Origin of the sequence: Rhodococcus sp. IEGM 1372, from assembly GCF_030056835.1 — a bacterium.
Lineage (GTDB): Bacteria > Actinomycetota > Actinomycetes > Mycobacteriales > Mycobacteriaceae > Rhodococcoides.
The window spans coordinates 1-56581 of sequence record NZ_JASHKS010000020.1; the positions used below are offsets into that span (position 1 = coordinate 1).

Here is a 56581-nt window from a genome sequence, read left to right on the forward strand (position 1 = left end):
GCCCGCAACAGTCGGAATCAACAACAACCGACTCCAGACAGCTTGACATTGAGCGGCGGATGGCAAACGCGCGCGCATTTGCGGGAACGGGGGCGACGCGAACCGGGCCGACGCAAACTGCGTGACCCCCGTCACGAACCGTCTGCCCGGTCGGTGAAAAAGAATCCAAGTTTGTTTCGGCGAAAGCGCATGCGCAAGCGCTTGTATGCGTTCTAGGCTCCTGCAATCGAGCGACGCGACCGCGTGGTTAGGGGACAAGGGAGTCCACATGTTCAATCACCGTCGGAAGTCCGCGCTGACGATCGGCACCGCGCTCATGGCCGGTTCGCTCGTGTTCGGTCTGACCGCCTGCAGCAGTTCGGATTCGGACAGCGTCAAGGTGGGGCTCATCACCAAGACGGACTCCAATCCGTACTTCGTGAAGCTGCGCGAGGCAGCGCAGGCGCAGGCGGATTCCAGCGGAGCCGAGCTGGTGGCTCTGGCCGGCGCTTTCGACGGTGACAACGAGGGACAGGTCGCGGCCATCGAGAACCTGGTCGGGCAGGGTGTGAAGGGGATTCTGATCACCCCGAACTCGTCCACCGGAGTCCTGGACGCGATCAAGAAGGCACGTGACGCCGGCGTCGTCGTCATCGCCCTCGACACCGCAACCGACCCCGAGGATGCGGTCGACGCCACGTTCGCCACCGACAACAAGGCCGCAGGCGTCAGCCAGGGCGAATGGGTCAAGGGCACTCTCGGAACCACTGCGCCCCAGGTCATCATGCTCGACGGCACCGCGGGCGGCACGGTCGACACGTTCCGTCACGACGGCTTCCTCGAGGGCATGGGCCTGACCGACAGCTCGCCGGAGATCGTCGGACAGGAGAACACCAACGGCGATCAGACCAAGGCGCAGACCGCCATGGAGAACCTGCTGCAGCGCGCACCGGGCGTCAATGCGCTGTACACGATCAACGAGCCCGCAGCAGCGGGTGCGTACCAGGCGATTCAGTCTGCCGGCCGCGCCGATCAGATCACCATCGGCTCGATCGACGGCAGCTGCACCGGCATCGAGAACGTCAAGGCCGGCATCATCGGCGCGACGGTGTTGCAGTTCCCGGCGAAGATGGCCGAGCAGGGCGTCGACGCTGTGGTGAAGTTCGCCGAGGACGGCACCAAGCCCAGCGGCTTCAACGACACCGGCTCGCAGTTGGTCACCGATCAGCCCGTCGACGGAATCGATTCGCAGGACACCGCGTGGGGCGAAGAGAATTGCTGGGGCTGATCGCGGATTCCCGGACCACCGCTCCCACACGAGGACTGATCCGTGAGTACTGACACCGCCGCCGAGCCCAAGGCTCCGAGCCGGTTCAACGTAGGGACCATCCTGCGTGAACCGCTGCTCGGGCCGATGGCCGCACTCCTCATCGCCGTCATCGTCTTCAGCTCGATCTCGAGCTCGTTTCTCAACCCGCAGAACGTTTCTCTGATCCTGCAGCAGTCGGTGGTCGTCGGCATTCTCGCTGTCGGCCAGACGCGGATCATCCTCACCTCCGGTATCGATCTGTCGATCGGTGCGGTGGCGGTGATGGGCACCATCGTGATGGCGCAGTCGGCAGGCGCGAACGGTCCGGTGGTCGCACTGGGTTCCACGCTTGCCGTCTGCCTGGCGTTCGGTGCGATCAACGGCGGATTGGTGACGATGCTGCGACTGCCACCGTTCATCGTCACGCTCGGCACGTTCACTGCGATTCAGGCAGCCACCAGGTTGCTGGCCGGCTCCGAGACCTACCAGGTGCCGAGCGGACCGCTGACGCTGCTGGGTACCTCGTTCAAGATCGGGAGTTTCTCCACGACGTACGGCGTGGTGGTGATGCTGCTGGTCTACGCCGTGATGTGGTATGCGTTGTCCCAAACATCCTGGGGCAGGCACATTTACGCGGTCGGTGGTAGCCCGCAGGCCTCGGATCGCTCGGGCATCAAGTCCGGTCGCGTGCTGTTCTCGGTGTACATCGTCACGGGAGTCATCGCGGCGATCGCGGCGTGGGCAGCGCTCGGACGGATCCCCAACGCCGACCCGAACGCCTATCAGAACGCCAACCTGGAAACGATCACCGCGGTCGTCATCGGTGGAACCAGCCTGTTCGGTGGCCGCGGCACCGTCATCGGGACTCTCATCGGAACCCTGATCGTCGGTGTGCTGCGCAACGGTCTCACCCAGGCCGGCGTCGACAGCCTGTACCAGAACGTCGCGACCGGCATTCTCGTCATCGTCGCGGTGGCCGTCGATCAATTCGCACGTAGGAGGTCACAGTGAATGCCCCCCTCGCTCTGGAAGCGCGCGGCCTGGTCAAGACCTACGGCAGTGTGACGGCCATCAACGGTGCCGACTTCGAGTTGCGGCCCGGTGAGGTGCTGGCGGTGATCGGCGACAACGGTGCCGGAAAGTCCAGTCTCATCAAGGCTTTGGCGGGCGCTGTCATTCCCGACTCGGGCGAGATTCTGATGAACGGCTCTCCGGTGTCGTTCAAGAACACGCGCGACGCACGAGCAGCGGGCATCGAAACGGTCTATCAGGACCTGGCTGTCATTCCGGCGCTCGACATCGCGTCGAACGTCTATCTGGGACGCGAGATCAAGCGGAAAGGCATCAGCGGAAGTCTGTTTCGTCGCCTCGACATGCCGCGGATGCGCGAGGAATCGTCGAAGCACCTGCAGGACCTGAAGATCGGCATCAAGTCGGTCAATCAGGCGGTCGAGACGCTCTCCGGCGGTCAGCGTCAGGGCGTGGCAGTGGCGCGGGCGGCAGCGTTCGGACGCGGAGTGATCATCATGGACGAGCCGACGGCCGCACTCGGCGTGCGGGAGTCGGGCATGGTGATCGATCTGATTCGCACTATTCGCGACCGAGGCATACCGGTGGTGCTCATCAGCCACGACATGCCGCACGTGTTCGAGGTCGCCGATCGCATTCACATCCACCGCCTCGGCAAGCGTGCAGGCGTCGTGAATCCGAAGAACCGCACCATGTCCGAGGTCGTCGCGCTCATGACCGGCGCGGAGGAGCCGACCGACGATGAACGCGCAGGCCGCTGAATCGACCGGTCCGATCGGTGTTTTCGTCGGGCTGGCGACACTCGACGTCGTTCATCGAGTGTCGGCAGCGCCGGCACCCAACCAGAAGATCACCTCGAGCGCACAGTTCGTCGCGGCGGGAGGACCTGCTGCCAACGCGGCGGTGACCTTCGCCGCGCTGGGCGGGACGGCGGTGCTCGTCACCGCGCTCGGAGACGACCCGGTGGCAGCCCTCATCAAGGCCGACCTGGCGGCATTCGGAGTGCGGGTGATCGACGCCGCCGAGGGCTCCACCAGGGCTGTGCCCGTCTCTGCTGTGACGGTGATCGAATCGACCGGTGATCGGTCGGTCGTCTCGGCCGACGCCGTGAACTCCGACGCCTCGCCGCCGGAGGATCTCGAAGCCGTCGTGGCCGGTGCCGACGTCGTACTCGTCGACGGGCACCACCCCCTGATCGCCTGCGCCGCCGCGGAACATGCGGCGGCGCGGGTTACCACGTTGGTCGTGGACGCCGGTCGCTGGAAACCGGTGATGAGCGAGCTGATTCCGCACGCCACGGACATGGTGTGCTCGGCGGACTTTCGCGCCCCCGGCACCTCGGACACCGCTTCCACCGCCGCGGCGCTCGTCGGATCCGGCGTGCACACCGTCGTCACGACCCACGGCGAAGATCCCGTCGAATGGTGGTCCGAGGGATCGTCGGGATCGGTCGATGTGGAGCCGGTCGCAGTGGTCGATACTCTGGGTGCCGGGGATGCGTTCCACGGAGCGTATGCCTACTACTCCACGCAGCCAGGCTCTCTTTCCGAGCGCATCGACAGGTCGGCTCACGTTGCCGCATTGCGCTGCTCGGTGATCGGCCCCAGAGCGTGGTTACACGAACTCTCCGCCGACACACTTCACTACCCACGGACTCGAAAGCGACAACGGTGAGCACTGACCAGGACGTACAGGAAGCCACCCTCGAACAACTCGTGGAGCTGGCGCGAAAGTCGGCTGTGTCCGGTCAGCGACGCATACTCGGCCTGACCGGTGCGCCGGGTGCCGGAAAGTCCACTGTGGCTCAGCAACTCGTCGATGCGCTCGGGCCGGAACTCGCGGTACTGGTTCCGATGGACGGATTCCACCTCGCCAACGAGGTGTTGATCGAGCTGGGCCGGCTCGATCGCAAGGGTGCCCACGACACGTTCGACGACGGCGGCTATGCGCGGCTGATCGCGGCGATTCACGACCAACAGCCCGGTGACCCCATCGTGTACGCGCCGAGATTTCGGCGCGAGATCGAGGAGTCGATCGGGTCCTCGATTCCGGTCCCGTCGACTGTCCCGCTCGTCGTCACCGAGGGCAACTACCTGCTGATGGAGTCCGACGCGTGGCCTGCGGCGCGTGCGATGATCGACGAAGTCTGGTTTCTGGCCCCGCATACGACGGTTCGGCACCAGCGGCTGGTGGCCAGGCACGAGGCCTACGGAAAGTCGCACGAGGACGCGAAGTTCTGGGCACTGGGCTCGGACGAGCGCAACGCGGAATTGATCGGGTCGACCGCACTCCGCGCCGATCGAATCCTGCGACTGACATGACTGTTCCACCGAGCCACGAGACCCGACAGAGTCAGGCCGACTGACATGCCCACGATGGACGACGTTGCTCGCCTTGCCGGGGTATCGGTATCGACTGTCTCCCATGTGCTCAACGGAACCCGCAACGTCAATCCCGCTACCCGGGAGCGCGTCGACGCAGCGATCGTCGAGATCGGCTATCGGCGCAACGTCGTCGCTCGATCGCTCGCGGCGGGTCGGACGCACACCGTGGGACTGTCCATCGCCGCATTGACCAACCCGTACTTCGGCAGCCTGGTCCATGCCGTCGAGGAGCGGTTGTCCGAGGCCGGTTACGTGTTGATCCTCGGTGACTCGCACGACGAGCCACGCTCCGAGCGCAGGGTGACGGACTCGTTGCTCGACCGTCAGGTCGACGGCATGATTCTCGCGCCCGCAGCCGGCTCGGAGTTCTCCACGATTCCCGAGATCGTCCGTAGCGGAACCCCTCTGGTGTTGATCGACCGGATGCTCGATGTCTCCTGTGACCAGGTGGGCCCGGAGAACGACGCGTCGGCGTACGAGCTCACAACCCACCTCCTCGACGCCGGACATCGACGCATCGCGATCGTCCGCGGCATCGAAGGGATCTCCTCCACGACAGAGCGATTCGACGGCTACTCTCGCGCACTTGCGGATCGAGGAATCGAACTCGATCCTCGACTCGTTCTCGACGGCCGGTCCAGTGTGGAGGTGGCCGAGTCCCGAGTGCGTGAGCTGATGTCGGGTCCGGATCGGCCGACTGCTCTGGTGTCGATGAACAACTCGATGACCATCGGATCGCTGAAAGCGGTTCGCGGCCTGGGCTTGTCGATCCCCGCCGACCTCGCCTTCGTGTGCTACGACGACTTCGAGTGGTCGGATCTGTTCGAGCCCCGGCTCACCGCGGCGGCTCAGGACGTGCAGACGATCGGCCGAACCGCAGCCGACCTGTTGCTGAATCGAATCGAGGGCAGCGAAGAGACACCTCGGTCCATTCGAGTGCCCACCACCTTCACCCATCGCAATTCCTGCGGCTGCACGTAGACCGCAGCCACACCCGAAAGATAGGACCCACCATGCCGATTGCCAGTCCGGAGCAGTATGCCGCCATGCTGGATCGCGCCAAGGAGGGTGGGTTCGCCTACCCGTCGATCAACGTCACCGGTTCGCAGACTCTCAACGCAGCTCTGCAGGGATTTGCCGAAGCCGAGAGTGACGGCATCATTCAGGTATCGGTCGGCACCGCGCTCTATCTGTCCGGCAACGCCGTGCAGAACCGCTTCGCCGGGTCCAAGGCGCTCGCGCAGTACGCCCACGAAGTGGCGCAGCACTATTCGATCTCGGTGGCGCTGCACACCGATCACTGCCCCGCCGAGAATCTGGACGACTGGGTCCGCCCCCTGCTGGCCGACGCGATCGAACGACGCGGCCGCGGACTATCGCCGCTGTACCAATCGCACATGTGGGACGGATCGGCCGTGCCGTTGGACGAGAATTTGCGGATCGCGCGCGAGTTGCTCGACCTGTCGGTGGAGGCCGACACCATTCTGGAGATCGAAGTGGGAGTGATCGGCGGGGAGGAGGACGGGGTGTCACACGAGATCAACGAACAGCTGTATTCGACGGTCGACGATGCGCGCGCCACGATCGCTGCGCTCGGTGCGGGGGAGCGCGGTCGTTATATGACGGCTCTGACCTTCGGCAACGTCCACGGCGTCTACAACCCCGACTCGGTACATCTGCGACCCGAGATCCTCGACGAGATCCAGTCCGTCGTCGGAGCCGAGACGGGCAAGGACAAGCCCTTCGATCTGGTGTTCCACGGCGGATCGGGTTCCAGCGCAGAGGACATCGCCTCCGCCGTCGCCAGCGGGGTGATCAAGATGAACATCGACACCGATACCCAGTACGCGTTCACCAGATCCATCGCCGGTCACATGATGAGCAAGTACGACCAGGTTCTCAAGGTCGACGGCGAGTACGGAAACAAGAAGGCCTACGACCCCCGATCCTGGGGCAAGCCGGCCGAGACGGCGATGGCGGCTCGCGTGGTCGAGGCGACACAGATGCTGGGCTCGGCAGGGCGCACGATGCGCTGAGAGTCTTTTTCGTCGAGTGTGTCGAAATCTGCGGACCGGTTCCGTCCCAGGGTCGAATGCGGCAAGAATGGCCGCATCGAACGTCAGGAGACACCATGGCCAAGTACCTCATGCTCAAGCACTACCGCGGCGCGCCGGAGCCGATCAACAGCGTCCCGATGGACCGGTGGACGCCTGCGGAGGTGCACGCCCACATCCAGTTCATGCAGGATTTCGCCGCCGAACTCGAAGCCACCGGCGAGTTCGTCGACGCCCAGGCCCTGGCTCCCGAGGGGACCTGGGTCAGCTCCGGCGGTGAGGGCAAGCCGCCGGTCACCGACGGTCCGTTCGTCGAGACCAAGGATCTCATCGCAGGCTGGATGATCATCGACGTGGAGAGCTACGAGCGAGCGCTCGAACTCGCCGGGCAGTTGTCGGCCGCGCCGGGAGCAGGCGGCGAACCGATTCACGAATGGCTCGAACTGCGTCCGTTCATGGAGGCTCCCCCCACCATCGCCGACTGACGATCGCCATGGACCCCCAGGTGCTGCGGGCACTGACACCCGCGGTGATCGGTGTCCTCGTCCACCGCGGAGCCGACTTCGCGTCGGCCGAGGACGCCGCGGCGGAGGCGATGCTCGAGGCGACCTCCACGTGTGTCGCCGACGCGCCTGCCGATCCGAAGGGTTGGCTGGTGACCGTCGCGTGGCGCAAGTTTCTCGACGCAGAACGATCCGAGAAGGCGCGACGAGCACGAGAGGATCGAGTCGCGGCACAACCGGATCCTGGCACCGTGAGCGGCGTCGACGACACGCTGCAGTTGTTCTTTCTGTGCGCGCATCCCTCGCTTGGTCCGGCGGCAGCGGTGGCACTGACGCTGCGTGCCGTCGGGGGATTGACGACGCGGCAGATCGCGCAGGCGTACCTGGTGCCGGAGAAGACCATGGCGCAACGCATCAGCCGCGCCAAACGCACGGTGCGCGACGTGCGTTTCGACGCGCCCGGTGATGTGGGGACGGTGCGACGAGTGCTGTACCTCGTCTTCAACGAGGGGTACACCGGGGACGTCGATCTGGCGGCCGAGGCGATTCGGTTGACCCGGCAGTTGGCCGGGTTGTCCGAAGACGAGGAAACGGCCGGGCTGTTGGCGCTGATGCTGTTGCACCACGCCCGGCGTTCGGCCAGAACCGGGCCCGACGGTCACGTCATCGATCTCGCTGAACAGGATCGATCTCGTTGGGACACAACGCTGATCGCGGAGGGAGTGCACATCCTGCAGGCGGCGCTCGCCCGCGATCGGTTGGGTGAGTTCCAGGCGCAGGCGGCCATCGCCGCCCTGCACGCCGACGCCCGGTGTGTGGAGGAGACCGATTGGCCGCAGATCGTCGAGTGGTACGGCGAGTTGCTCGCTCTCACGGACAGTTCCGTCGTACGACTCAATCGAGCGGTTGCGATCGGGGAGGCCGACGGTCCGGCGGCGGGGCTCGAGGCGTTGGGCGAGGTCGATCCGGCCGTTCCGCGGCACACAGCGGCGGCCGCGTACCTGTGCGAGAAGGCCGGTGATCTGTTGCGTGCTGCCGAGTTGTACGTGGAGGCGGCGGAGAAGGCGTCGTCGATTCCCGAGCGGCACCATCTGACTCTGCAGGCCGCGCGGATCAGAGCCGGTTGAGCCCCGCAGGCGGCAAGCGAACGGACCGATCGGTTTCGTAATCCGATCGTTAGCGGTAGAAAGCGGAATCCGTGCGACCCTCGTATGGTGCTGAAGTTGCCAATGGGACAGAAGAGAAGGAAACGAACTCGATCCGCTGCGTTCGTGACGGCCGCGGCTGCAGCGTCGATGCTGATGATCGGAACACCGGCGCAGGCGCTGCCGGGCAACTCCGGATCGGCCGACGCGGCTGCGGGAGCCGTCGGCATCCATCAGGTGTCGGCGACCCGAGCGGTGCTGAACGTCTTCTCCCCGTCCATGAATCGGGTCATTTCCAACGAGGTGTTGCATTCGCCGGAAGGTGGCCCTGCGCCCACTCTCGTGCTGCTCAACGGCGCACTCGGCAACGAGGACGGAGTCGGGTGGCTCAACAACTCGGGCGTCGAGCAGTTCTTTCTCGACAAGAACGTCACGGTCGTCGCACCGATCGGCGGTCGCTTCAGTTTCTACACCGATTGGCAAACAACCGATCCCGTGCTCGGCAGCAACAAATGGCAGACCTACCTGAGCCGCGAATTGCCTGCCGCCGTCGACGCGGCCTACGGCTCGACCGGCAGACGCGGCGTGGCAGGGCTGTCGATGAGTGGTGGTCCCGCACTGGATCTGGCGATCCAGGCCCCGGATGTGTTCGACGCGGCCGCGTCGTTCAGTGGATGCCCGGCACCCTCCAACCCGCTTGCCACTGCCGGTATTTCGGCGATGATCGCCGGCGGACTCAACAACCCCTTCAACATGTGGGGGCTGCCGGGAGGTCAGGGATGGCGCGACCACGACCCGTCACTCAATGTCGAGCGGCTGCGCGGAACCGCGGTCTACGTCAGCTCCTCCCGCGGACTGCCCGGACCGGTGGATCGCATTCCCGAGGGCGCGATCCCGCCGTTCGGCGGAATGGCGGTGGAGGCCATGGTCAACCACTGCACGTCGATCTTCGTCGACGCCCTGCGCCGAGCAGACGTGCCGGCAACGGTGTCCATGCGCGAGGAGGGCGCGCACACCTGGCCGCTGTTCGAGGATCAGCTGCGTGAGGCCTGGTTCACCACGCTGGCACCGGCTCTGGGAACCAGCTGATTGCATCGAGAGTCCGGCGGGTAAGCGTGGTTCACACCGGCGAAAGGACAACGCGAACATGTCGAAGGACGAACTGCACAAGGGCGACAAGGTCGAATGGCAGACCCACGGAAACACGACCGAGGGAACGGTGGTGGAGAAGATCACCTCCGAGACCGAAGCCGCAGGCCGCACCGTGAAGGCATCGAAAGACGAGCCGCAGTACCGGGTCGAGAGCGACAAATCCGGTAAGGACGCGGTGCACAAGCCGGAAGCGCTGGACAAGAAGGACTGACGCCACAAGATCACCTGTGCGCCCCGAGTTGTCGACTCGGGGCGCACAAGTGGATCTCAGGCCTCGGGCACCGATCGTTCTGCGCCCCAACTCCGTTCGATGTAGCCGCGGATGCGCTCGATGTCCTCGGCGGGGATTCTCTCCGGCTCGCCGTGCTCGAGGGGATCGGTGTGGAAGATGTAGAGCCGTGAGGCGAACTGGTCGAACGGCAGCGAACCCTCGCCTGCGCGTTCGCCGTTGCCCGCCGTGCCCACCACGACGCCGTCGCCCCAGTCCTGACCGCTGTCGTTGTTCGGGTTGAAGAAGTACACCCGCATGACGCCGTCGGGATCGGTGTTCACGCGCAGGATCGTGATGGCGTGCCACCCCACATACCTTGCGGCGCTGTCGGTTACGGCCACACCTGCCGGCTGCGGATGGATCAAGGGTTGGTGCCCGTTGTACTCCGGGTGGTACGCGGCGTAGAACTGCCGCAGAAAGGCGTCCAGGCCGACGAGATTGCCGGTCGCAACGTCGACGTCGATGTGGAATTCGCGTGCCGACCACCACCCGTGGAACTCGGGATTGACCCAGCGGTGCGGATCGCCTGGACGATCGGCGCAACGCCGGACCATCTCGGCATAGATGCGATCGAGGTGCGGAACCAGCAACAGCGACGCGGGATCGAGGTCCACCGGATCGGTCGTGGCGACGCCGCTGACACTCTCGGTCGACGAGATCGACTGCCCCTCGAAGTGCATGACGATCTCCTCGTCACGCGCCGCCCACACCACCATCTGCAGCAGGTAGTCGGGATCGTTGTAGGCCCACATCGACAAGGCCCGCGCCGACTGACACGTCGGGTTGTCGCCCTGGCCCACACCGAGGGGCTGCCCGAGCATCGAGAGCAAGCCCCCGAGCAAGCGTGACTCCGGCGCGGGGACCGGCCCGAACGTGGTGATCAGTCGTTCCCGCACTGCGGGAGCAAGTTTCAGCGAGATCTGCCGCCACAGGGACGGCACGATCGGCGGCTGATGCAGAATCCCGCGATCGAGAAGCAGTGCCAATCCGTAGAGGCACTGCGCGGTCTCGGGATACACCGTCTCCTCGATGAGGCGATGCACCAGTTCCGGATACCGCGTCAGGCAGGTCCGGCCGGTATCGGACAGACCGAGGGCCTCGGGCAGCACGTACGAGTAGTGGTCGACGAGATACTGCGTCAGCGTCGCGTGATACGGGGAGACGAGCCCGGTGTCGTGCATGGCTCGCGCGAATCCGCGGGCCTCGAACTGCAACGCCTCGACGTCCATCGCCTCGAGTCGCGACCGGTACACCTCGACGCCCGGATCCTCGCGGCAGGCATCGGTTGTGCCGAACAGTGCCGTGATCAACCGATCCAGGCCTTGACCTGATGTGCCGAGATCGACGGTGGGATCGTCACGATAGATCGCGATGCGGGTGACCATGTCCTTGATGGTGTCCACCTGAATCGGACGCTGCCGCAGAATCCGCCAGATTTCCTCGACCAACTCGTCGAGCACACTGTCGTAGCCGATCTGCCCGGCCACGTACCCGAACAGATCACGGATCAGATGAGCGGTGCGGCCCAGGCGAACTCGCTCCGACTCGGACGGTGGTGTGAACAGGACGTCGAGATTCACCGCGAGAACCTGAGAAAGGAACCGGCGGGCATCCTCGGCGGTCACCGCAGCATGCTCGTACTCTCCCGCAACGATCGCGACCATCCGCAGTTCGCTGGTCGCCTCGAGTACGAAGGTGTCGTCGTTGCCGCTGCGCAAGCTGGGCCCTACGAACCCTGGAACGAGAATGTCCGGCTGTGCCCAATCGGTGCCCGCGAACAGCCCCGCATTCTCGAGCACCTCGGCGCGTTCGCGAATTGCACCGCAACCGCCGGGCTGCAACAGGACTCGATGCACACCATCCAGAACTCGTCGCACCTTGGTGTTCTTGCTGAACTCAGGTGCATCGGCCAAGGCATGCACGGCATGGTCCAGTTGCGCCAACCGTGATGCCAATGCTTTGTCCACGGTGGTGGTCGCGTCCGTCGGTGCCGGCTCGTCCATGGTCTGTGACGATGGGTTGCGGTCGTCTCCGAGTTGCTGCTTCACACGTAGAAGTCCAGTTCTTCCTGATGCTTCAACAAGTCACGCATGACGTAGGTGTCATCACCGAAGAAGTACAGCAGGCCCCAGTGGGTGCCGAATGCCGTTCTCTTGGTGACGGTTTCCTCCACCGGTGCCGACAGATCGTTGGTCTCGTAGTAGTCGTGCCCGGAGGTCTCCTCGGGAATCTGCAGTTGGCTGACGACGCGGCGTCGCGGGTACACCCCGAAACATCCGGCGACACCGGTGGCGTCGACGACCTCCTTCGGGAAGAAGGCGTCGATCTCCTCCTCGGTGGTTTTCGGATCGAACGCCAACGCCAGGCCCTGGTAGGCGTTGAAGCCGTAGGCCCGCTCGAGCAGCTCGAACACCTTGAAACCCGGTGGGCGGTAAGCAACTTCGCCGAAGTACATCTCGCCGTCACTGGTGACGAAGTACTCGGGATGAATGAAGCCGAACTCGATATCGAAGGTCTTGATCAACTTCTCGATCTGCACCGTGATCTGCTCGCGATACTTCTCCAGTTCCGGTGTGGCCGGAACGAACACCGAATAGCCGAGCGTGACGTATTCGGAGATGTTGAGGAACTTGATCTTGCCGTTGTGGATCCATGCTTCGACGGCGAACTCCCAACCGTCGAGATGTGATTCCATCAGTGCCGGAAATTCCTCGTCGGGAATGGAGTCGACCTCGTCGGGGGTGCGAATGACGCGGTGTCCCAGGCAGCCTGCCTTGTCGAATGCTTTGACATGGATGGGATCGTTCGGATCGCCGTCGAGCTTGAGCAAGGTCTGGTTGACGCGCTTGAGGAATCGGATGACGTCCTCGCGGTCGTGGGCCTCTTCGAAGATGCCGACGCGGATTCCACCGAGTTGGGCGCGACGCTTCATCAAGGACTTGTCGCGCAGCAGCATCGCCTGACCGAACAGTCGCGGGTTGCCCAGCAGTACCGAGTTGATGGCACCGGCCCACTCGACCGTCTCCTCGTAGAGCGGGATCGCGACGTCGACGCCCTTGTCCTGCAGGGTCTCGGCGATTTCCAGTGAGCGATCGTTGAGTCGCTCGAAGTTCCACGGGAGGTACGGAATGTCGTGCTCGGTGCAGTACGCCTCGGCCCACTCGGGGGCGACGACGACGTAGCGCCGATCGAACTTGTCCAGTGCTTCCACCGCGGCCAAACTCCACCCCAGCAGGGCCACGAAACCCTTGTTCGGGTCTTTCTCCAGCCTGTCTGGCTGAGCCATGAAGTTCCTTCCCCTAGATGATTCATCGGTCGAGGTCCTTCGCTCCACCGTACAGAGGCAGTATCGGTCACCGGGCACCCCTGTATGCGACTGTGGATCGGAAACGCGCCGGATCCAGGTGTTCGGTAGCGTTCACGATCGACGAGGTGCGGTGCGCGCCTTCCTGGAACGAGGAGTGCGACATGACGGTCGACAAAACGGGTGCGCAGGTCGAAATCACCCAGCAAGCAGATCGTTTCACGGTTTCGGCCGACGGCTCGCAGGTCGGGTTCACCGAGTTCGCCGACGACGAACACGGCAGACGTATCTTCTTCCACACCGAGGTCGACGCAGCGTACGGCGGACGTGGTCTGGCGACGATTCTCGTGCAGCAGGCGCTCGACGCCACGCGCAACGATGCCAAGCGGATCGTGCCGATCTGCGAGTTGGTAGCGGCCTTCGTCGGCAAGCACTCGGAATTCGACGACATCGTGGAGCAGCCGACCGACGAGATCCGGCAATGGCTGGCCGACCGGCAGGCCTGACCGCGGGAATACCGTCGGGCTTCGGCGGGTTGAGGCGATCAGAGTAGTTGCAGAGTCAACTACATTGCCGAAAGGGACGCCATGCCTGCAGTGACGGTCGACAACATCCTCGCGTTGCCCCGCATCCCCATGCCCGACGCCACCGCCGTCCCCCGGCCGGTCCGGTCCGTCACGACGGCACCGACGGGTTACGAGGGCGAGGGCTTTCCGGTCCGTCGCGCATTCGCGGGACTGGACATGGCGTCACTAGACCCGTTCATCCACATGGATCAGATGGGCGAGGTCAACTACGCGCCCGGCGAGCCGAAGGGGACGCCGTGGCATCCGCATCGCGGGTTCGAGACGGTCACCTACATGATCGACGGCATCATGGAGCACAAGGACTCTCACGGCGGCGGCGGAGTCATCGGCGGTGGCGACACGCAATGGATGACGGCGGGCGGGGGCATCCTGCACATCGAGGCTCCGCCGGAGCATCTGGTGCTCTCGGGTGGGCTGTTCCACGGTGTTCAGCTGTGGGTCAATCTGCCGCGCGAGAACAAGATCCCGCACCCGCGCTACCAGGACATCACCGGCAGCAGAGTCGCACTGGCGTCGAGTCCCGACGGTGGTGCGTTGGTCCGAGTGATTGCCGGCGAGATCGCAGGCATGCAGGGCCCGGGGTCGACGTACACTCCGATTGCGCTCTCGCACAGCACCATCGCACCGGGTGCGGCGCTGACGCTGCCGTGGAACAGGGAGTTCAACGCACTGATCTACGTTCTCGCGGGCGAGGGCACCGTGGGCGCGGAGAAGCGTCCGATCAGGATGGGGCAGACGGCGCTGTTCGGCCGCGGCGACACCATCGAGATGTCCGCGTCTACGGCGGGGGAGTCGCTGGAGGTGTTCGTTCTCGGCGGCAAGCCGATCAGGGAACCCGTCGCGATGGCAGGCCCGTTCGTCATGAACACCAAGTCCGAAGTGCTGCAGGCGTTCGAGGACTACCAGGCCGGTCGGCTCGGCGTTCCCGTCGAATGATCGTCTCGGCCGTGCAACGATCTCCTGCATGAGCGACGCCGAGCCCCGTATTCGCAGAACACGGCTGTATCGCCGTCTGGTCACCCGCGCGGACGGCCCGCTCGAGCCCGCGCGGGCGGCCAAGAGACTGTCGGCCTACGTCTACGGAAACATCCTGGTTCTGGCGGCGGTCGCAGCATCGACGCCGAGCTCGATCGAGAACGGAACTGCTGCTGTTCTGGTTCTGGCCACGGCGGTGACGACGTTTCTGGCGCATGTGTTCGCCGATTTCGTCGCCAGCAGTCAGATTCCCGAAGCGCACGGCGATGCAACCGACGAGCAACGCACGTTCGAGGCCGTCGAGGAATTCCGTGACGCCGTGCCGATCCTGAGCTCCGGCACGGTCCCTGCGGTGATGCTGGCCCTCGGCTGGTTGTCGGTGCTCCCGGGGCAGTGGTCGGAACTGCTGGCCGGCGGAGTCATCGTGATACGCATCGCGACGATTCAGATGGTCACGGAACGAATTCGCGGCAACCCGTTGACCTTCCGCGCAATTCTGGGTGGTCTGGCCACCGCTGCGGTCGCAGCACTCATCGTCTTGGCCAAAGTGTTTCTGGGGCACTAGCTCCCGAACTCGGCGTACAACTCCGGCAGGAAGCCGGCCAGGTGATTCATCTCCTGTCCGCAGTGCAACAACAGATCTCGGGCGAGATCGACCCCGAGATCGAGGTCCGTCGGATCGACCGACGCCCCGCGGCGGACGGCGCACACGGCCTGCTCGATGTCCGGTACGTGCAGCCCGCGCAGGTTCAGGAAGAAACGGCTACGCATCTCGGCACCGCCCTCGACGGGACGCACCTGGTGGGCCAGCCAGCCCAGGTCCACCGGCGCGATGGAGCTGCCCACTCGGCCGAAGACGATCGTCTGATCCGCGGGAACGTCGAAGCCGTGCGCAATCGGATCGCGAAAGGCAATGCCCAGCTGTTGCAGCTTCGGCCCGACGTACTCGTCCACGAAAGTCGTGTTGCCGACGTACTTGGCCTTGTCGGGAATGTCGAGTGCCGTTCGATCCTCGGCGAGGGCTGCGTAGAGGTGGGCGTCGGGATGCCACAGCTTGTAGCGTGCGGCCTCGGTGGAATGCCAGCCGAACCACCAGTCCCACATCGCTGCCGTCACGCGCGGCATCACCGTGCGGACCGCCACGAACGTCACCCCATCGGCGCGTCGACCGTATCCGGTCTCGATCGTGGAGTAGCCGGTGGGCGCGAGATCGGTTGTGATGGAATCGAATCCAGGAATCGAATCCGGCGCGAGGGCCGGGCCCGCACAGGCGTCCGCGACGGCGGTCGGTGCGGGCGTCGTTCGCTGTGCCATGTATCGGGCGTACGGCAGATCTCGATCGGCGTCGCGGTAGCCCTGGTAGCGCTCACCGCACTCGTCCGCCGAACCGGTTGCCGGGGCCGCCACCGCCTTGGCTACCGGGCCGACGACGGCGACGGTGGCCGCAGCGGCCGCTCCGATCATGATCTGGCGTCGTGTCGGCCCCCGGGTCATGCGACCACCCCTCTCAACATTCGTTGAGGCTAGGTCGTGGAATCGATGTATGTCAACAGCCGGGCACTACACTGCGCGGTATGAGTCCGGCACACCCCAGGGACGACGAGTCGAGAGTGCGTCGGCGCGACGAGATCGCCACGGCCGCGATCGAGGTGCTCGCCACCCGAGGTCTTCGCGGCTTGACGCACCGGGCGGTGGACGCCGCAGCGGGACTGGGACCCGGGTCGGTGAACTACCACGCGCCCACCCGGAGTCGGCTGCTTCACCTGGCTCTCGGTCAGCTGTTCGTCCGCGACTTCGAGGTGGCCGGAGCGACCTTCGGCAGTCTCGTCGACGTCAAGCCGCTCACCGCCGATATCGTGGTGTCGCGCATCATCGATTTCATCGACGCCATGACGACCGGGGATGCCGTCCAACGGGTCATCGCTCGCCACATCATGCTCGGCGAGGCGCAGCACGACGACGAAATTCGCGAGTTGTTCGACAGTCAACGAGCAGCATTCGTCACCTACACCCAGTGGATCGTCGCCTCGTTGGACTCCGAGGATCCGCCGTCCGACGCCGAGACCCTCGTGGTGATGATCGAGGGGCTGGTGCAGCGGCAAGTGCTGATCGGGTCACGCCTGTCCCCGGGTTTCATCGAGCAGATGTTGCGCAAGATCGTGGTGGCCTCGCCGCTGGTCGAGAACTGACCCGGGCCGGCGGCCTCACCCCAGCAGCGAACGACGCTCGGTGTGGGTGAACGTGAAGATCGTCGCGCCGAAGCTGATCAGTGCGGTCAGAAGCAGTACCTGCGGGCCGGTGATGACGACGCCGATGAAGGCTCCGATCGCGCCTCCCAAGGCGAACGATCCGAGAAGGGCTGTGTAGCAGAGCCAGTCGTAGCGCGTCCCGCCGCCGAACATGTGCCGCTCGATTCCCTGGCCGAGTTTGACCATGGTCCCGGTGACGTAGCTCAGGGGAATGTAGGTCTCTTCCTTCTTCGTGAACGCGGTGTTGAGAGCACCGAGTGCGAAGGCCACCAACAGAATCGGGTAGAAGTTCACGTTGGCCGACGACCATCCGGAGATGGCGATGTCGATCGCGCCTGCTCCTGCGAGTGCGATCGTGGTGAGCACCGTTGCTCCGTGCGGGTGATTCGACCAGTAGCGACGACGGCAGATCGACGAGATCACGACGCCTGCCAGGAAAGAGCCCATGAGCGCCAGTGCCGCGATCGGTGAGGCCCCCGGGGTGACCTCCTTGCCCTCGGGATGCCCGAAGTGTCCGACGACTGCTCGCTCGGTGTTGCCGGTCATGAAGGTCACGAAGTAGCCGGCGGAATGGAGGAAGGCAACTGCACCCACCATCCCTGCCAGTCCCGACAATATCCAGGACAGACGAGCTTCGGCACCGACGGCTGTTTCGCGGCTGATCGTCAATGGGGAAGTCATGACTCGATTGTCCGGACTACGGGCGAACCGGCAAATCTTTGAGTTGTCGGTCACATAACCGACGGCGATTCACCATTGGCAATCATTCCCCGGTGCATGACCCTGTTTCCCACGACCCCGCTGTGATCGGCTTTGTGCATCACACATCGGTTGTCCCACATGACGACGTCCTCCGGTGCCCACGCGTGTCGCAGCACATTGGTCTCGCGAGTCGAATGTTCGAACAGATATCGCACGGTCTCCTGTGCCTCCTCGGTGGACATGCCGCTGATCGCGACGCACCGTGCGGGTGCCGACAATGCCAGAGCGGTACGCCCGGTCACGGGATGCACTGCGAACAAAGGATGTTCGGCACAGGAATCGGTGTCCGACGCCACCCCGGTCACTCGGTGCGTCACCGTTCTTCCGGCGAGGTCCGCTTTGCGGTCGGCCGGCAAGGTGTCGTAGGCCGCGTACTGGTCGCTGAACAGCGTGCTGCCCCCGGACTCCGGTACCTCGACCGCACGTAGTGCGGTGTAGGCAGGCGGATTCGGTACATACGTGGTGTCCACGTGGAATGTCGATTTCGGCGGTGTGGTGCGGCCGACGTTGCTGATGACGTTCAGGTCGGGAAAGCCCGGCACTGGCGTCTCGCCCTCGGTGAACATCATCTCGCCGAACCGCCGGAGAAATGCCAGGAAGCCTGCGTCGTCCAAGGGTTGTCTGCGTAGAATCAGCACGCCGTGTTCGGCCAACAGCGTTCGCAGTTCTTCGGTCTCGGTGGAGCTCAGGTCCAGCTCGTCGATCTCGATTCCCAACGTCACGAGGACAACTCCTTCACCGACAGTTCGTCGAGCGTTCGTGCGAACAGTTCGTCGACGGCGATACCTGCCGCCGAGGCCATCACGGCGAGCACGCTCGACGGCGAGTACGAGCAGTACAGACCGGCTTCGAGGAACCACGGTTGTCCGTCGGGGTCGATCCGGAAGTCGAACAGACCGTAGTGCCGGCAGCCGAGAGATCGATAGCACGATCGTGCTGCCGCCCAGACCTTCTCGGTGATCGGATCGGAGACGTCCACCATCCAGGCCCTGGTCTGCTCCTTCGCGACCAGGTATAGATCCCCGTCCGAGGTGCGATTCAACTTGTCGGCGCTGGTACGAATCGACTCGACGGCATACTCCTCGAGTGGAAGGCAGATCAGCTCGTCGCCCCGTGCGATGATGCCGCAACGGACCTCGCGGCCGAGGGGGATGTACGACTCCACCAGTGCCGCAGACGAATACGTCAGAGCCTCGCTCACAGCGGTTGCCAACCGGTCGGATTGGCGAACCAGTGTGACGCCCATCGAATTGTCCGAGTCGACGGGCTTGACGACCACCGGCAGTTCGACGTCGATGTTGTCACCGCACCGCACCACGACACCGGTCGGGACGGCGACCCCGGCCGCCGCGACCACGGCTCGGGCGCGAGCCTTGTCGGCCGTCATCGCCATCACGTCCGGACCGTTGCCCACGTACGGCACGCCCAACAGATCGAACAGGCTGCGGTATGTCGTCATTCCGGGCAGGCAGAACATCTGTGGAACCATCACGTCGAAGTGCCACGACGAGATGACGTCCACTGCCTGCGCCAACGACATCTGGTGTGCCGACGCCACACTGGCGGCGTCGATGCCGCCGGGAAAGCTCCAGAGCCCGCCGGGGGAGACGAACGCCACCTCGAACCGATAGTCGGGATTTCCACCGAGTGCGTCGAGAAATCCGCCCGCGTACACCCGAGACAGATCGCAGTGGAACTCGTCCACCGACGATCCGACCAGTACCAGGACCGACAGGGTCATCAGTCGCCTCCGTTCTCCACGAGCTTGCCGATGTTGAAGTCGATGCGTGACCATCCGCGCCGGGCCAGCAGATTTCGCACCAGCAGGGACGGAATCTGGAGGTGGTGCACCAGCAGATAGGGGAGTGGATCCCAGCCGGTGAGGATGGCGTCCTTTCCCTCGAAGATGCTGCGCAAGCGGGCCTTTCGGTTGCCCTCGGTGAGCAGACGCCACACCTCGTGGTAGATCCAGTAGGTCGGGCGAGCCGTCGTACGCGGCACGATCACCGGATGGCCGTCGTCGAGGTACGCGGCAGCCAGGTCGGGATGGTCGTAGAACATCGTGATGGCCGAATGGGTGCGGGGGTTGCACTCGATGGCGTAGATGTGGCCGTCGGCGGCGGACTCGATGAAGTCGAACGACAGCTGGCCGGTGACGTCCAGCGAAGAGACGAACGTTTCCACCCAGCGCAGGATGTCGGGCTTGTCGACCATCTCGTAGTTGACCTGGAACGCCGATGATTCACAGCAGCCGTACACCTGCAACCGGCCGCCGCGGACGGTGCCGTGGGTGCAGTACTCCTGCCCGGCGACGAATTGCTGCAGGATCCACGGATCGTCCTCGGAGATCCCGAGACTGCGTGCGAATCGCAGGTTCTCGGCAGGCGTGTCGCGGGTCAATCGCGTCAGATCCATGCGGCCGACCGGGTTGTACGAGATGCGTTTGAGGATGTACTCACGGCCCGGTGGGAAGTCGAACTGCGCGATCTGCTCGACGTCGGTGATGCGTCGCCAATCGGGAACGCGCAAGCCGAGCGCCGCAGCGTGTTCGGAGAACCTGGACTTGTCGTCGAGCATGCGCGCCGTCGCGCCGTCGCCGTGCAGGACCTCGCAGTGCGAATCGAGCAGTGCCCGTGCGTCGGCATCGTGGATGCTCGCAGCCGGACTCGCGACGGGGACGAAGACGTCGACGCCTTCGCGGAGCACCACATCCAGAAGTGCTCGGGCGTACCCGGATTCGGTCGGGTCGGGTACACAGTGAAATCGGTCGACCGCACGTGAGAACCGATGGCCGGTGAAACGGTACTTGGCCGATTCCACCAGGACGACTCGGTGCCCGGCGAGATGGAAGGACCGCGCGAGCTGCAGGGCCTTGGTCATCTTCCCGCCGCTGATCATGACCGTCTTGGGGGAGTCGGTTCGGCGCGTGGCGGGCCGGCCGCCTCGGACGGCAGCCACCCCCGCCGCCACGAGGTCGGCGGGGAGGGTGGCAGTGAGTCCGACAAGTGCTGCGACAGTGCGGATCATGTGCGCCGGATCAAGGTGACGCCGTCGCGCAACGGCACCAGCACCTGCTCCACGCGGGGGTCGTTCGCCACGTACTCGTTGAATTCTGCGACGGCCCGGCCGTTCTCGGTGGGGCGTTCGCTGTACGGCTGCCCCTGCAGGAGGGTGTTGTCGACGGCGATCACGGCGTTGTCGGCCAGCAGCTCGCTACCGAGCAGGTGCTCCACGTACGCGCGGTATCCGGTCTTGTCGGCGTCGACGAAGACCAGATCGAACGTGCCCTCCAACCGGCGGAGGGTGTCCAGTGCAGGCCCCACTTCCACCGTGATGGACGAGCCCGCAGGCGAATCCGCAAAACAGGACCGCGCGAACTCGGCCACGTACGGATCCACCTCGCAGGCGACCACCTCGCCGCCCGCGGGCAGAGCCTCGGCCATCGCCAGTGCCGAGTAGCCGGTGAACATACCGATCTCGAGCACCCGCTTCGCCCCGGTCATGTGCACGAGAAACGCAAGAAAGCGTCCCTCCACGTGGCCGGAGAGCATTTCCATCTCCAGGGGCCCCGAGCCGGAGACGACGTCACGTGATCTCCAGTCCTCGGTGCGGGTCCGCGATGCCAGTGTCGCCAGCGCTGCGGATTGGGAGGTGGTGCAGGTGTCGAGATACGGGTCGAGTCCCGCCGCGAGATCGCGGGCTCGATGAACACGGGTGATCAGCTCGTCGGTCGCCCCGGCACCGGCGTCGAGCAGATCGGCTATCTCGCTGAGCTCGCGCGCCAGAATGGTGGTCGGGGTGACCGGTCGCGGGGTCTGGGTCACGGCGTCGGTGCAGTGAACATGTCGAGACCCTCGCCTGCGCGCGGGAAGTCGAGGCAGATCTTCTTGTGCAGAGTCAGCACATCGGCCAACTCGGCTGCGTCGAGATCGTTGAGGAAGCGGCACGTGCCGATCGGGTCCGGCACCGCTGCGCGCAGTATGCCGTCGCGAGTCTTGAGGATCGACGCCGTTGCCTCCGAGAGCAACTCGGGGGTCAGGTACGGGCTGTCCAATGCCAGCCCGATGCTGGACATGACACCGAGCACTCGATCGCGGTCTGCCGTCGACAGGTGTCCGCGCTGTTCGGCGACGGTCGTCGACAGCGCCATGTCGATGTTGATGGCGTGGCCGTGGAAGAACGGGGCAGGCGGGGTCAGCTCGAGCGTCGGGCTCCAGGTGTGACCGAAGGCGATGACGCGATCGAGATCGATCTCGTGCAGATTCGGTGCCTCGAGTTCGAGCATCGTCGCGATCGCCGAGTAGGTCAGTCGGTCTGCGACCGAACGCAATTCCGCCGTTCCGTCGAGATGGCCGAACCGCGTTCGCAGCAGTTCCGGACCGTACTGTTCGAGCATCTCGAAGATCTCCAGATTGCCGACGACGGAGATCTTGATCAGCTCGGCCATGCCGTTGCGCACCTGATCCTCGGGCAACGTGCCGAGGAACGAGAAGTCCAGCAGCACCTTCTGCGACGCGTGGTACGCACCGAGGCGGTTCTTGTGCTTTCCGTAGTTGACGGCCACCTTGATGGATACGCTCGCGTCGATCAGGCCGATCAATGTGGTGGGAATGCGAATGTACGGGGTGTTCCGTCGGTAGCTGGCGCACGCGAAACCTGCTACGTCCGTGGTCAATCCGCCGCCGACCACCAGCACCGGCTCGGTGCGGACCAGACCGAACGCATCGAACTCGCCCACGATGCGCTCGAACGTCTCCAGCGACTTCGCAGTCTCGGCGATGTGCACCGGAACCACCGTCAGGGCGATGCCGTAGTGATCGAAGTACGCGCTGATCCGGTCGCCGTAGATCTCGTGCACCGATTCGTCGACGACCATCAGCGCGCGACCGTACGGCCGGTAACTATCGGCCAATTCGGTGTTCTCGATTGCGAACACACCGTCGACGTAGATCAGGTCGTACTCGATGCGTTCGTAGCCTTCGACGCGAAACGACCTGTCCCCGGCGACGACCTGGGCCTGAAGATTGCTCACTGGTTACTCCTGGAGGATTGGATGAATGGTCTGATTGCACGCTCGCTGCGCAGGCTCCGCTCAGGCAGAGACAAGAGCGCGGACACGCTCGGGATCGAGTGCATCGACGGTGTCGGTGGCCGAGCCGAACTCGGTGCCCGCAGTGTTCTCGTTCGGGAATGCGACGCAGCTGATGCCCGCGGCGACCGCCGCCTGGACACCGCCGGCATTGTCCTCGATGGCGACGCTGTCCGATGCGTTCTCGCCCAACGACTTCAACGCGAATTCGTACGACGCGGGGTCGGGCTTGCCGGCATCGACCGAGGACGCGTCGACGATGACGTCGAACGAGTCGGCTGTCAGCTCGGGGCTCAGGGCCGCCAACAATGCGTCGATGTTCTCTCGCGACGTCGTGGTCACGAAGCCCACCTTCATGCCGTTCGCCTTGGCCGAGTCGATCGTGTCGGCCACACCCGGTCGTGTCTTCACGTCGGATTCGCCGATCAGACGCTGGAAGATCTCGGACTTCGTCGCGTGCACGGCAGCGGCGTCCACCTCGGTATCCGTGTCGGACGCGTATTCGCTGATTCGGTCGGCACCACCGTTGGATCCGAGCATGGCCCGGTAATCCTCGCGAGACCAGTTCCAGTTCAGATCGTGTGCTGCGAACGCCTCGTTGAACGAGCGACGTTGCAGTTCGGACGTGTCGACGAGAGTGCTGATCGAGCCGAACAGAATTGCGGACATGGATGCCTTTCGGAGCGAGAGACGTTGTACTGGTCAATGTCTCGCGCATGCGCGATGGGTGAGTTGGTTCGGGGGGTATGCCCCATCGGCACCGAACGGGAAACCTTCGAATTTTTCGGCAGAACGGTCGGACGTCAGCGGTGCCGGACGGGCGCGGCCAGAGTCGTCGGTGTCGACCGGCCGCGCAGGGTGACCGCCTCGCCCGTCGTCCACTGCGCGCGTTCGTCGACGGAGGCGTGATCGAGCACGATCGACGACGTGAGCACGTCGGTGTTCGGGTCATCCTTCGCGAGATCGGTGAGCCGAGCCGCCTGATTGACGGTGTCGCCGATGACGGTGTACTCGAATCGGGATTCGGCTCCGATGTTTCCGGCGATGACCGGGCCGTACGTGACGCCGATGCCGATCTCGAAGCCGCCGTCGGAGGCGAGGGCGACGGCCAGGGTGCGTGCGGTGCGCAGTGCCGCCGTCACGGGATCTGGGTGGTCGACCGGAGCGCCGAAGATCAGCAGTGCGGCATCACCCTCGAACTTGTTGACGAAGCCGCCGTGTCGTTCGCCGTGCTCGACCACCACTGCGAAGAAGCGGTTGAGCAGATCGACCACCGCTTCCGCGGATTCTCGCTCGGCCATCGCCGTCGAACCGACGAGGTCGATGAACAGCACGGCGACCGTTCGGTTCTCGCCGCCCAGACGAGGCGCGCTTGCCAGCGCGCGCTGCGCCACGTCGTGGCCCACGTGGCGGCCGAAGAGCGACCGCAGTCGTTCGCGCTCGTCGAGACCGACGACCATCTTGTTGAACCCGTTCTGCAACCGGCCGATCTCGGAGGCGTCGTAGACGTCGACGCGGGTGTCGGTCGCTCCGGCTTCGACGCGTTGCATGGCCGTGCTGACCTGCTGCAGCGGATCCGATACGGACCGTCCGACCAGGAACATGCCGCCGAATCCGACGACCAGGGCGATCGCGGACAGCGACACCATCGCGGGGGACAGGTCGACGTCGGGTGGGATGACGGTGTCGATCAGTCTACCGAGTCCGATGAGGCCGAGCCCCAGGATGGGAATGGCCGTGCTCAGGACCCAGATGAGAACGACGCGCAGCTTCACGCCGAGTGCGGCGGAATCGGTGACCGTACTGACTTCCATCACCGCTGCGGTGATCGGCCGAAGCGTTCTCTCGGCAACCAGATAGCCCAGCGAGCAGGTCGCCAGGCCGCCGAAGCTGACGGCAATCGCGACGATGATCGACAGCGCCGCGCCTGCCGACGCATTGACCCCGACGAACACCGCGACGCCGAGTGCCCACAGCAGCACGTGGACGCCGAGCTGACGAAGGGGCAGCCGCACGATGGCGATCGCGGTGGCGTCCGAGGGCGTGCCGCCGGTGTGCAGCCACAGCACGAGGGGCTTCGCAACGCGGAGGCCGAGCGCGATCCCGATGGCGATCGCGACCGGTAGATACACGAAGAAGGCGACGTAATTTCGGTCCGACAGGATCTCCTCCGAGCCGACCGGCAACGGCAGGATGAAGCGGGCCAACACGAAGACGATGGCTGCTCCGATGGCGTTGGCCGAGACCATGCCCGCCGCGTAGAGGCGCATCGGGGTGCGGGTGAGGGCGGACCGTAGAGCTGCGATCACCGATGAATCTCCGTTCTCTGTTCGCTCGAACTGTAGGGGTCCGGAAAAAGATTCGACGAGATTTCTTCTCGAGTGACTACCTGTGTCCCCGAGTACCTGGTAATCTCCGTAACAGTTACATACAGCGTTTCGACGATGGAAGGAACCACGGCGATGACCAGCACACTCTCCAGGAACGACGTTCTCGAGCCCGAGGATGTCTCCGCTCGTTTGCTCGATTCCGCCGCCCAGCTTTCGTACGACCCCTCCGAGGAGGTCGACTGGGAAGCCGATCTCGATCCCTCCCTCTACGGACTCAACCCGGAGTGGAGCACCCTCTACGGCACGAAGCTGTGGGACGAGATGAGCGAAGAGCAGCGCATCACGCTCACCCGCCACGAGGTCTGCTCGATCATGAGCACCGGCATCTGGTTCGAGATGATCCTGCAGCAGATGGTCCTGCGCGATCAGTACTGCAAGGACTCGTCGAACTCGGACTTCCAGTTCGCTCTCACCGAGATCGCCGACGAGTGCCGTCACTCGATCATGTTCGCCCGCGCCTGCCAGAAGATGGGCATCAAGGCCTACCTGCCGCGTCGATCGAGCATCGAACTCGGCCGTGGCTTCAAGGCTCTCGCGTCCGCCGAGGTCGCCTACGGTGGCATCCTCGTCGCCGAAGAGGTACTCGACGTCATGCAGCGCGACTGGATGCGCGGCGAGAACGTGCTGCCACTCGTGCGCACCACCAGCAAGATCCACGTCGTGGAAGAGTCGCGGCACATGACCTTCGCGCGTGCACAGATGCGTGAAGACATTGCAGGCAAGAGCCCGGCTCGCCGCAAGGCCAGCGCGCTCGTCGTCGCGATCGCCGCCCGCCTGATCGTGTCCAACATGGTCAACAAGGAGGTCTACGCAGCAGCTGGCCTCGACGTCGACCGCGCGGTGAAGGAAGCGAAGAACAACGCCCATCACCACACGATGATGCGCACCTCGAGCGAGCACCTGATGGCATTTCTTCTCGATTGCGGTTTGATCACCAAGCCGGCCGAGATGATCTACCGTCGTTTGCACATGCTCTGACCACTCTTTTCGAGGCCGTGAAGGACATCAGATAAACCATGCCGTTCGCGATCACGCAGAACTGTTGCAACGACGCATCCTGCCTGTCGGTGTGCCCGGTCAACTGCATTCATCCGACGCCCGACGAGCCGGATTTCGGTAAGACCGAGCTGCTCTACATCGATCCGCGCTCGTGCATCGACTGCGGTGCCTGCGCGGACGCGTGCCCGGTGGACGCGATCACGCGCGTCTCGCGTCTGACACCGGACCAGCAGATCTACGCCGACATCAACGCCGACTACTACAAGGACAAGCCCGCCGTGGCGGAGTGGGGCGCGCCTCGATTCCCGGTGGCGACGGTCAACGAACTGCCGCCGATCGACATCGCCATCGTCGGGACCGGACCGGCAGCCTGCTACACCGCCCAGGCGCTGTTGCGCGTGCCCGGCACCAACGTCACCTTCTACGACCGGCTGCCCACCGCGGGCGGTCTCGCCCGCTACGGCGTCGCTCCCGATCACCTCGGTACCCGACGCATCAGTGAGCACTTCCGTGGGATCTTCGTCCATCCACGGGTGACGATGAAGCTCGGTGTCGAGGTCGGCAAGGATGTCGACCACGTCGAACTGGCTCGGAAGTTCGACTCGGTGGTCTATGCCGTCGGTGCCGACAAGGACCGAGCCCTCGAGATTCCCGGTATCGACCTCGACGGATCGGTCAGCGCACGCACCCTGGTCGGCTGGTACACCGGCCACCCCGACGTTGCTGCCGACGCGATCGATCTCACCGGCGTCGATCGCGTCACCATCATCGGAAACGGCAACGTCGCACTCGACGCTGCTCGTATCCTCACGGCCGATCCGGACCGGCTCGACGGAACCGAGATCGCTCCTCATGCTCTGGCCGAGCTGCGTCGCCATCGCGTCCGCGAGGTCGTCGTCCTCGCCCGTCGTGGTCCTGAATTCGCGGCGTTCACCCGGTCCGAATGCAAGGCGCTCGTCGATCGCGCCGGCGTCGACGTCGTCGTGGCAGGACCGGACGGAATCGTCGACGCCATCGATCGCCTGCCGTTGTCCGCTCCTGCGTCGGCTCTGGCTGGGGCGACGCAAGTCGAACTGGGCTCGCAGGCACACGCCCGCCGCATCGTCTTCGCGTTCGGCCGAGCTCCGGCTGCTCTCCACGGCAGCGACTCGGTGCAGTCCATCGAAGTCGGCGTCGGTGAGCACGCCGTCGAGCTGCCGACCGAGTTGGTTCTGCTCGCGATCGGCTATCGCGGAACCCCGTCACCGGGAATCCCGTTCGACGACATCAGCGGCACCATCCGTAATGTCGGCGGTCGCATCACCGCTGCCGACGGCACTCCGGTTCCGGGGTGCTACGTCGTCGGGTGGGCCAAGCGAGGTGCCACGGGTGGCATCGGCGACAACAAGATCGATGCGGAGGAAACGGCCGAGGCGTTGCTGGCCGATGTGCCCACGCGTGGGCTTGCCCGTCCGGTCGGTTGGTACGGAAAAGTGAGTGCCGCCCTGGGCGACCGCGTTTCCAGAGCGCGCTGACCGGTCGGAACAGCCCAGTTCTGTTCACCTTGTGTAGCAGTCTCATTCGAGTCTGAGCGATTCGGATGTGTAGCACGGCGCACAGGGTTACCGTTGAGTATGGCTGAACGGGGGGCCAAGCCCCAGGTTTCTTTTGTAAGACGGACGATGCTGCGCGCAGTCCGATCGTTGTTCAATCCGCTCCGGCCCGACGACTACCTGTCGATGATCAATCCGCTGTGGACCACCCGCGAGCTTCGGGGGAAGGTCGAGCGGGTGACACCGGAGGGATCGGAGGCCGTCTCGGTGTACATCCGGCCGGGTTTCGAGTGGCAGGGCCACACACCCGGGCAGTACGTCCGACTCGGAGTACTGATCGACGGTCGGTACCACTGGCGGGCGTATTCGCTCACCTCCGATCCGGACCCGGTGGACGGATTGGTCAGCGTCAGTCCCAAGCTGGTGCCGTCGGGGACGGTCTCGCCGTACTTGGTGGGAACCATCAGGACCGGCGACATCGTCCGGCTCAGTGAGGTCGAGGGCGAGTTCACTCTGCCGAATCCGATTCCGGACAAGATGGTGTTCATCAGTGCAGGCAGTGGCATCACGCCGATCATCAGCATGTTGCGCGCCCTCGATCACCACGATCAGGTACGCGACGTCGTGGTGGTGCATTCGGTGCACAATCGCGACCAGTTGATGTTCGCCGATACCCTCGACGAACTCGAAGCCAAGCACGACGGGCTGACGGTGAAGCTGCGGATCACCAGCGACGAGGGTCGGATGAAGGCGTCCGAATTGGACGAGCTGGTCCCGGATTGGCGTGAGCGCGAAGCATTCTGCTCCGGTCCGGGTGAACATCTGGACGATCTGCGCTCGTACTGGAAAGACCAGGGTGACTACGACCGGTTCCATCACGAGAGTTTTCAGCCGGTCATCGGTGGTGGCGACGATGTAGGCGAGGGCGGCACCGTCAAGTTTCTCAACAGCAAGAAGGACGTCGAATGCGACGGCGGCACAACGATTCTCGCCGCCGGTGAGGAAGCCGGCCTGGATTTGACGTACGGCTGCCGGATCGGCATCTGCCACACCTGCGTAGGTACCCTGAAGAAGGGGCGTTTACGTGATCTACGTAACGGGGATATCTCCGAACCTACGGGGCAAGCGGTTCGGATCTGTGTCAACACTGCTGAGGGCGACATCGAAATCGAACTCTGATCTTCAAATCGAACAGGGGAATGAATGTCTATCGACGAAACCACCAGGCGTGTCACGGGCTCCGACGAGCCGGTGAACCCGCTGGCGCATCTGAGTGACGACACGATCGCCGAACTCGCCAAGGAGTTCGACGCCATCCACGACGAGGTGTACGCCAGCCTCGGTGACAAGGACCGGAAGTACATCACCTCGGTGATCGCAGCCCAGCGACAGCTGCTGGTCGCGGGTCGAGTGTTGCTGCTCGGATCGACCAGCAAGCCGGCATGGCTGGCAGGTACAGCGTGCCTCGGAATCGCAAAGATTCTCGAGAACATGGAGATCGGCCACAACGTCATGCACGGCCAGTGGGACTGGATGAACGACCCGGAAATCCATTCCTCCGTGTGGGATTGGGACACCGCGTCGACCGCGAGCTCGTGGAAGCACTCGCACAACTACGTGCACCACACGTACACCAACATCCGCGGCAAGGACAAGGATCTCGGCTACGAGATCATGCGTATCGACCCGCGGCAGAAGTGGCACCCGGCCTACCTGGCGCAGCCGTTCTACAACGTGCTGCTGATGGCGTTCTTCGAGTGGGGTGTCGCGCTGCACGATCTCGACATCGAGGCCATTCGTCGCGGTGAGAAGCCGGTCAAGGATCTCGTCGAGGATCTCAAGGGCATCGGCGTCAAGGCACGCAAGCAGTTCGTCAAGGACTACGTGGGTTGGCCGCTGATCTCCGCCGGTGCGTTCGCGCTGGCGCAGGTCGCATCGGGTGGACGTCTGCCCGAGAGCAAGCGCTCCAGGCTCGCGTCCAAGCTGCGTGGGTCTGCCCGATTCGGTAAGAACCGTCGGACCGCGGCTCTGCTGGACAGCCGGTTCAGTGGCATCGAGAGCACGTTCCTGTCGACGGTGGCCGCGAACTTCACCGCGAACATCATTCGAAACGTCTGGTCGAACGCGATCATCTTCTGCGGACACTTCCCGGACCAGGCCTACACCTTCAGCCAGGAAGAGGTGGAGAACGAGACCCGCGGTGGGTGGTACGTCCGTCAGCTCGTCGGAGCCGCCAACATCGACGGTGGCCCGTTGTTCCACTTGATGAGCGGCAACCTGAGCTACCAGGTGGAGCACCACCTGTACCCGGACATGCCCAGCACCCGGTACGCGGACGTTGCGCCGAAGATCAAGGACATCTGCGAGCGCTACGAACTGCCCTACAACACCGGACCGTTCTTTCAGCAGTGGGGCATGGTCCAGCGCACCATCGCACGGCTGGCGTTCCCGGGCGGCAAGACTCGGCCGAAGCCGGGCCCCTACCGTCCCGAGGAGAGCTGGCGTCGTAAGTTCGCCGAAGGTGCCACCAAGGACAGCGAGGCCGCGAAGACGCGCGGCCGCGTGCCGGCAGGGCATCCGGCGGCCGGACCGGAGCACAACTCCGGCGGCGTCGATGTTCAGCCGCCGCCCCGTGGCGACGACTGAGTTCGTCCCGTGAAGAGCTGACGAAACCGCGGCCACCCGATTGCCGGGTGGCCGCGGTTCTGCGTTGCGGGTGTCAGGTCATGTCGACATCCTTGGTCTCGATCAACCGCTTGGTGCACACCAGACTGAGTACCGACAGCAGGGCCAGCATGACTCCGATCGAGATGCTGCCGAACGCGGCGGTGAGCGGTGCGGCCAGCATCGGCGGAATCGCGCCACCGAGAACTCCGGCGAGGTTGTAGCCCAAACCTGCTCCGGTGTAACGGAAACGGGTCTGGAACAGCTCGGGGAGCAGGGCTCCGGTCGGTCCGTAGGCAACTCCGAAGATGGCGAGCGTGACGCACATGCCGATCACGAATGCTGCGGGTGACCCGGTGTCGAGAACGGGGAACAGTGCGATCGACCAGGGAATCGCAATGATGCACGCTCCCATGATCACTCGCCGTCGGCCGACGCGATCGGAGTAGGTCGCCGAGACCGCGATGGCAACTCCGAAGATCACCGCGGCACCGATTCCGGTGATCAACACGAACGGCCGGTCGAACCCGAGTGTCTTGGTGCCGTAGCTGGTCAGGTACGCGGTACCCATGTAGAAGAAGGCGAACAGAGATGCCAATGCGCCTGCAGCGGTGAGGATTTCCCGCTTCTGGATGCGCCAGGCGTCGAAGATCGGCAGTTTCGTCGGTGCTGCGTTCGCCGGTGCCTGCTCCTCGGCGAGCTTGTTGGCACGAAAGACCGGGGTCTCCTCGATGGCCAACCGCATGTACAGGCCGATGAGTACCAGAACGGCGCTGAGCAGGAACGGGATTCGCCAACCGTAGTTGAGGAACGTCTCGTTGGTGTCGCCGAGCAGCAGTCCGGTCGCGAGGAATGTCGCGCTGGAGAAGATGAACGCGGCCGACGGTCCCAGCTGAGGGAACATCGCGTAGAAGCCGCGTTTGCCAGGAGGCGCGTACTCGGCCGTCAGCAGTGTCGCGCCTGCCCATTCACCACCGACTGCGAACCCCTGGCCGAACCTGAGCAGCACCAGGATGATCGGAGCAGCCACGCCGATCGTCTCCGCACCGGGCAGCAGACCGATGGCGAACGTGGACACCCCCATCAGCAGCAGCGTCGAGATCAGGGTCTTCTTGCGGCCGATGCGGTCACCGAAGTGCCCGAACAGCACTGCGCCGACGGGCCTGGCGATGAACGCGACCGCGAACGTCGCGAACGAGGCCACGGTGCCTGCGGTGGAGCCGAGGGCCGGGAAGAAGATCGTCGGAAAGACCAGGGCGGCCGCGGTGCCGTAGATGAAGAAGTCGTAGAACTCGATCGTCGTGCCGATGCCACTGGCGACAGCGACCCGGCGGACACTGGTCTTGGTCTGCACCGTAGGTGGCGTCGATGCGGACACACCCGGGTCGTCGGGTGAGACAGTGGTCATGGTTCCTCCGTTTTGTCGGGTATCGGGTGAATGCGCGATACCGAGTGCGACGAACGGTAGTGATCCGAGTCACGCGATGAATACCCCCGGATGGGGGTGTGGTGAACGCACGAGACCTCAGGCGCACCTCAGGGTTCGCCGGTACCGTCTGACACCAAGGGAGCGACGCTTGTGTCCGCAGGGTAGGAAGCAAAGGTGATCTGGTGTCCACAGACCACAATCGGGATGTGTTCGACAGTGAGCGGGTGGCTGCGGCGTACGTGGAGTATGCGGGTCCGACCGACGGCTTTCTCGACTGCGGGGAGGCGGCGGCGCTGGTCGCTGCGGCCTCGGTTGCGCGCGGAACGCCGATACTGGACGTGGGAGTCGGCAGCGGACGAACCACGGCGCTGCTTCGGCTGATCAGCGACCGCTACGTTGCGATCGACTACGCACCCACCATGGTCGACGCCTTTCGGCGGAATTTCCCCGACCTGCAGGCGCATGTGGCCGACGCGCGTGATCTGGCGGACTTCTCCGACGGCGAATTCGGTCTGATCGTGTTCAGCAACAACGGAATCGACACCGTGACCCACGACGAACGAGTTCGAGTACTCGCAGAATTTCACCGAGTTCTCGGCGAGTCCGGAATTCTGGTGTTCTCCACTCTCAACCGCAACGGACCGTCGTTCGGGGAGAAGCCGTTTCAGTTGAGCAGACCGACTCAGCGGTTCACGTTCTCACTCGCGCGCATCGTGACGGCTGTCGGACGACGACTGCTCGATCCCGCCGGAGTCGTTCGTAGCGTTGCCAATTGGTGGTCTGCGCGCTCTCGGGTCGTCGATCGCGGAACGTGGGCCGTAGCGCCGCTCGCTGCGCACGATTTCGCTCCGTTCATGCACTTCACCACCGTGGCAGACGTGCGACGACTGGTGACCGACGCCGGGCTCACCATCTCCGAGATCTTCGCCGACGACGGTTCGATCGTGGCACCCGACGTTCTGGCGAGCTCAGCGGACAACTTCACCGTTTTCGCACGCAAGTAGGGCCTCAGCCCAGTCGCTCGAGCGCCTCGGTCATCTTCTCCACGGTGTCCGGCGCGACTTTCGCCTCGAACCCCGCCTTCAGGAACGGGCCGGCTATCTTGGCGGCACCGTTGAATTCGACCTTCGCGTGGTAGTCGATTCGGGTGGCGTGCGGTCCTTCGGCGGTCAACGTGATGTCGTCGACGCTGGTGGCCGTCTTGTTCTCGCCCTCGAGCACGATGTGATCAGGCTCGTCGGTGACCAAGGTGTAGGTCAACTCCGTGGTGATACCGAACAGCTTGGACACGTTGTGCCACTGCGTTCCGACGGCGACCGGACCGTCGGAAATCTGTGTGCAGCTCTGGGTTCCGGGATCCCACGACGGCGCATGGGAAAAGTCGCGTAGAAAGGCGGCCGCCTTCTCGATCGGAACAGCGGCGGTGAAGGTGCGGGTGACGTCGACCATGAGAATTTCCTGTCGTCGGGGATCAGTCTTCGAGCGGGACGCCGAGGTGCTCGGCGAGCCGGCGCATGGTGCCGACTATCTGCTCCTCGGTCACCCGGGGAAAGCCGGCCATCTTGCGGAACTCCGGGTCGGTGACGCGGGACCAGTCGTAGACCTGTGTGAGAGCTGTCCGATTCTCGGCAACTTCTTCGAGTTCCCAGGACCACCGCGTGCCACGCGGTCCCATCCCCTGGCGGTTGGGAATCCAGCCGACGCGACGATCCTGCTCGAACACGAACACGGTGTTCTCCATGACGTACTCGCCCAGCTCCGGCTGATACATGTCCATCGCAAAGGTGTCGCCCACCGCGCGCAGCGGTGTCGGTTCGATCGCACCACGCAACATCTCCGAGCCGTCGACCGCGGCCTGAACCTCGGGGTTGGCCAGTGCGGTGAACACCGAGGCCGGGGGAGCGTCGATCACGCGTCGGACGGTCAGCTGGTCGCTCATGGGGCTCGCTTTCGGTTGTTTACGCTGGCTACGGAGTTACCCCCGTCTGCGTGGAAGGAAACTCCGGTCGCCGTTTTTGCCTCGCAGTGGACACAGCGACGAAACACGACCGCCACGTCGCATTCGTACAGTCGCCGGGTCGGACTCCACAAAATCCAGCTGTGGAGCAGCACCTTGTCAAGGGGTAGCCATGAGTGGAAATACCGTACGCCTGCAGGCGATCAAAGACGTCGAGGCGTATGTGCCGCCTGCGGTCAGCTTCGTCGGAGACGAGAAGCCGGGCGAGATCTTCGGAGAGAACGTCTTCAGCAAGGTCGTCATGCAGAAGCGACTGCCCAAATCCGTGTTCAAGTCGGTGATGGCGACCATCGACAAAGGCAAGAAGCTCGACCCCCTGGTCGCCGACGCGGTGGCGTCGGCGATGAAGGACTGGGCACTGGAGAAGGGCGCGACGCATTATGCGCACGTCTTCTATCCCCTCACCGGCTTGACGGCCGAGAAGCACGACAGCTTCTTCGACCCGGTCGGAGACGGCAGCGCGCTCGCGGAATTCGCGGGCAAGACGCTGATCCAGGGCGAGCCCGACGCGTCGAGCTTCCCCAACGGCGGCCTGCGCAATACGTTCGAGGCTCGTGGGTACACCGGTTGGGACGTCACCAGCCCGGCGTACGTACTGGAGAATCCGAACGGCAACACCCTGTGCATCCCGACGGTGTTCGTCTCGATGACCGGTGAGGCCCTCGACCACAAGACGCCGTTGCTGCGTTCGCAGCAGGCCATGGGTGGGCACGCCGAGCGGATCCTGAAGCTGTTCGGGCACGAGAACATCGAGAACATCGTCTCGTTCTGTGGTCCGGAGCAGGAGTACTTCCTGGTCGACCGACACTTCTTCCTCGCCCGGCCCGACCTGCTCAATGCCGGCCGCACCCTGTTCGGCTCGAAGCCGCCGAAGGGCCAGGAGTTCGACGATCACTACTTCGGAGCCATTCCCGAGCGTGTGCTCGGCTTCATGATGGACACCGAGCGCGAGCTGTTCAAGCTCGGCATCCCGGCCAAGACCCGGCACAACGAGGTCGCACCAGGGCAGTTCGAGATCGCGCCGATGTTCGAGCGCGGCAACATCGCAGCCGACCACCAGCAACTGCTGATGACGACGTTCAAGACCATCGCCAAGAAGCACGGCATGGAGTGCCTGTTCCACGAGAAGCCCTTCGAGGGCGTCAACGGCTCCGGCAAGCACGTCAACTTCTCGCTCGGTAACTCCGATCTGGGATCGCTGCTGGTGCCCGGGGACAACCCCCACGACAACGCGCAGTTCCTCGTCTTCTGTGCTGCCGTCATCCGCGCGGTGCACAAGTACGGCGGTCTGCTGCGCGCCTCGGTGGCGTCGGCGACCAACGATCATCGCCTCGGCGCGAACGAGGCTCCGCCCGCGATCATCTCGATCTTCCTCGGCGATCAGCTCGCCGACGTGTTCGACCAGATCGCCAAGGGCGCGGCCACGTCGTCGAAGGGCAAGGGCACCATGATGATCGGTGCCGACACCCTGCCCGTATTGCCGACCGACCCCGGCGACCGCAACCGAACCAGTCCGTTCGCGTTCACCGGCAACAGGTTCGAGTTCCGTGCACCCGGTTCGATGCAGACCGTCAACGGCCCGATGGTCACGATCAACACGATCATGGCCGAGGCTCTCGACTACATGGCGACCAACCTCGAGCTGGCCGTCGCCGAGGGAACCGATTTCGACACCGCGGTGCAGAACCTCTTGACCGAGATCATCACCGAGCACGGTGCGGTGGTGTTCAACGGCGACGGCTACTCCGACAACTGGCAGATCGAGGCCGAGTCACGCGGCCTGCCGAACCTGCGTACGACGCTCGACGCGTTGCCCGAACTCATCTCGGACTCGGCCATGGAACTGTTCGAGAAGTACAAGGTGTTCAACCACCGAGAGATGCACTCGCGCTACGAGATCGGGCTCGAACAGTACGCATTGACGGTGTTCGTCGAGGCGCGTCTGACACTCGAGATGGGCCAGACGTCCATTCTGCCCGCAGCCGTGCGCTATCAGACCGAGCTGGCGCAGAACGTCAGTGCACTCAAGGGTGCAGGCGTCGACGACGTCGACATGACTGCGCTGCAGGCGGTGTCGGCACCGCTCGCCGAGCTGCGCGCGGCGTTGGCGACGTTGAAGGCCGCGCTCGAAGCCGACCCCGGCGGCGAGGCCCTCGCCGAGGCGACGCACGCCAAGGACGAACTGCTGCCCGCGATGGCCGCCGTTCGATCTGCGGCGGACACTCTGGAAGCCATGGTGGCCGACGATCTGTGGCCGCTGCCGACGTATCAGGAGATGCTCTACATCCTGTAGTGCGCTGCGCGCAGGAGTGGAGCCTGCGGAACGACCAGATAGAACAGTGGTGCGGATAAGTGCTCTTCGGGGCACCTATCCGCACCACTGCTGCGTTCGGCGTGAGCAATGTCTCGAGGCGGAATAGCTCGGTGGATCTTTCGAGTTCGGAGTGGACAGTGGCAAAGATTGTGCACGCACTCGTGAGGAGAGAGATCCATGAAGTTGTTTACCCCGTTGGCGCTCGGTGACCTGAAGCTCGACAACCGGCTGGTGATGGCCCCGCTCACGCGGACGCGCTCCGGCCAGGACGGTGTACCGGGCCCGCTGGTGGTCGAGCACTACAAGCAGCGTGCATCCCTGGGTCTGATCGTCAGTGAAGGTACGTACCCCAGCCATGCGGGCCAGGGCTTTCCCGGTCAGCCCGGTCTGGTCACCGACGAGCAAATCGAGGGCTGGCGCAACGTCGCCGATGCAGTGCACGCCGACGGCGGACGGATCTTCGCGCAGGTGATGCACGCCGGTCGCGTGACCCACGAGGCGACGACGGGTGGCCGCGAGGTCGTCGGGCCCAGTGCAATTGCCATCGAGGGCGAGACCCACACCTACGAGGGCAAGAAGGCGTACCCCACCCCGCGTGCGCTGCGCGAGGACGAGCTGCCCTCGGTGATCGCCGAGTTCGTGCAGGCGTCGAAGAACGCGATCGCCGCCGGAATGGACGGCGTCGAGATTCACGGTGCAAACGGCTATCTGTTGCACGAATTCCTTTCGCCCGCCTCGAACCAGCGCGACGACTCGTACGGCGGCTCGCCGGAGAATCGGGCGCGCTTCGTGGCCGAGGTCGTGGAAGCAGTGGTCGCCGCTCTCGGAGCGGGCAAGGTCGGAATTCGCATTTCACCCGAGCACAACATCCAGGACGCGCTCGAGACGGACGCCGATGACGTGCGCGCAACCTACCGCGCATTGGTCGATCGAATTGCACCCCTGGGATTGGCGTACCTCAGTGTGCTGCACAAGGATCCGTCGGGCGAGCTGGTCCAGGATCTGCGACAGGCCTTCGGCGGCCCGGTGCTCGTCAACAGTGGCTTCGGTGAGATCACCACCCGCGACGAGGCGCTCTCACTCCTCGACAACGGAATCGGCGACGCAGTTGTCGTCGGCCGTCCGGCGATCGCCAACCCCGACCTCGCCTACCGCTGGCGCGAGGATCTGCCGTTGAACGAGCCCGATCCGAGCACCTTCTACACCGATGGTGCCGAGGGCTACACGGATTACCCGGCCTTGCAGCACTGACGAGTGCCTAGCGGCAGGAGTGGAGCCTGCGGAACGACCCGATGCGCAGTGGTGTGTTCGAGTGCCCCGTAGGGGACTCGAACACACCACTGCGCGGAGCGCACTCAGAAGTCTGCGGTTTTACGGGCGCGGATCTTGCTGACGATCGAGAACACCACAGCGATGACCATCAGTGCGTAGAGCACGATGGTGATGCCGCTGCTGATCAGAATCGACGGATCTCCTTCGCTGACGGCCAGTGCGCGTCGCAGTGATTCCTCGGCGAGCGGGCCGAGGATCACCGCGATGAGCACCGGTGCGAGCGGAATTTCGTAGCGTCGCATCATGAATCCGACGATGCCGAGTCCGAGCATGAAGATCAGGTCCACGATCGACGCACTCGACGCGTAGACGCCAAGGGCTGCGAACACCGAAATACCGGCGTAGAGGTAGTTCTTCGGGATCTTCAAAAGCTGCGCCCACAGTGGTGCGAACGGCAGGTTGAGGATCAACAGCACGATCATGGCCACGAACAGGCTGGCCAGCAGGGCCCAGACGATGTCGCCGCTGCGCTCGAAGAGCAGGGGCCCGGGTTGCATGCCGTACTGCTGGAAGGCCGCCAGCATGATCGCGGCCGTCGCCGACGTGGGCAGACCCAGAGCCAGCAATGCTCCCATTGCCGTTCCGGCCGTGGAGTTTCCGGCGGCCTCGGGACCCGCGACGCCTCGAATGGCACCCTTGCCGAACATCGGCTTCTCGCGTTTGCGATCGAGCCTGCGCTCGGTGCCGTAGGCCAGGAAGCTCGGCACTTCGGCACCACCTGCGGGGATCACACCGAACGGCACACCGAATGCCGTGCCGCGCATCCATGCCGGCAACGCATCGCGGAACTCTGCCTTGCTCAGCCACGGTCGTCCCTGCGACTTGATCAGCGAACGGTCCTCGGGTCGACCGATCTTCGACGCGATGTGGATGACCTCACCGAGGGCGAGCATCGCGACGGTGATGACGACGATGTGGATGCCGTCGAACAGGGCAGGGACCTCGAACGTGAATCGTGAAGCGCCCGAAGGGCCGTCGATACCGATGACGGCGAGGGTGAGGCCGATCAGCAGTGCGGTCAGGCCCTTGAGTGCGGAGTCCGAGACCACCGCCGAGGTGGCGATGAACGCGAACACCGCGAGGGCGAGATATTCGGCGGGACCGAAGTTGGTCGCCAAGGCGGCGAGCGTCGGGGCGAAGAACACCACCAGGGTGGTCGCGACGATACCGCCGATGAACGCGCCGATCGCCGAGGTGGCCAAAGCCTGTGGGGCGCGGCCGTTCTTGGCCATTCGATGGCCCTCGAACGTGCCTGCGATCGCAGTGCTGTTGCCGGGGGTGTTCATCAGAATGCCCGAGATGGAATCGCCGAACAGGCCGCCGAAATACACTCCGGCGAACATGATCAACGCGGCGGTCGGGTCCAGGGTGAAGGTGACGGGCAGCAGCAGGGCCACGGCCATGGCGGAGCCGAGACCGGGCAGGACGCCCACGGCGGTTCCGAGCAGCGCGCCGACGAACACCCAGACGAGGTTCATCGGAGTCAGCGCGGTGCCGAATCCGTCGATGAGATTGCTCAATGAATCCATCAGAAGTTCAGCTCCGTCAGAAGATTTGGGCGAGGACGCCGCCGGGCAGGGTCAGCCCGAGGCCAGCGGAGAATGCGATCTGAATCGTGCTCGAGACCAGCAGTGCGACTGCCGCGTCGAACACGTAACGGCGACCGCCCAATCCGACCGACACGCCCCAGAACAGCAGCGCGCCGGCCAGGACCCAGCCGAGCGGGTCGAGCAGGGCGATGAACAATGCCACCGATCCGACGGTGATCGACAGGGTTCGCCAGTTGCTGACGGTGCCGGTGTGCGGCTTTCCGTCGGCGTCGACCCCGCGGTCGATCACGTCGGGCTTGACCATCAACTGAATTGTGACCAACAGGGCGACGACGAAGCAACCGCCGGCGACGATGGCCGGAAAGACCTGTGGGCCAGGCGAGGTGGCGGTGGACGGAACATCCATCGTGACGGTTCCGTAGACCAGGAACACTCCCAGTGCAACGAGCAGTGCCGGAACGATCAGGCCGCTGCGGCCGGTCCAGAACGACCGGGACGTACCCGTGTCGGTGTCTGTGGTCGTCGTTGTCATACCAGCCCCAATTCCTCGAGAATTCCGGTGATCCGTGTCTGCTCGACCTCGAGGAATTCGCCGAATTCGTCTCCGGTCAGCACCGATTCCTTCCAACGGTTGCGTTCGACGGCCGTGGCCCACTGCTCGGTTTCGACCATCTCGGTGACGATGTCGACGAGAGTCTGCCGGTCCTCGTCCGAGATCCCCGGGGGCGCAACGATTCCACGCCAGTTCACCAGGTCGACGTTGTAGCCCTGTTCGATGAACGTCTCCACGTCGAATCCCTCGAGCGGCTCGGGCGCGGCGACGGCGAGTGCGCGTACGTTGCCTGCCTCGATCTGGTCGCGGAAGTCGTTGAAGCCACTGACCGCGACGCCGACGGTGTTCGACAGCAGCGACGTCAGGACTTCGCCGCCTCCGGAGTAGGCGATGTAATTGATTGCGGCCGGGTCGATGTCGGCTTCCTGCGCCAACTGACCCGCGACGATGTGGTCGATTCCGCCGAGGGAGCCGCCGCCGATCGGTAGTCCACCGGGATTGGCCCGCCATGCCTCGATCATGTCCTCGAGATTCTGGATGGGTGAATCCTTGGGCACCACGAAGACCTCGAAGTCCTCGGCGAGCTTGGCGATCGGGACGGTGTCGGCCAGTGTGGTCTCGGAGTTGTTGATCGCGATGCCGCCGAGCATGACGGTTCCGGTGATCATGACGGTGGTGGGCTGACCGCTGAGGTTGTCGAGTTGGCTCAGGCCGATAGTGCCGCCGGCACCGGGGACATTGACGACCTGAGCGTTGTTGACGATGCCGTCGCTACGTAGCGCCTGTTGCGATTCGCGGGCGACCAGATCCCAGCCTCCGCCCGCGGCGGCCGGTGCGATCAGTGTCAATTTGGCTCGGGCGTCGGATCCGCTGGCACTGCGAGCGGCGTCGATTCCGGCAACGGTGACTGCTCCCACCACCACCAAGGCTCCGGCCGTTCGTAGCAGTGTGGGCGATATCGCCATCAGAGACCTTTCGTGTGGGGTGTCACAGCGTCAGGTTAGATACAGTTTGTCTGATTAGTCCAGTTCACAAATCCCCGAGGGTGATCCTCGGTGAAGACGAGCAACGAGCAACGGGAGAGAACGTGTCGGTAGCGAGCGCAGTGGCAGTAGCGATGAGCAACACACCGGAGGGGCAGGAAGCGTTGCGCCGCGGTGCCGCCGAGGCCGAGCTGCGTCAGGCCGAGCTGATCGTGTTGTCCGTGGTGGACCGCGATTCCGTATCGGCAGAGGACCGCGCGGCAGCGCAGGCCGAGGTGGAGAAAACCCTTCCCGGAACTGCCACCACCGTGCGCGTCGAGCCCGACGGCGGCGACCCGGCCGGCGCGCTGGTCGATCTTGTCGCAGACGTCGGTGCGGGCCTGGTCGTCATCGGCTCCAAGCGTCGCTCCGCGGTGGGCAAGTTCCTGATGGGCAGCACCGTGCAGCGAGTGTTGCTGGACTGCCCGGTTCCCGTCCTGGTCGTGAAGGCACCGTGACCCGACACTGACTTCGACCCGGTAGTATCGGACAAACTTCACCCTTACAACCTCGAGGAATCATGGACAGCGATAAACCCGGGCCGGACACGGCCCCCCGCACCACAGCTACTACGTGCGAGGCGGTGTCCGGCGAATGAGCGTTCTGCTCACTCTTCTGCTCGGCCTGCTCGTCGTTTTCCTCATCACCGTCGCGACCGGCTACTTCGTAGCTCAGGAATTCGCGTACATGACCGTCGACCGGTCCCGGCTCAAGGCACGTGCCGAGGCCGGTGACGTCGTCGCCGCTCGTACCCTGACCGTCACCAAGCGCACGTCCTTCATGCTGTCCGGCGCGCAGCTGGGCATCACGGTCACCGGCCTGCTGGTCGGCTATGTCGCCGAACCGCTGATCGGTCAGTCCTTCGGCGCGATACTGGGCGGCGTCGGAGTTCCGACGGCCGTCGGTGTCGGCCTCGGTGCCGTTCTGGCCATCACGTTCGCGACGTTCGTGCAGATGCTCTTCGGTGAACTGTTCCCGAAGAATTTCGCCATCGCCCGCCCCGAGCCGGTGGCTCGATGGCTTTCGCTGTCGACGACCATCTACCTCAAGCTCTTCGGGTGGTTGATCACCATCTTCGACCAGTCGTCGAACCTGTTGCTCAAGGCTCTCAAGATCGAGCCGGTGCACGACGTGGAGCACTCGGCGAGCCTGCGCGACCTCGAGCACATCGTCTCGGATTCCCGCGAGACCGGCGATCTGCCCGACGAATTGTCGACGCTGCTCGATCGAATCCTCGACTTCCCCACTCGCACAGTCGAACACGCGATGATCCCGCGCTCGCGATCGGCGACGGTCCGAGACACCGACACTCTCAGCGAGGTCGCTGCCCTGATGGGGCAGGAGCACTCGAGGTATCCGGTGCTCGACGAGGACGACGGTATCGTCGGCGTCGTCCATCTCGCGGACGTCCTGTCCGCGACGGTGCCGGGTTCCAGACCGATCTCCGAGCTCACGCGTGACGCGCTGATCCTCCCGGAGATCCAGACCCTGCCCGACGCGATGCGCGAGTTGCGCTCGACCAAGAACCAATTGGCTTGTGTGATCGACGAATACGGCGGTCTGACCGGCGTCATCACGATCGAGGACCTGGCCGAGGAGCTGGTCGGCGAGATCACCGACGAGCACGACGACGACCTGTCCGATCCGAGCCCGGTCAGTGCCGACGACGGCAGCTGGACCATGGCCGGCGAGGTGCACGTCGACGAGGTCGAACGTGCCATCGGCATCGATCTGCCCGAGGGTGACTACGAGACCATTGCCGGTTTCGCCATCGCGCACAACGGATCTCTCCCCGATGTCGGGGAACGGATCGAAGTGGACCTACCACCGGACAACGCCGATCTGGCGAACGACGAGGAGAGTCCCGTTCGTTTCGTCATCCTCGAGATCGAGGAGATCGACAGCCACGTCCCGTCCCTGCTGACTCTGACGCTCGGCGAGCGTGACCCCGAACACGACGACGAGTCGGCCGAGTCGAAGGAAAGTGTGCACCGATGAGCAACATCTGGATTTTCCTGGCCGTCACGATCGGCCTCATCGCTGCCAGTGCCTTCTTCGTGGCCGTCGAGTTCGCGCTGTTGGCCGCCAAGCGGCATCGGCTCGAAGACGCGGCACCCAATTCACGTTCCGCTCGTGCGGCGCTGCGCAGCTCGTCCGAGCTGACGGTTCTGCTCGCCGGCTCCCAGCTCGGCATCACCGTCTGCACCCTCGGTCTCGGTGCGACGACGAAGCCGGCCGTGCACTACTGGCTCACGCCCCTGTTCGAGAGCGGCGGCCTGCCGTACTGGTTCGCCGACGTCCTCGGTTTCGTGCTCGCGCTGATCATCGTCACCTTCCTGCACCTGGTGGTCGGTGAGATGGCTCCGAAGTCCTGGGCCATCGCCCATCCGGAGAAGTCCGCGACGATGCTCGCAATCCCTATGCGCGCGTTCATGTTTCTCACCCGTCCGGTGCTGACGGCACTGAACAACATGGCGAACTGGTGCCTGCGGCGGGTCGGCGTCGAGCCGGCCGACACCGTTGGTACGGGCCAGAACGCGGACGACCTTCGGCAGCTGGTGGAACATTCGGTGAACGTCGGTGCCCTCGATGCCAGCTATCAGGCGCAGATTTCCAGTGCGCTGGAACTGCAGGAGTTGACCGTCGGTGACCTGGTGCGTCAGTTCGGCAAGCCCACGTCGGTACCGTCCACAGCGACGATCGACGACGTGCGCGAGGCCTCACGTCGCTCGGGACATCTGCGGATCCTGGTCAGCGACGCGGACGTGGTCAAGGGCGTGGTGCACGTGCGCGACACGTTGACCGCTCCGCAGACCCTCGCCGAGATCACGCGTCCGGCATACACGCTCGAGGCGACGACGCCGGTGTACGTTGCCCTGCAGTCGATGCGCGAGACCCGGCATCACCTGGCACTGGTGGTCGACGGTTCGGCGGCGGCGGACGATCCGGCTCGCAGCGTCGGCGTCGTGACCCTGTCGGATGTGTTGACCCGACTGTTGCCCCAGCCGGTCTGATTCGATTCCGGTTTCGAACGAGACATCCCCGCCCGGCCGAGAAGGCCGAGCGGGGATGTCTTCGTCGTGACGGGTCGAAAGAACTCAGATCGGGGCGACAACCAGCAGGTGTGCCCAGTACGACGCGACGTCGTGGCCGAGTTGGGGGAGCAGAACGTCGTAGAGCAGGTAGGACATCATTGCCGTCGAACTCCTTGTTCAGCGTGCCGTTTCCGACTCGCGTTCCGAGATTGTGGGTGACCGAGACTGCCGGTCACTGAGACTGTAGATCACACAGCCTTCGGTGACATCCATATCGCCCACTCGCACCCCCGTGGCGCACGTCAGCCGATGCAGCCCTGCAGGGTGGTGAAGCTGCCCGCGATTCCGGCACCGTTGCACACCGCGCCGTTCGGGGTGAGGGTGATGGTGGAGCCCGGTGCTGCCACCGCGATGGAGAGCCCGAGACCGGCTGCGGTGTTCTGTGCGACGGCACCGGGGCCGAAGGCGATCGCTGCAGGCGCGCCACCGAAACTGCCGTTGCTCACTGCAGTTCCACCGTTCAGTCCCAGTGCAAGGGCGGCTGCGTTGTTCATCGCCTCGGCCGAACCCCAGCCCTCGAGGCCGAGGCCGGCCGCCGCACTCGCGACGTCGGCGGAGCTGTCGCACTGCGATCCTCCGACGAGCGCAGCGACATCGGCCCCTCCGGGTGCGGTGGTGCAGGCGACCGGTGCTGCGGATGCGGTGCCGGGTACCAGTGCCGCGAATGCACACGCGAATCCGAATGCTGCCGCCCCGCCGACAATCCTCTTGGTGTGGAACATGGTGAATGCCTCCCCAGATCAGTGCGTCGGCACCGGTGTGCCGAGCGTGTCGGTCGTCGGGCCGATGTTGCGCAGGACCCGCACGCCCTGGAGTCGAGTCTAGACGGGTCCGAACGCGGCACGGGTTCGGCATCATCACGGAAACGTCTCGGTAGTATCACGCTGAAATAACGCGCTGGTGGGTGTTCGCGGCCTCTAGGATCGGACCGTGATCGGACGCATCGACGAGGTCGTTTTCGACTGCACGGACCCGGCATCGCTGGCGCAATTCTGGGCCGCGATACTCGGCGGAAAGCCGATGGTGCGTGACGCCGCCTGGCACTTCGTCGACGTCCCCGGGTTCACTCGGCTGGCATTTCAGCGAGTCCCGGAGAGCAAAGCGGGTAAGAATCGGCTCCACCTCGACGTCGCCGTATCGGATATCGACCGTGCCGTCGGGTCGGCCGTCGCCCTGGGTGCGAGGGTGCTCGGCGACCGACACTCCGACGCGGCGGGAACCTTCCAGGTGCTGCTCGATCCCGAGGGCAACGAGTGGTGCCTGGTGACGCCTCCCGCCTGAGCCCGGCCGATCAGCGGGCGTCGTGTTCGGCGCGTGACTCGAGGACGGCAGGCATGTTGCCCTCGATCAGTTCGATGAGATCGGCCAATCGGGCACCGACGTCGCGTCCCAGCGGGGTGAGGCTGTACTCCACCTTCGGTGGAATGGTCTCGAGGACGGTGCGAACCACGAGACCGTCCCGCTCGAGGGTCTGGAGGGTCTGCGAGAGCATGCGTTCGCTGACGCCGTCGACGCGTCGGCGCAACGCGTTGAATCGATAGTCGCCCTCGGTGAGGGCGGCGAGGGCGAGCACGCCCCACCTGCTGGTGGCGTTCTGCAATGTCTGCCTCGACGCACAGTCACGCGCGAAGACGGACGCTTCGAGAGATTCTGCGGGCTCGGACATATCGCCATGCTAGCGCATATCAAAGAGTCAGTAATAACTAGAAGGGTTGCACTGCACGAAAAGTAAGTGCATAGTGAAGGGGTACTCGACACCTCGACTCCAGGAGTTCGATCATGACCACAGCGGTAACAGGAGCAACGGGCAATCTCGGCGGACTCGTCGTCGACGCACTCATCGAGCGTGGTGTCGAACCCGCCGACATCGTGGCGGTCGTCCGAAACGCGGACAAGGCCGCTCCGCTGGCCGAACGCGGTGTCGTGGTTCGGGTCGCCGACTACTCCGATTCCACCGCGATGACGGCGGCTCTCGCCGGCGTCGACAAGCTTCTGCTCGTCTCGGGCTCGGAGGTGGGTCAGCGAATTGCGCAGCACACCAACGTGATCGAGGCAGCGGAGGCCGCCGGAGTGGGCCTGATCGCCTACACCAGCCTGCTGGCCGCAGACACTTCGGGAGTAAGCCTCGCGCCCGAGCACAAGGCCACCGAGGAGCGCCTCGCCGCGTCCGGCATCCCCGCGGTGTTCCTGCGCAACGGCTGGTACTGGGAGAACTACCTCGGTTCGCTCGCCCAGACCGTAGAGAGCGGAGTGCTCCTCGGCGCGGCAGGCAACGGCAAGCTCGCCGCCGCGTCTCGCGTCGACTTCGCCGCCGCGGCCGCTGCCGTGCTGACGCTCGACGATCAAGGCGGAAAGATCTACGAGCTCGGCGGCGACGAACGCCTCACCTACGCCGAGCTTGCGGCCGTCATCGGCGAACTCTCCGGCAAGCCGATCGCCTACAAGGACGTCTCGGAGTCTGAATACGCCGCGATTCTCCAGGGCGCAGGACTGCCCGACTTCGTGGCAACCATGCTGGCCAGCGCGGATGCCGGGATTGCCCGCGGCGAGCTCGACACCGATTCCGGAGACCTGCAGGCCCTGATCGGTCGAGCGTCCACCCCGGTCGCAGAAGTACTCCGCGCCGCAGTGTGACGGACATCGGGGGCGGTACTTGTAGCGTGGGCGCGGTGAATCACTCCTACACCCGCACCATGTTCCTGGCCGCCTCCGTCTCGCTCGTCCTGCTGACGGGCGCGTGCAGCTCGGACGAGGACACCTCGTCCCCGGCACCTTCCGCGTCCTCCGCGTCGTCGGACGCCGGTGCCCCAGCCGCCTCGAGCACCTGCCCCACGGAAGCACCCGACGCGGCAGCCATTCCGGAATGGACGCTGGACGGGGACTCCGGCAGCATGGCCGTCGTCGGATCCACCGACACGGCCGCGCCCGCGGTCACCGTCGACGCACCGTTCGCCGTCGGCGAGACACAGGTCGAAACGCTGATGGCTGGGGATGGACCGGTCGTCGCAGCCGACGCCGAGGTGTCCGTCTGCTACATGGGCGTCAACGGACGCACAGGGGAAACGTTCGACAGCAGCTTCGAGCGGGGCGCGCCGGTCGAATTCCCGCTCGACGGAGTTGTCGCAGGCTTTCAGAAGGCCATCGCCGGACAGACCGTCGGCTCGACCGTCGCCGTTGCGGTCACCTCGGCCGACGGCTACGCCAGCGGCAATCCGGCGGCAGGAATCGAGCCGGGCGACAGCTTGATATTCGCGATCTCGATCCTCAGCGCGAGCTGAGTGCGCTCCGCGCAGTGGTGCGGTTGAGTGCCCCAGGGGGCGCTCAACCACGCCACTGCCGCAGGCATTACACCGTCGAGAGCTGCTGAATCGTCGTCGCGCCGCCCGGGGTGGGCGTCGTGGTGATGAAGTTCGAGTCGTAACCCAGCGATTCGACGACGCCGCGGATCTCGCGGAACTGCTCGACGCTGACGTCGGGCGTGCGCTTGAGCACGAATCCGGACGTGCGGGTTGGGCTTCCGACGAACGCCCACGAGTAGTCGTCGGCGATGTAGGCGACGATGTAGTTGGTCGGTCCCTCCTGGCTCTCCTGCGTGGGAACGCCCGGGAAGCTCACGTGCAGTTGGGCATTGGTGACGGTGTCGTTGACTCGTGCGTTGCCGACGATGCGGTTTTCCTGGCCCGTCCAGGTGGTGCAGGTGTTCTCGACGCGGATGTTGGCGTCGTCGATCATCTGGTAGTTCGCCTGGGTGTCGCGGGCGCAGATCAGGTTGAAGGGCTGCGGCACCGCGGCGACCTGGTTCCAGGTGCCCAGGTAGCGCTCGACATCGAGTGACGGGATCGGAGCCAGCGGCTCGAGTCCGACCGATCCCAGCGGTCCGACCGGCTGCGCCTGAGCGGGGGCCGCGGTCAGCAGTGCGCCTGCGGCCAGGGCACCGACGAGTGCGGTGCGGCCGAATGCGTTGCGGATCTTCATGTGTTCGCTCCTTGGGTTGCGGATGTGTTCTTGTTCGAGTCGATCCTGTTCGGCCACCAGATCCCCGGGCCGATGAGGGTGAACAGGGCGGGAATCACGACGGTGCGTACCACGAAGGTATCGAGCAGAATACCCAGTCCGACGATGATTCCGAGTTGGGTCAGGGTGATCAGCGGCAGGACGCCGAGCACGCAGAACACGGCTGCCAGAACGATTCCCGCGCTCGTGATGACACCTCCGGTGGCCGAAACCGCCCGCACGATGGCAGATCTGGTGCCGTGCCGGGGCGTCTCCTCCCGGGTGCGAGTGACGAGGAAGATGGTGTAGTCCACGCCGAGCGCGACCAGGAACAGGAACGCGAACAGCGGAGTGTTGTCGTCGAGGGCGGGGAATCCGAAGACGTGCAGGCTCACCCAGCTGCCGATCCCGATAGCGGCCACTGCGCTCAATACCGTTGTCGCGACCAGGATCAGGGGCGCGACCAGGGCGCGCAACAGAACCAGGAGCACGGCGAGCACGACCGCGAGAATCGCGGGAATCACCACGAGGCGATCGCGGGCCGCTGCGTCGGTGGTGTCGAGTGCCTTGGCGTCGCTGCCGCCTACCACAGGAGTGGAGCCTGCGGAACGACCCTCGGGCGCTGCTCCGTCCACGCCGGTGAGTGCGGCGCGGAGGTCCTCGACGACGGCGAACGACTCGTCGGATGCGGGAGCCGCATCGGTGACGACCGAGAGGCGGGTGAGTCCGGTGTCGGAATCCGCGACGCGATCGACCGAGACGACTCCGTCGATGCCCTCGGCGGTGCTGATGACTGCGTCGATGTCGGCGGTGGGAGCGAGGACCGTCATAGGGTCGGCCGATCCGGCCGGGAAGTGCTGGGAGAGAGTGTCGAAGCCTTCGACGGACTCGGCGGTGACACGGAACTGCTCGGTTTGCGAGAGTCCGATCTGAGTCCCGAACAGTGCGGCGCAGCAGGCCAGCAGTGCGACGATCGTGATCGAGGCGGTGGCCACGGGGCGTCGGGCGACTCCCGCGGCGATCGAGTGCCAGACGCCCTCCGTGGTGGTGTCACGGTCCGATTCCTTGGGAACGAAGGGCCAGAACAGCTTCGGGCCGCACAGTTTCAGTAGAGGCGGCAGTACGAACAGGACGAACACTGCTGCGACCACGAGACCGGCCGCGGCCAGCGCCCCGAGGCTGCGGGTGCTCGGCAGCATCGCGAGGAGCAAGGTCAGCAGGGCCAGTACGACGGTTGCGTTGCTGGCGAGGATGGCGGGCCCGGCCTGGCGAACGGCGCGGTGCAGGGCGAGGCGATGATCGGACTCGCGACGCAGTTCCTCGCGGTATCGAGAGATGAGCAGCAGGGCGTAGTTCGTGCCTGCGCCGAACACCAGCACACTGGTGATTCCCGAGGTCGAACCGTCGAAGGAGAGCCCGGTGGCCTGGGCCAGCACGGTGCCGACGGTGGTGGCGAATCGGTCGGCGAAACCGATGACGGCCAACGGCACCAACCACAGGATGGGTGATCGGTAGGTGACGATGAGGAGGACGGCCACCACGAGGGCGGTGACGGCCAGAAGCGTGAAGTTGGCACCGGAGAACGAGTTCGCGATGTCGGCACCGAAAGCGGGTCCGCCGGTGACCTGGGCAATCAGATCGGGAGAGAGGCCGTCACTCGCAGCGGATCGCAGTTCGGTGATCAGTTCGTTGAGCGTGAAGCCCGACAACTCGGAATCGACCTGGACCAGCGCGATCGCAGCTTTGCCGTCGGGAGCGACGATCGGGGGCGGGCCGGGCTCGTCCGGCACCGAGCGATCGACTGCGAGCAGCCTGCTCTGTGCGGCAGCTGCGCCCTCGATGTCGGCGGCTGTCAGGTCGCCGCCGTCGGCCCGGCTCAGAACCAGGATCACCGGTGCGGAGTCGGAATCCGGGAATTCGGAGAGAAGCTCGTCGACCTGGTAGGACTCGGCCGACGTCGGCAACGAGTTCGGCGATTGGTCGGCGGAATCGTTGCTGCCGACCAACCCCATCACGGCCACGGCGAGGATGAAGATCGCTGCCGCCAGCGCCCCGGATCTACGCCCGGTGGCCGCGACCGCGACGCGGTCCCAGACGGTCTTGTTCTCGGTACGAGTGCTGTCCACGAAGAAACAATCTCATTTACTTAGATATTAAGCAACTGAATCTCTTGCGGGCAGTAGTCTGACGGTGACCGCAGCGAAGGAGTTACCACCGACATGGCCGACCGAAACCGCCTCGAATCCGCGATTTCCGCGGATCTACGAGCGCTGTCGTCGGTCTCCGAACAGATCGGCCAAGTGTTCGGTGCTCAACACAGCCTGCGGCCCAACGACTTTCGGGCTCTGTTGCACGTCATGGTCGCCGATGTCGAGGGTGCGCCGCTGACGGCGGGGGAACTGGGCACCATGCTGGGGCTGTCCTCGGCGGCGATGACCTACCTCGTCGAGCGCATGATCACCTCCGGGCACATCCGCCGCGAATCCGACGCGTCCGATCGACGCAAGGTCATTCTGCGGTACGACGAGCACGGGATGGAGGTCGCTCGCGGATTCTTCGGCCCCCTCGGTAAGCGGACGAGCGCCGCATTGGCGGACCTCCCCGATGGCGATCTCGCCGCCGCGCATCGGGTGTTCGAAGCGCTGATCGGCGCTATGCGAGAACATCACGCAGACCTGGGAAACAGCCGTCGCGCGTAGGGGCCGCGCCCGGCGCGATGTTCGAACCGCTGGTGGGTGGCCTGTTCTGGCCAATGCTGGACTCCGAGCGTGCGAGTGCCGTAGGGTTGGCCACGGTTGAGCTAACAGCCGGTCACGGGGAAACGCAGCGAAGTCGGCGTCCGGGTCAGGCTAAAATTCTGCTCCCGCTGCGTCAATCGGTTTCCCCCTCAGTTCGACCGATCGATGGGATCTGCCATGAGTGTTGAATCTTCAGGCAACAAAGTTCGAACCACCCCGGTGACTGTCGCGGAGAAGTCCGTGTCCGTCGCAGCAACCGGAGCAATCTTCACCGCGCACGACGGCCCCGACGGATCACTCGTCGTCGCCGTCCACGGCGACATCGACATGCGCAGCGCGCCGATGTTCTCCGATTTCGTCTGCAGCCGCGTGTCCAGCAAGAGGCATGTCACCCTCGATCTGTCCAATGTCGAATTCTTCGGCATTGCTGGTCTCACCGTTTTCGATGCAGTCCGTGACTACACGGCCGGCATCGGCGCATCATGGTCGATCGTCGCAGGACGCTCGGTCTCACGTCTGATCCAGGTCGCCGACCTCGAGTCCACAATTCCGACGGCTCGTCCCTCGAACGACCGGTAATACTCCGGCGATCATCGCCGCGACAAGAGGTGGGCAGCTCCAGTACGGGGCTGCCCACTGTTCGTCGTTCTCGAGTCGTCTGCCCCCGAGTTGCCTGTCCCCGAACGAACGACCCTGCAGAACGGCGCAGCCGATGTACAGGGTCGTTCGAAGTTGTTGCAGCCCAGGAGAACTAGTCCTCGGTTCCCTCCGAGGCGCTGAAGAAGGCCCACTCGCCGTCGTGCTCGACCTCGAGTCGCCATCCCAATTCCTCGTTGTCCGACTTGCTGTCCTTGAACCAGGCGTGCGCGTCCTCCGAACTGGAGATGTCCTTGGTCTCGACGACGGTTCCGTGCGGATCGATAACTCTGTAATTTGCCATGACGTCGGGATGCCCCGATGTCGCACGGCCTAATCCACGCTGGAACGCCGAGGCGAGAGGGCGGCCGACTCCGGTGGTGTACAAAAGCGCGCGCATTCGTCGAATGCGCGCGAAATCGCCTCGGAAACCACGCGATTCTGCGCGCAGCCGGCAAACGCGCGCGCTTGTGCGGTGAGCGAGCGAGTTGTCGAGTGCACCCGCTACGTGCGCGAGAGCACCGATCGCGCGAAGAACATCAGGTTCGCCGGACGCTCGGCCAGTCTGCGCATGAAGTAGCCGTACCACTGCGACCCGTAGGGCACGTACACGCGAACGTGCCGACCGGCATCGACGAGTCGGCGCTGCTCGGGATCGCGGATGCCGTACAGCATCTGGAACTCGAACTCCTCCGACGACCTGCCCGCGGACGCCGCGAACTGCTCCGCAGCGTCGATCATCTCCGGATCGTGTGAGGCCACCATGGGGTAGCCGCGACCGTTCATCAAGACCTGCAGGCACCTCAGGTACGAGTCCGAGACCTCGCGTGCAGTCTGAAACGCCACCGACGACGGTTCGTTGTACGCACCTTTGCACAGGCGGATCCGAGATCTCGGCCCGGACAGGTCCCGGCAGTCGGCCTCGGTGCGTCGCAGATATGCCTGCAGCACCGTGCCCAGATCCGGAAAGTCCACGCGCAGTTCGCGGACGATCGACAGGGTCGAATCGGTGGTCGTGTGGTCCTCGGCATCCACCGTCACCCACACTCCCGCCGCAGTGGCAGCAGCGCAGATGGTCCGTGCGTTCTCCAGTGCCAGGGTTCGATCGATTCCCTGGCCGAGCGCGGACAGCTTGAGTGATATCTCGAGCGCTGTCGCATCGGCCTGTCGCGTCGAAAAGCGTTGTATCAGTGACAGATACGCGTCCACGGTTGCTCTCGCCTGGCCGCGGTCGGTGGTGTCCTCACCGAGGTAGTCCACCGAGACGAACCGGCCCGACGCCAGCAGGGTATCGACTGCGCTGACGGCCGCAGGCTCGGATTCACCCGCGACAAAGCGGTCGACGAGGGATCGGGTGGCGCGCAGCCGCGTCACCGTCGCCTGCAGTTTCGGCGAACGCGCCGCCGCCAGCAGCGCCGGTCGCAGCGGATTGCTGAGCAGAGTGGTCATCGTGTGCCCTCGCCTTCCTGGTGCGGGTAGCCGTGAGTGGTCGGCGGTACGAACGTTTCCTTCACGGTGCGGGCCGAGGCCCAGCGCAGCAGATTCTGCGGTGAACCCGCCTTGTCGTTGGTGCCCGATGCGCGGGCTCCGCCGAACGGTTGCTGTCCCACCACCGCGCCGGTCGGCTTGTCGTTGACGTAGAAGTTCCCGGCGGCGAATCGCAGTGCCGCATGGGCCTGTTCGACGGCCGTGCGATCGGTGGCGATGACCGCTCCGGTCAACGCGTACTTCGAGCCACTGTCCACGACACGCAGGATCTCGGCGTAGGCGTCGGGCCTGGCGTCGTCGTACACGTGGACGGCGAGGATGGGGCCGAAGTACTCGGTGGTGAAGGCCTCGTCGGTGGGATCGTCGCCGAGAAGCACGGTGGGGGAGACGAAGTAGCCCTCCGAGTCGTCACAGGTTCCGCCTGCAGCAATGGTCAAGCCGGGGACGGACTTCGCTCGGTCGAGGGCAGCTGCATTGCGGTCGAACGCCTTTCGATCGATGACGGCGCCGCCGTAGTTGGAGAGGTCGGTCACGTCACCGTACTTCAGCGCCGAGACCTGCTCGACGAACGAATCGCCCATCGAAGCCCACAGCGATTTCGGTACGAACGCCCGCGATGCTGCCGAGCACTTCTGTCCCTGGAAGTCGAACGCGCCGCGAATCATGGCCGTGGTCAGCACATCCGGATCGGCGGAGCTGTGGGCGACGATGAAGTCCTTGCCGCCGGTCTCGCCGACGAGCCGTGGGTAGGAGTGGTAGTTCGAGATGTTGTTGCCCACCTGACGCCACAGCGTCTGGAATGTCGCGGTGGATCCGGTGAAGTGGATGCCGGCCAGCCGTGGATCGGCAAGGGCGACTTCGGACACCATCGGCCCGTCGCCGAGAACGAGGTTGATCACACCCGGCGGCAGACCGGCGGCTTCTAAGAGCTGCAGCGTGAGATATGCGGCCACGGCCTGGGTGGGCGAGGGCTTCCACAGCACGGTGTTGCCCATCAACGCAGGCGCGGTGGGCAGGTTGCCTGCGATGGCGGTGAAGTTGAACGGAGTGATGGCGTAGACGAAGCCCTCGAGCGGACGGTATTCGACGCGATTCCACACTCCCGGTGCCGATATCGGCTGCTCGGCGAGAATCTGCCGGGCGAACGTGACGTTGAACCGCCAGAAGTCGATGAGCTCGCAGGGTGCGTCGATCTCCGCCTGGTAGGCCGACTTGGACTGACCGAGCATCGTTGCAGCAGTGATTCTTTCGCGCCACGGGCCGGACAGCAGATCGGCGGCCCGCAGGAACACCGCGGCGCGCTCGTCGAAGGGAAGATCGCGCCACATCGGCGCGGCTGCCGTCGCGGCGTCGATGGCGTCGCGCACATCCTGGTGGCCGGCTCCGGCGAAACTGCCGATGACCGACGAGTGCTTGTGCGGTTCGACGACGTTCTCGCGTGGGCCGTCGGCCTGTCGATGAACTCCGCCGATGACCTGATGGATCTCGACGGTGGAGGAACGCAGTTCGGTCAGGCGGCTGCGCAAGCGGGTGCGTTCCGGACTACCCGGGGCGTAGGTGTTGACCGGCTCGTTGGTGGGGGTGGGGACGGATGTGACGGCGTCCATGGCTGCTCCTCGGCTTCGGTGTGTGCTGCTCATTGAAGTCCGATCCGCACCGCGTTCAATCAGCTCATCGGCCAAAGAATTCATGATCTACTTGTCCTCATGGCCAATACGGTGTCGCTGCGTTCGATGCTGACCTCGCTGCACAGCGCCGTCGTCGAACTCGTCCTCGCGCCCGTCGGAACGGACATGGCCGTCGAGTCCGTCGCGCTGCTCGATTCCGACGACCTGCGGCTACCTCCGGGAACATCCTCCGATCTGACGCTGCTGGTGGGCGTGACCGAGGCCGATGTGATCCGGTGGTTCGACGATCTCGCGTTGCGCTCGGTCGCAGACCGACCGCTCGCGGTGCTGACCAAAGTCGCCGCCTCGACCGCGCTGTCCCACGGTGCCAGGGAGACCGGCATCGCCTTGGTCGCGGTGCACCAGCAGACACGGTGGGAGCTGTTGCTGTCGATGATGCGCGGAGTTCTCGATCAGGCCCGAGCCCAGAGCCCCGACGACGGACTGTTCGGAGCCGACACCGACCTCTACGAACTCGCGCAGACGGTGGCGTCGCTGACGAAGGGCATGGTGAGCATCGAGGACGAGCGCTCACACGTGTTGGCCTACTCGGCATCCGACGACGCGGCCGACGAGCTGCGCACCCTGTCGATTCTCGGACGCGAAGGACCGGCCGACTATCTGCGCAGACTGCACGAGCGTGGCGTGTTCGATCGACTCCGCCGCACCGACGACGTGATCGACGTGCCGGCCGATACCGAACTGGAGATTCGTCGACGCCTCGCAGTCGGGATTCGTCGCATGACCGGCAGCCCCACGACTCTCGGGACGATCTGGGTGCAGCAGGGTTCCCTCCCGCTCGCCGCCGACGCCGACGCGGTACTGCGCGGTGCCTCCGCTGTCGCGGCCCGACTGATCACCCGCATCGCGAACGCCCCGACCAACGAGGCCCTGCAGATTCAGCGCCTGCTCGGGGCCAGGGGCGGCGGAGTCGACGTCCCGTCGCTGGCGTCTGCGCTGTCGATACCCACCTCGGGTTCCGCGGCTGTCGTCGGATTCGCGGCCTGCGGAGACTTCGAGATCAGCGCCCTGGCACCGTCTGTTCGACTGCATGCCAGCGCTTTTCGACGAGACTCATTGGTCACCACCATCGGTGAGAGAATCTACGCACTGTTTCCCGTGGTTGCGTCGGGCACGGGGATTTCGGGGTGGACCGCCGACGCCGTCGGACGCATCGAGACGCGTACCTCGCTGGCGTTGCGCGCTGCGGTCGCAGCCCCGATCGCCGACCTCGAGGGCGTGGCCGTGGCCAGATTCGAGGTCGACCGAGTTCTCGACGGCACCACCGGCGAGGTGCGGGTCACCACGCTGGAGGAGTCGAGAACCTCGGTGTTGCTGGGTGAAATCCTGGAACTGATCACCAATCACGAACAGCTGCGAGACCCGCGCATCGCCGCCCTCGATCGATACGACGCCACCAACGACTCCAGAATGCGCGAGAGTCTCGAGACGTACCTGGCGTGCTTCGGCGACGTTCGGGCTGCCGCCGAGCGATTGCACATTCACCCGAACACCTTGCGCTACCGCATTCGCCGCGTCGAGCAGATCCTTGACCTCGATCTCACCGATTCCGACGCACGACTACTCGTCGAGATCCAACTGCGTCTGTGAGCGGCTTCGCCGCACGTGAGCAGGAGTGGAGCCCGCGGAACGACCCAAGTGAGCGAAAACTCGTAGCAGGCTACGAGGTTCTATGCACGTGGGGTGCCGGTGCTGGATCGGATCACCAGGGTCGGTTCGATGCTCGAACGCCTGGTGCTTCGGTTTCCGGTGTCGATCTGGTCCAGCAGAATTTCGACGCTTCGTACGCCGACGTCGGTGAATTCCTGGCGAATGGTGGTCAGGGGCGGTGAGAAGAATTCCGCGTCGGGAACATCGTCGAAGCCGACCACGCTGACGTCCTGCGGTACTCGCTTTCCGTGGACGTTCAGCGCGCGGAGCACCCCGAGCGCCATGGAGTCGTTGCCTGCGAACACTGCGGTGACGTCGGCGTCGACGGCCAGTTCGCTGCCGGCCCGGAACCCTGATTTCGCGGTCCAGTCGCCGCCGAGGGTGGGCGGCGGTTCGATGCCTGCTTCCTCGTGGGCCATCCGCCATCCGGTGACGCGGTCGCCGGCCTCGTACCACCCCAGCGGTCCGGCAACGTGCCACACGGCGCTGTGTCCGAGCGAGAGCAGGTGACTGGTTGCTGCCTTCGCTCCGGCGATCTGGTCCACCGAGACGACGGCCAGATCACCGGCAGGCGAACCCTCCACGGCGACGAGTGGGAGTTCCCCGGCCAGATCGGCGATGTCGCCGCCGTCGGTTCGTAGAGGCGCGATGACGACGACGCCGTCGACACCCTGCTTCTGCAACCGGCGCACACAGGTG

Annotated in this window: 56 protein-coding genes (1 of these 56 cut by a window edge); 31 read left to right on the forward strand and 25 right to left on the reverse strand. The window is 64.8% G+C overall.

What is annotated here, in order from left to right; all coding sequences use genetic code 11:
- Positions 1-268 precede the first annotated feature (268 nt).
- From QM590_RS16260 to QM590_RS16310, 11 genes are all read left to right on the forward strand, one after another.
- Entirely contained in the window at positions 269-1267 is a 999-nt protein-coding gene (locus QM590_RS16260; protein ID WP_149404927.1) for a substrate-binding domain-containing protein, read from the forward strand.
- Between the two features lie 42 nt (positions 1268-1309).
- On the forward strand, positions 1310-2299 hold the full coding sequence (locus tag QM590_RS16265) for an ABC transporter permease (protein WP_269595713.1): 990 nt from the start codon (positions 1310-1312) through the stop codon (positions 2297-2299).
- Entirely contained in the window at positions 2296-3078 is a 783-nt protein-coding gene (locus QM590_RS16270; protein ID WP_269595712.1) for an ATP-binding cassette domain-containing protein, read from the forward strand. The genes QM590_RS16265 and QM590_RS16270 overlap by 4 nt, the downstream gene beginning before the upstream one ends.
- Complete coding sequence (locus tag QM590_RS16275) at positions 3059-3991, forward strand: PfkB family carbohydrate kinase (RefSeq protein WP_149404929.1); 933 nt, start codon at positions 3059-3061, stop codon at positions 3989-3991. The genes QM590_RS16270 and QM590_RS16275 overlap by 20 nt, the downstream gene beginning before the upstream one ends.
- Positions 3988-4638: a nucleoside/nucleotide kinase family protein gene (locus QM590_RS16280; protein WP_149404930.1), complete on the forward strand. Its 651-nt coding sequence runs from the start codon at positions 3988-3990 to the stop codon at positions 4636-4638. The genes QM590_RS16275 and QM590_RS16280 overlap by 4 nt, the downstream gene beginning before the upstream one ends.
- A 54-nt stretch (positions 4639-4692) precedes the next feature.
- Positions 4693-5682 carry a LacI family DNA-binding transcriptional regulator gene (locus QM590_RS16285; RefSeq protein WP_269595711.1) on the forward strand — a complete coding sequence of 330 codons (990 nt, stop codon included), beginning with the start codon at positions 4693-4695 and terminating at the stop codon, positions 5680-5682.
- Between the two features lie 32 nt (positions 5683-5714).
- Complete coding sequence (gene fbaA / locus QM590_RS16290) at positions 5715-6737, forward strand: class II fructose-bisphosphate aldolase (RefSeq protein ID WP_149404932.1); 1023 nt, start codon at positions 5715-5717, stop codon at positions 6735-6737.
- A 95-nt stretch (positions 6738-6832) separates the two neighbouring features.
- Complete coding sequence (locus tag QM590_RS16295) at positions 6833-7240, forward strand: YciI family protein (protein WP_149404933.1); 408 nt, start codon at positions 6833-6835, stop codon at positions 7238-7240.
- Positions 7241-7248: 8 nt separating this feature from the next.
- Positions 7249-8385 (forward strand): RNA polymerase sigma factor, encoded by a 1137-nt coding sequence (locus QM590_RS16300; RefSeq protein WP_149404934.1) that lies wholly within the window; start codon positions 7249-7251, stop codon positions 8383-8385.
- Between the two features lie 144 nt (positions 8386-8529).
- Positions 8530-9492 carry an alpha/beta hydrolase gene (locus QM590_RS16305; RefSeq protein ID WP_262498234.1) on the forward strand — a complete coding sequence of 321 codons (963 nt, stop codon included), beginning with the start codon at positions 8530-8532 and terminating at the stop codon, positions 9490-9492.
- Between the two features lie 58 nt (positions 9493-9550).
- The gene (locus QM590_RS16310) at positions 9551-9766 is read left to right on the forward strand and encodes a hypervirulence associated TUDOR domain-containing protein (RefSeq protein WP_068055681.1); all 216 of its coding nucleotides are present in this window, start codon (positions 9551-9553) and stop codon (positions 9764-9766) included.
- A gap of 56 nt (positions 9767-9822) precedes the next feature.
- Here the strand turns inward: QM590_RS16310 and QM590_RS16315 are convergent, their stop codons facing one another.
- The gene (locus QM590_RS16315; protein ID WP_149405573.1) at positions 9823-11829 is read right to left on the reverse strand and encodes a hypothetical protein; all 2007 of its coding nucleotides are present in this window, start codon (positions 11827-11829) and stop codon (positions 9823-9825) included.
- Positions 11830-11870: 41 nt separating this feature from the next.
- Entirely contained in the window at positions 11871-13112 is a 1242-nt protein-coding gene (locus QM590_RS16320) for an ATP-grasp domain-containing protein (protein WP_149404935.1), read from the reverse strand.
- Between the two features lie 182 nt (positions 13113-13294).
- On the opposite strand from QM590_RS16320, the gene QM590_RS16325 reads away from it, so the two are divergent.
- The 3 genes from QM590_RS16325 (at position 13295) to QM590_RS16335 (ending at position 15257) form a co-directional block, all read left to right on the forward strand.
- Entirely contained in the window at positions 13295-13636 is a 342-nt protein-coding gene (locus tag QM590_RS16325; protein WP_149404936.1) for a GNAT family N-acetyltransferase, read from the forward strand.
- Positions 13637-13717: 81 nt separating this feature from the next.
- Complete coding sequence (locus tag QM590_RS16330) at positions 13718-14653, forward strand: pirin family protein (RefSeq protein WP_149404937.1); 936 nt, start codon at positions 13718-13720, stop codon at positions 14651-14653.
- 28 nt (positions 14654-14681) lie between these two features.
- Positions 14682-15257: a hypothetical protein gene (locus QM590_RS16335; RefSeq protein ID WP_068055691.1), complete on the forward strand. Its 576-nt coding sequence runs from the start codon at positions 14682-14684 to the stop codon at positions 15255-15257.
- Here the strand turns inward: QM590_RS16335 and QM590_RS16340 are convergent.
- On the reverse strand, positions 15254-16186 hold the full coding sequence (locus tag QM590_RS16340; protein ID WP_231893844.1) for a DAPG hydrolase family protein: 933 nt from the start codon (positions 16184-16186) through the stop codon (positions 15254-15256). The genes QM590_RS16335 and QM590_RS16340 overlap by 4 nt on opposite strands.
- Before the next feature lie 80 nt (positions 16187-16266).
- On the opposite strand from QM590_RS16340, the gene QM590_RS16345 reads away from it, so the two are divergent.
- Positions 16267-16881 carry a TetR/AcrR family transcriptional regulator gene (locus tag QM590_RS16345; protein ID WP_068055695.1) on the forward strand — a complete coding sequence of 205 codons (615 nt, stop codon included), beginning with the start codon at positions 16267-16269 and terminating at the stop codon, positions 16879-16881.
- Between the two features lie 15 nt (positions 16882-16896).
- Here QM590_RS16345 and QM590_RS16350 read toward each other — a convergent pair whose 3' ends face one another.
- From QM590_RS16350 to QM590_RS16385, 8 genes are all read right to left on the reverse strand, one after another.
- Positions 16897-17622, reverse strand: a complete 726-nt coding sequence (locus QM590_RS16350; protein WP_068055698.1) for a YoaK family protein — start codon at positions 17620-17622, stop codon at positions 16897-16899.
- A 50-nt stretch (positions 17623-17672) separates the two neighbouring features.
- Positions 17673-18425 carry a TauD/TfdA dioxygenase family protein gene (locus tag QM590_RS16355; protein ID WP_094670369.1) on the reverse strand — a complete coding sequence of 251 codons (753 nt, stop codon included), beginning with the start codon at positions 18423-18425 and terminating at the stop codon, positions 17673-17675.
- Positions 18422-19444: a D-alanine--D-alanine ligase family protein gene (locus QM590_RS16360; protein WP_094670370.1), complete on the reverse strand. Its 1023-nt coding sequence runs from the start codon at positions 19442-19444 to the stop codon at positions 18422-18424. Before QM590_RS16360 ends, QM590_RS16355 begins: the two co-directional genes overlap by 4 nt.
- Positions 19444-20730: an ATP-grasp domain-containing protein gene (locus QM590_RS16365; protein ID WP_149404938.1), complete on the reverse strand. Its 1287-nt coding sequence runs from the start codon at positions 20728-20730 to the stop codon at positions 19444-19446. The genes QM590_RS16360 and QM590_RS16365 overlap by 1 nt, the downstream gene beginning before the upstream one ends.
- Positions 20727-21527, reverse strand: a complete 801-nt coding sequence (locus QM590_RS16370) for an O-methyltransferase (RefSeq protein ID WP_094670372.1) — start codon at positions 21525-21527, stop codon at positions 20727-20729. Before QM590_RS16370 ends, QM590_RS16365 begins: the two co-directional genes overlap by 4 nt.
- Positions 21524-22735, reverse strand: a complete 1212-nt coding sequence (locus tag QM590_RS16375) for a sedoheptulose 7-phosphate cyclase (RefSeq protein WP_269595710.1) — start codon at positions 22733-22735, stop codon at positions 21524-21526. Before QM590_RS16375 ends, QM590_RS16370 begins: the two co-directional genes overlap by 4 nt.
- Positions 22736-22795: 60 nt before the next feature.
- Complete coding sequence (locus tag QM590_RS16380; protein ID WP_149404940.1) at positions 22796-23461, reverse strand: HAD-IA family hydrolase; 666 nt, start codon at positions 23459-23461, stop codon at positions 22796-22798.
- 134 nt (positions 23462-23595) lie between these two features.
- Positions 23596-25101, reverse strand: a complete 1506-nt coding sequence (locus tag QM590_RS16385; RefSeq protein WP_269595709.1) for an adenylate/guanylate cyclase domain-containing protein — start codon at positions 25099-25101, stop codon at positions 23596-23598.
- A gap of 153 nt (positions 25102-25254) precedes the next feature.
- Between QM590_RS16385 and QM590_RS16390 the strand changes: the two genes are divergently transcribed.
- The 4 genes from QM590_RS16390 (at position 25255) to QM590_RS16405 (ending at position 30359) form a co-directional block, all read left to right on the forward strand.
- A complete protein-coding gene (locus QM590_RS16390; protein ID WP_082898813.1) occupies positions 25255-26160 on the forward strand; it encodes an AurF N-oxygenase family protein in 906 nt (301 codons plus the stop codon).
- 38 nt (positions 26161-26198) lie between these two features.
- On the forward strand, positions 26199-27695 hold the full coding sequence (locus QM590_RS16395; protein WP_269595708.1) for an FAD-dependent oxidoreductase: 1497 nt from the start codon (positions 26199-26201) through the stop codon (positions 27693-27695).
- Positions 27696-27794: 99 nt separating this feature from the next.
- Positions 27795-28892, forward strand: coding sequence for a ferredoxin reductase (locus QM590_RS16400; RefSeq protein ID WP_176460324.1), 1098 nt, complete (start codon positions 27795-27797; stop codon positions 28890-28892).
- A gap of 24 nt (positions 28893-28916) precedes the next feature.
- Positions 28917-30359: a fatty acid desaturase family protein gene (locus QM590_RS16405; protein WP_068055731.1), complete on the forward strand. Its 1443-nt coding sequence runs from the start codon at positions 28917-28919 to the stop codon at positions 30357-30359.
- 73 nt (positions 30360-30432) lie between these two features.
- Here QM590_RS16405 and QM590_RS16410 read toward each other — a convergent pair whose 3' ends face one another.
- Entirely contained in the window at positions 30433-31785 is a 1353-nt protein-coding gene (locus QM590_RS16410) for an MFS transporter (RefSeq protein WP_149404943.1), read from the reverse strand.
- 203 nt (positions 31786-31988) lie between these two features.
- Between QM590_RS16410 and QM590_RS16415 the strand changes: the two genes are divergently transcribed.
- Entirely contained in the window at positions 31989-32810 is an 822-nt protein-coding gene (locus QM590_RS16415; RefSeq protein ID WP_149404944.1) for a class I SAM-dependent methyltransferase, read from the forward strand.
- A 4-nt stretch (positions 32811-32814) separates the two neighbouring features.
- On the opposite strand, the gene QM590_RS16420 is transcribed toward QM590_RS16415, so the two are convergent.
- Complete coding sequence (locus tag QM590_RS16420; protein WP_149404945.1) at positions 32815-33255, reverse strand: SRPBCC family protein; 441 nt, start codon at positions 33253-33255, stop codon at positions 32815-32817.
- Between the two features lie 22 nt (positions 33256-33277).
- On the reverse strand, positions 33278-33745 hold the full coding sequence (locus QM590_RS16425) for an SRPBCC family protein (protein ID WP_149404946.1): 468 nt from the start codon (positions 33743-33745) through the stop codon (positions 33278-33280).
- A 190-nt stretch (positions 33746-33935) separates the two neighbouring features.
- On the opposite strand from QM590_RS16425, the gene QM590_RS16430 reads away from it, so the two are divergent.
- On the forward strand, positions 33936-36116 hold the full coding sequence (locus QM590_RS16430; RefSeq protein ID WP_149404947.1) for a glutamine synthetase III family protein: 2181 nt from the start codon (positions 33936-33938) through the stop codon (positions 36114-36116).
- 198 nt (positions 36117-36314) lie between these two features.
- Positions 36315-37388 carry an alkene reductase gene (locus QM590_RS16435; RefSeq protein WP_149404948.1) on the forward strand — a complete coding sequence of 358 codons (1074 nt, stop codon included), beginning with the start codon at positions 36315-36317 and terminating at the stop codon, positions 37386-37388.
- Between the two features lie 104 nt (positions 37389-37492).
- On the opposite strand, the gene QM590_RS16440 is transcribed toward QM590_RS16435, so the two are convergent.
- The 3 genes from QM590_RS16440 to QM590_RS16450 are packed head-to-tail and all read right to left on the reverse strand — an operon-like array spanning position 37493 to position 40537.
- Positions 37493-38998, reverse strand: a complete 1506-nt coding sequence (locus tag QM590_RS16440) for a tripartite tricarboxylate transporter permease (protein ID WP_068055749.1) — start codon at positions 38996-38998, stop codon at positions 37493-37495.
- A 16-nt stretch (positions 38999-39014) separates the two neighbouring features.
- Entirely contained in the window at positions 39015-39551 is a 537-nt protein-coding gene (locus QM590_RS16445; protein WP_094639255.1) for a tripartite tricarboxylate transporter TctB family protein, read from the reverse strand.
- Positions 39548-40537, reverse strand: a complete 990-nt coding sequence (locus QM590_RS16450) for a Bug family tripartite tricarboxylate transporter substrate binding protein (RefSeq protein WP_149404950.1) — start codon at positions 40535-40537, stop codon at positions 39548-39550. The genes QM590_RS16445 and QM590_RS16450 overlap by 4 nt, the downstream gene beginning before the upstream one ends.
- Positions 40538-40659: 122 nt before the next feature.
- On the opposite strand from QM590_RS16450, the gene QM590_RS16455 reads away from it, so the two are divergent.
- From QM590_RS16455 to QM590_RS16465, 3 genes are all read left to right on the forward strand, one after another.
- Entirely contained in the window at positions 40660-41052 is a 393-nt protein-coding gene (locus QM590_RS16455; protein ID WP_262498235.1) for a universal stress protein, read from the forward strand.
- Between the two features lie 136 nt (positions 41053-41188).
- The gene (locus tag QM590_RS16460; protein ID WP_269595707.1) at positions 41189-42592 is read left to right on the forward strand and encodes a hemolysin family protein; all 1404 of its coding nucleotides are present in this window, start codon (positions 41189-41191) and stop codon (positions 42590-42592) included.
- On the forward strand, positions 42589-43608 hold the full coding sequence (locus QM590_RS16465) for a hemolysin family protein (protein WP_068055764.1): 1020 nt from the start codon (positions 42589-42591) through the stop codon (positions 43606-43608). The genes QM590_RS16460 and QM590_RS16465 overlap by 4 nt, the downstream gene beginning before the upstream one ends.
- 323 nt (positions 43609-43931) lie before the next feature.
- Here QM590_RS16465 and QM590_RS16470 read toward each other — a convergent pair whose 3' ends face one another.
- The gene (locus tag QM590_RS16470) at positions 43932-44411 is read right to left on the reverse strand and encodes a DUF6764 family protein (RefSeq protein WP_068055767.1); all 480 of its coding nucleotides are present in this window, start codon (positions 44409-44411) and stop codon (positions 43932-43934) included.
- Positions 44412-44619: 208 nt separating this feature from the next.
- Between QM590_RS16470 and QM590_RS16475 the strand changes: the two genes are divergently transcribed.
- Entirely contained in the window at positions 44620-44970 is a 351-nt protein-coding gene (locus tag QM590_RS16475; RefSeq protein ID WP_149404952.1) for a VOC family protein, read from the forward strand.
- 10 nt (positions 44971-44980) lie between these two features.
- Here QM590_RS16475 and QM590_RS16480 read toward each other — a convergent pair whose 3' ends face one another.
- Positions 44981-45355: a winged helix-turn-helix transcriptional regulator gene (locus QM590_RS16480; protein ID WP_149404953.1), complete on the reverse strand. Its 375-nt coding sequence runs from the start codon at positions 45353-45355 to the stop codon at positions 44981-44983.
- Between the two features lie 113 nt (positions 45356-45468).
- On the opposite strand from QM590_RS16480, the gene QM590_RS16485 reads away from it, so the two are divergent.
- Together QM590_RS16485 and QM590_RS16490 are read left to right on the forward strand one after the other, a co-directional pair.
- Positions 45469-46323: an SDR family oxidoreductase gene (locus QM590_RS16485; RefSeq protein WP_149404954.1), complete on the forward strand. Its 855-nt coding sequence runs from the start codon at positions 45469-45471 to the stop codon at positions 46321-46323.
- Between the two features lie 59 nt (positions 46324-46382).
- On the forward strand, positions 46383-46967 hold the full coding sequence (locus QM590_RS16490; protein WP_149405575.1) for an FKBP-type peptidyl-prolyl cis-trans isomerase: 585 nt from the start codon (positions 46383-46385) through the stop codon (positions 46965-46967).
- A 67-nt stretch (positions 46968-47034) separates the two neighbouring features.
- On the opposite strand, the gene QM590_RS16495 is transcribed toward QM590_RS16490, so the two are convergent.
- Positions 47035-47664 carry a lipocalin family protein gene (locus QM590_RS16495; protein WP_149404955.1) on the reverse strand — a complete coding sequence of 210 codons (630 nt, stop codon included), beginning with the start codon at positions 47662-47664 and terminating at the stop codon, positions 47035-47037.
- On the reverse strand, positions 47661-49694 hold the full coding sequence (locus tag QM590_RS16500; RefSeq protein WP_188078586.1) for an MMPL family transporter: 2034 nt from the start codon (positions 49692-49694) through the stop codon (positions 47661-47663). The genes QM590_RS16495 and QM590_RS16500 overlap by 4 nt, the downstream gene beginning before the upstream one ends.
- Positions 49695-49901: 207 nt before the next feature.
- Here QM590_RS16500 and QM590_RS16505 point away from each other — a divergent pair, with 207 nt between their 5' ends.
- Positions 49902-50381 (forward strand): MarR family winged helix-turn-helix transcriptional regulator, encoded by a 480-nt coding sequence (locus QM590_RS16505; RefSeq protein WP_149404956.1) that lies wholly within the window; start codon positions 49902-49904, stop codon positions 50379-50381.
- Positions 50382-50660: 279 nt separating this feature from the next.
- Positions 50661-50999: an STAS domain-containing protein gene (locus QM590_RS16510; protein ID WP_231893846.1), complete on the forward strand. Its 339-nt coding sequence runs from the start codon at positions 50661-50663 to the stop codon at positions 50997-50999.
- A 172-nt stretch (positions 51000-51171) separates the two neighbouring features.
- On the opposite strand, the gene QM590_RS16515 is transcribed toward QM590_RS16510, so the two are convergent.
- From QM590_RS16515 to pruA, 3 genes are all read right to left on the reverse strand, one after another.
- Entirely contained in the window at positions 51172-51360 is a 189-nt protein-coding gene (locus QM590_RS16515; RefSeq protein ID WP_094639319.1) for a hypothetical protein, read from the reverse strand.
- A 200-nt stretch (positions 51361-51560) separates the two neighbouring features.
- Positions 51561-52505 carry a proline dehydrogenase family protein gene (locus QM590_RS16520; RefSeq protein ID WP_149404957.1) on the reverse strand — a complete coding sequence of 315 codons (945 nt, stop codon included), beginning with the start codon at positions 52503-52505 and terminating at the stop codon, positions 51561-51563.
- Positions 52502-54151, reverse strand: coding sequence for an L-glutamate gamma-semialdehyde dehydrogenase (gene pruA, locus QM590_RS16525; protein WP_269595706.1), 1650 nt, complete (start codon positions 54149-54151; stop codon positions 52502-52504). Before pruA ends, QM590_RS16520 begins: the two co-directional genes overlap by 4 nt.
- A gap of 99 nt (positions 54152-54250) precedes the next feature.
- On the opposite strand from pruA, the gene QM590_RS16530 reads away from it, so the two are divergent.
- Positions 54251-55822 carry a PucR family transcriptional regulator gene (locus QM590_RS16530; RefSeq protein WP_149404959.1) on the forward strand — a complete coding sequence of 524 codons (1572 nt, stop codon included), beginning with the start codon at positions 54251-54253 and terminating at the stop codon, positions 55820-55822.
- Between the two features lie 80 nt (positions 55823-55902).
- Here QM590_RS16530 and QM590_RS16535 read toward each other — a convergent pair whose 3' ends face one another.
- Positions 55903-56581: the 3' portion of a LacI family DNA-binding transcriptional regulator gene (locus QM590_RS16535; RefSeq protein ID WP_149404960.1), read on the reverse strand. 332 nt of this gene lie beyond the right edge of the window; only the last 679 of its 1011 coding nucleotides appear in the window; the start codon falls outside the window, past its right edge; it ends in the stop codon at positions 55903-55905.

Coding starts and splice junctions, on each gene's coding strand:
- QM590_RS16260 (WP_149404927.1), top strand. CDS start 269: ATGTTCAATCACCGTCGGAAGTCCGCGCTGACGATCGGCACCGCGCTC.
- QM590_RS16275 (WP_149404929.1), top strand. CDS start 3,059: ATGAACGCGCAGGCCGCTGAATCGACCGGTCCGATCGGTGTTTTCGTC.
- QM590_RS16285 (WP_269595711.1), top strand. CDS start 4,693: ATGGACGACGTTGCTCGCCTTGCCGGGGTATCGGTATCGACTGTCTCC.
- fbaA (WP_149404932.1), top strand. CDS start 5,715: ATGCCGATTGCCAGTCCGGAGCAGTATGCCGCCATGCTGGATCGCGCC.
- QM590_RS16295 (WP_149404933.1), top strand. CDS start 6,833: ATGGCCAAGTACCTCATGCTCAAGCACTACCGCGGCGCGCCGGAGCCG.
- QM590_RS16300 (WP_149404934.1), top strand. CDS start 7,249: ATGGACCCCCAGGTGCTGCGGGCACTGACACCCGCGGTGATCGGTGTC.
- QM590_RS16310 (WP_068055681.1), top strand. CDS start 9,551: ATGTCGAAGGACGAACTGCACAAGGGCGACAAGGTCGAATGGCAGACC.
- QM590_RS16315 (WP_149405573.1), bottom strand. CDS start 11,829: ATGGACGAGCCGGCACCGACGGACGCGACCACCACCGTGGACAAAGCA.
- QM590_RS16320 (WP_149404935.1), bottom strand. CDS start 13,112: ATGGCTCAGCCAGACAGGCTGGAGAAAGACCCGAACAAGGGTTTCGTG.
- QM590_RS16325 (WP_149404936.1), top strand. CDS start 13,295: ATGACGGTCGACAAAACGGGTGCGCAGGTCGAAATCACCCAGCAAGCA.
- QM590_RS16330 (WP_149404937.1), top strand. CDS start 13,718: ATGCCTGCAGTGACGGTCGACAACATCCTCGCGTTGCCCCGCATCCCC.
- QM590_RS16335 (WP_068055691.1), top strand. CDS start 14,682: ATGAGCGACGCCGAGCCCCGTATTCGCAGAACACGGCTGTATCGCCGT.
- QM590_RS16340 (WP_231893844.1), bottom strand. CDS start 16,186: ATGACCCGGGGGCCGACACGACGCCAGATCATGATCGGAGCGGCCGCT.
- QM590_RS16345 (WP_068055695.1), top strand. CDS start 16,267: ATGAGTCCGGCACACCCCAGGGACGACGAGTCGAGAGTGCGTCGGCGC.
- QM590_RS16350 (WP_068055698.1), bottom strand. CDS start 17,622: ATGACTTCCCCATTGACGATCAGCCGCGAAACAGCCGTCGGTGCCGAA.
- QM590_RS16360 (WP_094670370.1), bottom strand. CDS start 19,444: ATGACCCTGTCGGTCCTGGTACTGGTCGGATCGTCGGTGGACGAGTTC.
- QM590_RS16365 (WP_149404938.1), bottom strand. CDS start 20,730: ATGATCCGCACTGTCGCAGCACTTGTCGGACTCACTGCCACCCTCCCC.
- QM590_RS16380 (WP_149404940.1), bottom strand. CDS start 23,461: ATGTCCGCAATTCTGTTCGGCTCGATCAGCACTCTCGTCGACACGTCC.
- QM590_RS16390 (WP_082898813.1), top strand. CDS start 25,255: ATGACCAGCACACTCTCCAGGAACGACGTTCTCGAGCCCGAGGATGTC.
- QM590_RS16395 (WP_269595708.1), top strand. CDS start 26,199: ATGCCGTTCGCGATCACGCAGAACTGTTGCAACGACGCATCCTGCCTG.
- QM590_RS16400 (WP_176460324.1), top strand. CDS start 27,795: ATGGCTGAACGGGGGGCCAAGCCCCAGGTTTCTTTTGTAAGACGGACG.
- QM590_RS16405 (WP_068055731.1), top strand. CDS start 28,917: ATGTCTATCGACGAAACCACCAGGCGTGTCACGGGCTCCGACGAGCCG.
- QM590_RS16410 (WP_149404943.1), bottom strand. CDS start 31,785: ATGACCACTGTCTCACCCGACGACCCGGGTGTGTCCGCATCGACGCCA.
- QM590_RS16420 (WP_149404945.1), bottom strand. CDS start 33,255: ATGGTCGACGTCACCCGCACCTTCACCGCCGCTGTTCCGATCGAGAAG.
- QM590_RS16425 (WP_149404946.1), bottom strand. CDS start 33,745: ATGAGCGACCAGCTGACCGTCCGACGCGTGATCGACGCTCCCCCGGCC.
- QM590_RS16430 (WP_149404947.1), top strand. CDS start 33,936: ATGAGTGGAAATACCGTACGCCTGCAGGCGATCAAAGACGTCGAGGCG.
- QM590_RS16435 (WP_149404948.1), top strand. CDS start 36,315: ATGAAGTTGTTTACCCCGTTGGCGCTCGGTGACCTGAAGCTCGACAAC.
- QM590_RS16440 (WP_068055749.1), bottom strand. CDS start 38,998: ATGGATTCATTGAGCAATCTCATCGACGGATTCGGCACCGCGCTGACT.
- QM590_RS16445 (WP_094639255.1), bottom strand. CDS start 39,551: ATGACAACGACGACCACAGACACCGACACGGGTACGTCCCGGTCGTTC.
- QM590_RS16450 (WP_149404950.1), bottom strand. CDS start 40,537: ATGGCGATATCGCCCACACTGCTACGAACGGCCGGAGCCTTGGTGGTG.
- QM590_RS16460 (WP_269595707.1), top strand. CDS start 41,189: ATGAGCGTTCTGCTCACTCTTCTGCTCGGCCTGCTCGTCGTTTTCCTC.
- QM590_RS16465 (WP_068055764.1), top strand. CDS start 42,589: ATGAGCAACATCTGGATTTTCCTGGCCGTCACGATCGGCCTCATCGCT.
- QM590_RS16470 (WP_068055767.1), bottom strand. CDS start 44,411: ATGTTCCACACCAAGAGGATTGTCGGCGGGGCGGCAGCATTCGGATTC.
- QM590_RS16480 (WP_149404953.1), bottom strand. CDS start 45,355: ATGTCCGAGCCCGCAGAATCTCTCGAAGCGTCCGTCTTCGCGCGTGAC.
- QM590_RS16485 (WP_149404954.1), top strand. CDS start 45,469: ATGACCACAGCGGTAACAGGAGCAACGGGCAATCTCGGCGGACTCGTC.
- QM590_RS16490 (WP_149405575.1), top strand. CDS start 46,383: ATGTTCCTGGCCGCCTCCGTCTCGCTCGTCCTGCTGACGGGCGCGTGC.
- QM590_RS16495 (WP_149404955.1), bottom strand. CDS start 47,664: ATGAAGATCCGCAACGCATTCGGCCGCACCGCACTCGTCGGTGCCCTG.
- QM590_RS16500 (WP_188078586.1), bottom strand. CDS start 49,694: ATGGGGTTGGTCGGCAGCAACGATTCCGCCGACCAATCGCCGAACTCG.
- QM590_RS16505 (WP_149404956.1), top strand. CDS start 49,902: ATGGCCGACCGAAACCGCCTCGAATCCGCGATTTCCGCGGATCTACGA.
- QM590_RS16515 (WP_094639319.1), bottom strand. CDS start 51,360: ATGGCAAATTACAGAGTTATCGATCCGCACGGAACCGTCGTCGAGACC.
- QM590_RS16520 (WP_149404957.1), bottom strand. CDS start 52,505: ATGACCACTCTGCTCAGCAATCCGCTGCGACCGGCGCTGCTGGCGGCG.
- pruA (WP_269595706.1), bottom strand. CDS start 54,151: ATGGACGCCGTCACATCCGTCCCCACCCCCACCAACGAGCCGGTCAAC.
- QM590_RS16530 (WP_149404959.1), top strand. CDS start 54,251: ATGGCCAATACGGTGTCGCTGCGTTCGATGCTGACCTCGCTGCACAGC.